Raw genomic sequence first — 55,328 nt, 5'->3', positions numbered from 1 at the left:
TTGACCTGTTCCGTACACCCGCTGCCCTACCGCGCCAACCCCGCCGACTACTTCGCGGCCATCCGCCATGCACCCGGCGCCGTGCTGCTCGACAGCGGCCGGCCGAGCGCCGACCGTGGCCGTTATGACCTGCTCAGCGCCTGGCCGCTGGAACAACTGGCAGTGTTGCCCGACGAAAGCGGCAGCCTGTTCCTGCAACGCCTGCGGGATAATCTGAGCCGTCTGGGCGAAGCGCAATTGCCTGCGGAATATCAACTGCCGTTCGCCGGCGGCCTGATCGGCTATCTGAGCTACGACTTCGGTCGGCATCTGGAACACCTGCCGAGCCAGGCTCGGGATGATCTGCAATTGCCCGACGCGCGGTTCGGTCTGTACGACTGGGCGCTGATCAGCGATCACCAGACCGCCACCAGCCAACTGGTGTTTCACCCGTCACTGGCCGCCAGCGAACGGCAACGGCTGATCGCGCTGTTCAGCCAGCCGACCTCAGCGACGCTGACGCCGTTCAAGCTGAACACGCCGATGACCGCCGACCTGTCGGCCGATGACTATCGCCAGGCGCTGGAACGCATTCATCACTACATTCAGGCCGGCGACTGCTATCAGGTCAACTTCGCCCAGCGTTTCCGTGCGCCGTGTCAGGGCGACCCGTGGCTGGCCTATTGCGCGCTGCGCGAGGCCTGCCCGACGCCGTTTTCCGGCTTCCAGAGCCTGCCCGACGGCGACGCAGTGTTGAGTTTGTCGCCGGAACGTTTCGTCAAAGTCAGCCAACGACAAGTGGAAACCCGCCCGATCAAGGGCACCCGCCCGCGTGGCCTGACGCCTGCCGAAGACGCGACCAACGCCGCCGAACTGCTGGCCAGCCCCAAGGACCGCGCGGAAAACCTGATGATCGTCGACCTGCTGCGCAACGACCTCGGCCGTACCTGCCGCATCGGCTCGGTGCGGGTGCCGGAGCTGTTCAGTCTGGAAAGCTATCCGAATGTGCATCACCTGGTCAGCAGCGTGACCGGTGAACTGGCCGAGGATCGCGACGCACTGGATCTGATCGCCGGCAGCTTCCCCGGTGGCTCGATCACTGGCGCACCGAAGATTCGCGCGATGCAGATCATCGATGAACTGGAACCGACCCGGCGCGGGTTGTATTGCGGTTCGTTACTTTATCTGGACGTACGCGGCGAGATGGACAGCTCCATCGCGATTCGCAGTCTGTTGGTCAAGGATGGGCAGGTGTGTTGCTGGGGCGGTGGCGGGATCGTGGCCGACTCGGACTGGCAGGCGGAGTATCAGGAGTCGATTACCAAGGTCAGAATCCTCCTCGAAACCCTGCAAAACCTATAAGTTTTTGTGGCGAGGGAGCTTGCTCCCGCTGGAGTGCGAAGCGCTCCCCAAAATCTTACGACTGCTGCGCAGCCGAGCGGGAGCAAGCTTCCTCGCCACAATGTTGTAATTACAAACTCAAATCCCGGTTCGAGGCCTTGAGGAACTCCTGCTTTAACTCGGTAAAGGTGTGTACGGCGGGAAACTGCGGAAACTCACGAATCACGTTGTCCGGCGCATGGAACAGAATCCCCGCATCCGCCTCGCCCAGCATGCTTGTGTCGTTATACGAATCGCCCGCCGCAATCACCCGGTAATACAGGCTCTTGAACGCCAGCACCGACTGACGCTTGGGATCTTTCTGACGCAATTGATAGCTGGTCACCCGGCCGCTGTCGTCAGTGATCAGGCGATGGCAAAGCAAGGTCGGGAAACCCAGTTGACGCATCAGCGGCTGGGAAAATTCGTAGAACGTGTCCGAGAGAATCACCACCTGGAAGCGCTCGCGCAGCCAGTCAACGAATTCCACCGCGCCGTCCAGCGGCTTGAGGGTGGCGATCACTTCCTGAATGTCCGAAAGCTTCAGGCCATGCTCGTCGAGGATGCGCAGACGCTGCTTCATCAACACGTCGTAATCGGGAATGTCCCGGGTGGTGGCCTTGAGGGATTCGATTCCGGTTTTTTCGGCAAAGGCGATCCAGATTTCCGGTACCAGTACCCCTTCAAGATCCAGGCAAGCAATTTCCACAAGACACTCCCGTTTGTAGTGATTATTGAGTCGAGCGAGCCCGAACTCTAGCGACTCCCCCGCGACCACGCAACGCAGCAGGCACACTCTACCCCGCCGCTTTTTGTTAACATCGCCGCCATATAGAGCGCCCAGCGCCACCGACCTGTAGGAAGCCGCCCTGATGAGCCCAACGTTCGATGTCGTGGAACTCGCCACGACCTATGCCAACAAATCCGCCCAGGACATCCTGAAACTCGCCTTCGCCGAGTTTGGTGACGAGTTGTGGATATCTTTCAGTGGCGCCGAGGATGTGGTGCTGGTGGACATGGCCTGGAAGCTGAACAAGAACGTCAAGGTGTTCAGCCTCGACACCGGCCGCCTGCACCCGGAAACCTATCGCTTCATCGATCAAGTGCGTGAGCACTACAAGATCGATATCGAACTGGTGTCGCCGGACTACACAAAGCTGGAACCGTTCGTGAAGGAAAAAGGCCTGTTCAGTTTCTATAAAGATGGCCATGGCGAATGCTGCGGCATCCGCAAGATCGAACCACTGCGCCGCAAACTGTCCGGCGTCAAAGCCTGGGCCACCGGCCAGCGCCGCGACCAGAGCCCGGGCACCCGCAGCGCGGTGGCGGTGCTGGAAATCGACACCGCGTTCTCCACGACCGAGCGCACCCTGTACAAGTTCAACCCGCTGGCACAGATGACCAGCGAAGAGATCTGGGGCTACATCCGCATGCTTGAACTGCCGTACAACAGCCTGCATGAACGCGGCTTCATCAGCATCGGTTGCGAACCGTGCACTCGTCCGGTCCTGCCAAACCAGCACGAGCGTGAAGGCCGCTGGTGGTGGGAAGAGGCGACGCAGAAAGAATGCGGATTACATGCGGGGAATATCATCAGCAAGGCATAAATCTCCGCCCCAATGATGCCCCCCCTGTGGGAGCGGGCTTGCTCGCGAAAGCGGTCTGTCAGTCACCGGATTTGTTGACTGGTAAAACGCCTTCGCGAGCAAGCCCGCTCCCACATTTGCTTTGTGGTGCCATGAAAAAAATGTGTACACACGAATGTCACCATCGGTGCCATTTATGTGTGCACTTTTTGTTTTCGCGCCCTGAAAAGTTACATCCCTACTGAACGCCCCTCTGCTGTGCCTCCTCCGCAAAATCCCCCGTAAAAAATAAATACCTGTTCAACTGGTCAATTTATAACCACTTACTTTCAAGCACTTAGCATTCATCGATAATTTTTCGAAATGAGCAGGGCGCTCCATAGACCGCTAACTGGCACAAATCTGGCTTAAGTGCATACATGTTTTGTATACAAAACTGCAAAACATCAATCCACACTTTCGATCCGCAAGCCTGAAGCGCCCTATCCCGTACAGGCTGCAGATGCCCCGTAACCAGTGATGTCTGCTGGCCGCGACGAAGATTTGTCGAGCCTGAGCGCTCATGCACAGTCATCGCGGCCCCGCCCATCAGGAGCCTGCCGGAATGCGTACAAGTCTCTCCAACAACATCGCGCTGAATCTGCCCGCCTCTGCCCTCGACCAGCCATTGCCCCACGATGGTCTGACTGAACCGTTACAACTGAGCCCCCGTCTGCACAACCGCGATCTGGCGCCGACCAAGGCCGAAGGTCGGCGCTGGGGCAAGTACAGCATTTTTGCCCTGTGGACCAACGATGTGCACAACATCGCCAACTACTCGTTCGCCATCGGTCTGTACGCGCTGGGCCTGGGGGGCTGGCAGATTCTGCTGTCGCTGGGGATCGGCGCGGCGCTGGTGTACTTCTTCATGAACCTGTCCGGCTACATGGGGCAGAAAACCGGGGTGCCGTTTCCGGTGATCAGCCGGATCAGTTTCGGCATCCACGGCGCGCAGATTCCGGCATTGATCCGCGCGGTGATCGCCATCGCCTGGTTCGGGATTCAGACGTATCTGGCGTCGGTGGTGTTTCGTGTGCTGCTGACGGCGATTCACCCCGGTTTCGCCGATTACGACCACAACTCGATCCTCGGCCTGTCGTCGCTGGGCTGGGTGTGTTTCGTGGCGATCTGGCTCGTGCAGCTGGCGATTCTCGCCTACGGCATGGAAATGGTTCGCCGTTACGAGGCTTTTGCCGGCCCGGTGATTCTGCTGACCGTCGCTGCCCTCGCCGCGTGGATGTACACCCAGGCCAACGCCACGATTGCCTGGTCGATCCGCGAACCGCTGAGCGGTGGCGAGATGTGGCGCAACATCTTTGCCGGCGGCGCCTTGTGGCTGGCGATCTACGGCACGCTGATCCTCAATTTCTGCGACTTCGCCCGCTCCTCGCCGTGCCGCAAGACCATCAAGATCGGCAACTTCTGGGGCCTGCCGGTGAACATTCTGGTGTTCGCCACCATCACCGTCCTGCTTTGCGGTGCGCAATTTCAGATCAACGGGCGAATCATCGAAAGCCCGACCGAAATCATCGCTTCGATCCCCAACACATTTTTCCTGGTACTGGGTTGCCTGGCGTTCCTGATCGTCACCGTGGCGGTGAACATCATGGCCAACTTCGTCGCCCCGGCGTTCGTCCTCAGCAACCTGGCGCCGAAGTACCTGACCTTCCGCCGCGCCGGGCTGATCAGCGCGACCATCGCCGTGCTGATCCTGCCGTGGAACCTCTACAACAGCCCGCTGGTGATCGTGTATTTCCTCTCCGGCCTCGGCGCCCTGCTCGGCCCGTTGTACGGGGTGATCATGGTCGACTACTGGTTGATCCGCAAAGGCCGGATCAACGTCCCGCAGTTGTACAGCGAAGATCCCAACGGCGCTTATTACTACAGCCACGGAGTGAATTTCCGTGCCGTGGCGGCGTTCATTCCGGCAGCGTTGATCGCCATCGTCCTGGCACTGGTGCCGGGCTTCCACAGCATCTCGCCGTTCTCCTGGCTGGTGGGCGCCGGCATCGCCGCCATGCTCTACCTGATCATCGCCAAACGCCAACCGCACTACGCCGACGTCAACGGCGAATCGATCGCCGTAGACAACGTCAGCCATTAACTTCATTGCGGCCCGGATTTGGGCCGCTGAACTGCCCGCAATAAGGACTTCTCATGCGTATTCTTGTGGTCAACGTCAACACCACCGAATCCATCACCCAGGCCATCGCCCGCTCCGCGCAAGCGGTCGCTGCCCCGGGTACGGAAATCGTCGGCCTGACGCCGTTCTTCGGCGCCGATTCGGTGGAAGGCAATTTCGAAAGTTACCTGGCGGCCATCGCCGTGATGGATCGGGTGATGTCCTACGATCAACCGTTCGACGCGGTGATTCAGGCCGGTTACGGCGAACACGGCCGCGAAGGTTTGCAGGAGCTGCTTAACGTGCCGGTGGTGGACATCACCGACGCCGCCGCCAGTACCGCGATGTTTCTTGGCCACGCCTATTCGGTGGTGACCACGCTGGATCGCACCGTGCCGCTGATCGAGGATCGGCTGAAGTTGTCGGGCCTGTGGGATCGCTGCGCGTCGGTGCGAGCCAGTGGCCTGGCGGTGCTGGAGCTGGAACATGAACCGCAGCGCGCACTGGAAGCCATCGTGCAGCAGGCGGAACTGGCGGTGACCCAGGACAAGGCTGAAGTGATTTGTCTGGGCTGCGGCGGCATGGCCGGGCTGGATGAACAGATTCGTCGCCGCACCGGGGTGCCGGTGGTGGATGGGGTGACGGCAGCGGTGACCATTGCTGAATCGCTGGTGCGGCTGGGGTTGTCGACGTCCAAGGTGCGGACTTACGCGACACCACGGCCGAAGCAGATTATTGGCTGGGCGGAGCGGTTTGCTCGCTGAGTTCACAGACGAATACCAAGTCGTATCCTTCGCGAGCAAGCCCGCTCCCACATTGGATCTGTGGCGTTCACAAATCCAATGTGGGAGCGGGCTTGCTCGCGAATGGGTCAACTCGGTGCCACGTCTTGCTCAGAAAGCACTGAACCGCCGAGCCAACCCCTGCTGCGCAAACTGCTCAATCACAAAATCGACAAACGCCCGAGTCTTGCCCGGCAACAATTTATGCTCGGCGTAATAGATCGAAATGTTGCCGTCATCGATGTACCAGTCCGGCAGCACGCGCTGCAAGGTGCCCGCCTCGAGATAACCCACAGCAAACGGCATGCTCACCAGTGCGATCCCCAACCCCTGTACTGCCGTGGCGCAGGCGGCTTCGGAGTCACTCATGGTCATGCGCGTCTTGAGGGTCAAGGGCTGACAGAGCTGACTGCCGCCACTGATCAACTGCCAGGAGCGCACCCGACCGGTTTGCGGCGAACGAATCAGGATGCCATCGTGATGTTGCAGGTCATCCGGCTCAGCGATCGCCTCGTGCTGATGCAGATAGTCCGCGGACGCCACCAACACGCGATGCGCGGGTGCCAATTTGCGTGCGACGACGCCTTGAGGCAACTCAAATCCCCCGCCAATCGCTGCATCGAAACCCTGCCCAATCAAATCGACCTGACGGTTATCAAAATGCCAGTCCGGGTTGATCGCCGGAAACCGACGTAAAAATTCTTGCAGCAATGGCACGATGTACAAACGCCCGAATACCGTGCCCATGCTGACTTTCAACGTCCCCGCCGGCAGTCCTTCCACACTCGAAAGATTGGCCACCGCATTCTGAATCGTCGTCAGACTGCCGCTGACCTGACTCAAAAACAGCTGACCGGCCTCGGTCAGGGTCAGGCTGCGTGTACTACGCTGGAACAGCCGTACACCGAGCCGTCCCTCGAGCTTCGCCACACTCTTGCCAACGGCGGCCGGGGTCAGGCTCAAGCGCCGGGCGGCTTCGGCAAAGCTGCCGACTTCGGCGCTGCGCACGAAGCATTCGATACTGCTGAAAGTTTCCATGATCGCCACTATAAACTTCTGGTTTACACAGACTATAGCAATCATGGTCTACACGGTTGTCGATGCGAGGCCGATACTCGGCTCCAACAACAAGGCACCCCGCCTTGAATTCTCTGGAGATCGAACATGACCACTCAACACCTCAGCGGCAAAGTCGCTCTGATTCAAGGCGGTTCCCGCGGTATCGGCGCCGCCATCGTCAAACGTCTGGCTGCTGAAGGCGCCGCTGTCGCTTTCACCTACGTCAGCTCCACCGCCAAGGCCGAAGAGTTGCAGAACAGCATCACCGCCACCGGCGGCAAAGCTTTGGCGATCAAGGCCGACAGCGCCGATGAAGCCGCTATCCGCAACGCCGTCAGCGCCACCGTCGAAGCCTTTGGCCGCCTGGATATTCTGGTGAACAACGCCGGCGTCCTGGCCATCGCACCGCTGGAAGATTTCAAACTGGAAGACTTCGACCAGACACTGGCGATCAACGTCCGCAGCGTGTTCATCGCGTCTCAGGAAGCCGCCAAACACATGGGCGAAGGCTCGCGCATCGTCAACATCGGCAGCACCAACGCCGACCGCATGCCCTTCGGCGGTGGCGGTGTGTATGCAATGAGCAAATCGGCCCTGGTCGGCCTGACCAAAGGCCTGGCCCGCGACCTCGGCCCGCGCGGCATCACCATCAACAACGTGCAACCCGGCCCGGTCGACACTGACATGAACCCGGCCCATGGCGAATTCGCCGAGAGCCTGATCCCGCTGATGGCGGTGGGCCGTTACGGCACCGCCGATGAAATCGCCGGTTTCGTCGCTTATCTGGTAGGCCCGGAAGCCGGTTACATCACCGGTGCCAGCCTGACCATCGACGGTGGTTTTGGCGCCTGATTGCGCTGAATCCCGGGTACAAAAAACGCCGCGCCTCTTTGCAGAGGGCGGCGTTTTTCATGCGTGCTTATCGGCTGATCAAGCCCAATCCAGCGCCGGCAAACCGCAGGCACTCGGGGTGAAAGCCTTGAGCGTGCGCAGAATCCCGTCGGCATGCGCGTATTTTTCATCAGCCATGGCTGCATCCGGAATCGCAATGGCGGTCATCCCCGCCGCTTTGGCTGCTGTGACGCCAAACGGCGAATCCTCGAACACCAGACAATCTTCAGGTGCAACACCCAGACGCCGGGCAGCGGTGAGGAAAATATCCGGCGCCGGTTTCGCCGCGCCGACTTCCGGGTCGTCCGCCGTGACGATGAAATCGAACAGCGCAAACCAGTCGCGGTGCAAGGTGGTTTTCTGGCCGAACGACTGCCGCGACGAACTGGTGCCCACGGCAATTGGAATGTTATGCGCCTTGAGGTGGCGAATCAGCTCCTCCGCGCCCGGCATCGCCTGGGCCTTTGGAAAGCGCTCACGCATCAGTGGCTCACGGATCACCAGAAACTCTTCGGCGCTGATCGGCAGATCCAGCGCCTGCACCACGTAGTTCGCCAGATCATTGGCCCCGCGACCGATGATGTTCTGTTTGATGCTCCAGTCGAAAGTCCGCCCGTAACGCTCGGCGATGAGCGAGGTGACCTCGGTGTAGATGCCTTCGGTGTCCAGCAGCAGACCGTCCATGTCGAAAATCACGGCCTTGATCGGGCCAAACGCCTTCATCGGTGCATTCATCATCGGATCCGTTATCAAAAACATCCCGGGCGGCGCAATCGGCGCCGCTGCGCGGATCTGATTAATGGGTTCAGCAGCATAGCGAGGCCAGTGGACATTGAGCAACGGGCAATGTTTAACCCGTGGAATGACTCTCTGATATTTAGCGAAACGCCCTACAGCTAACGCCTGCTTTCCCGACTTCTTTCCATTTTGATCCCCCGCAAAGTCCGCGCACCTCTTTCACGCGGAATTTTAAGACTTTGGCGGAGCAAGCAAATCGCACGCTGCGGTGAAATAACTGATGAAATTCAATATGAACTGCACGGCGTAGGGTGCGCCATTCACTTCCCATCAGAATCAGTGGGACTGTTTTATCGACCTTGACCTCGCGAGCAGACCGATCCGAATCAAAGGGCCTGAAGTACAGGCCCCGGATTTTGAAATTCAGTGCGCTACCGCGCTCGACTATCAAGACAACTTATTGCTCATCCTCATCCTCTTCATACTCCATATCCGCCTCATCCGCATCATTCAACGGCACCGTCGCATCATCCATCAGCGACCCCGGATCCTCGTTCCCCGGATCATTGATAAACGGCAGACCGCTCGGACCTTTTTCTTCCTTGCCTTCTGTTTCCGGAGTCATGGCAAACCTCTGCAGCTGTGGGTTGTATAACGTTCGAAAAGTCCTACAGCCAATCGTTCCGGAGTCCGATCGCCAGACACGAAAAACCCGGCGCGAGGCCGGGTTTGTTTTCGGTATTCAATCAATGGTGGCGGTTTTTATGTTTGTACTTGTTGTGCTTGTGACCACCGCCGGAATGCCCCTTCCCGCCGTGGCCACCCAGATTGTTACCCACCGCACCACCGGCCGCGCCGCCCAATCCGGCACCAATGGCGGAACCGGTGGAGCCGCCCAAGCTGTTGCCGACCACTGAACCGCCGGCTGCGCCGAGGCCACCGCCGATGGCGGCTTCAGTGCGATTGTGTTTATTCGCTCCGACCGCGCCACCCGCGGCGCCGCCTACACCTGCGCCGACCGCCGCACCGGTGCTGCCGCCGAGCTGGCCACCGACCACATTCCCGAGCACACCGCCCAGTCCGCCACCGACGGCGGCGCTGCCATCGCCGGCGGCCATCGCGCCTTGAGCGACCAGTAATCCGAAAAACAGTGCAGACAATGACAAACGCATTTGAACCTCACAGTTCCCGAATCGGGACGGTATGCCCACAGGGGCTCGTGCCAAATTTGAGAGGCTTTCCGGGAAAACGTTCAGCCATGAAAAAGCCCGGCATCGAGCCGGGCTTTTTCTGACAAGCGCTAGGTATCAGTGGCGCTTGTGACCTTTGGACAGGTTGGTGCCCACCGCACCACCCGCAGCGCCACCAAGGCCTGCGCCAATGGTCGCGCCATTTCTGCCGCCCAGGCTGTTGCCGATCACCGAACCACCGGCCGCGCCAACACCACCGCCGATAGCTGCTTTGGTCCGACTGCCCTTGCCGGCTGCCATGGCACTGCCGGCCGCGCCTGCAACACCGGCACCAATCGCTGCGCCCGTGCTGCCGCCCATTTTCTGGCCGACCACATTACCCAGCGCGCCACCCAGTCCGCCGCCGAGTGCAGCAGTGCCTTCACCGGCGACCGCACCTTGAGCAACCAGAAGCCCCAGAACCAGAGCAGGCAATGTTAGACGCATGAAAAAAACCTCAAAAATAGGGAGATCAAAAGGGGCCGAGATTGAAAGCTGCCGACGCGCTGAAGTCCAGAGAATTCAGCTGCCGCCGCGCACTTGGCGCCGATTGGACAGCGATTTCGCAAAAGGTTTTATCGCAGGCAAAAAAAAGCCCGCTGGGGAGACGGGCTGGAGACTTGCTTTCTAACGGATGGCTTCACCCTACGTCTGTGGACGTGAAAAGTTTGTGAAAAAATTCAGAATTTGCCCCATCGCTTGTAGGAGATTTCCCTACATAAACCTCGGGCATAAAAAACCCCGTTCATAGACGGGGTCGTTCTGTCATCTATCACTTTCTCGATCGTGCCGAGACCTTCGGAAGAAACTTGGCCTTCGCCCCCTTGGGCGCAGTGGACTTGATCTTGCCGGTCTGAACCGGATCCTCGCCAAAGCCCGCCTGATACTCCGTCTGGCCGCAGCGGACGCAGTTGTTGAATGAAAATTCGGCACCATCGTCTTCGATATACGGATCAGTCATAGCCTCTCCCCTTCGTAATAGATCGATACCGGCAAAGCCTTTTGCCTGAAAAAATATCGACCTCCAAGACTTTTGAGACTAGCCGGTCATTACTGGACTTGTGGTTCAGATCGACTGATGCCCGACGAATGGCCTACATCGATTAAACGCGCCAGCGACCTCAGACACTCGTGGCTTACATCAACAAACCACGTGGCTGATCGACAGAAAAAAACCCATTCATCAACTGAATGGGCTCGCGGGCTACGGCAACTACATCAACGCAACTTGACCGCGGTGCCCGTCGCGAACACGACAACCATACCGCCCTTGCCCGCTGGCATGCTGATCTCGAAATCCAGCCCAACCACCGCATCCGCTTGCAACGCCTGCGCCCGCTCCTTGATCTCGTCAGTCGCCTGAACCCGCGCCTCTTTCAATGCCCGCTCGAGCGTCTGAGAGCGCCCACCAAAAAAGTCGCGCATGCCGGCAAACATGTCACGGATCACATTGACACCCTGCACCGACTCCGCGCTGACAATGTCCAGGTACGCGGTGATCTGTCGGCCTTCGATGGAATGTGTGGTGGAAATAATCATGAAAGCCGTCCTTTTAACTGGCAGAAAATCTGGCGATTGTAACTACCACCATTCAAAAATGGTTCCGCTACGGGGCAGTTTCCAGATCTGCAACAACACTCGCCTTTTGGCAAAGCTCGCCAAGGTCTGCGCGAAATCTCGCCGAGCAGCGATCAGGCAGCTTTCTGACACAGCTTATGGCGAGTGGAAGGACCTGTCCGACGAGGGTAGCGCGCCTTTGATGGCAACGATCGGGAGACGTAGTTCGGGTTGTGTAATGTCGTAGATCTGCAGTTCACATCCGTCCCCACGATCCACGAAGACAAACTCCGCCAGATAAACTTTCTGCTTCTCGGGAATAAAGGTACTGGTGACAGGCCCGCAGGTGTAATACGACGAGACCGTCGGATTGGCGGTCAGCTTTTTCTCATACTTGTTCTTCGACTGGTTGAATACATAGTCTTCGTTGTAAAGCGTCAGATAGCCTGGCGCCGGAGTTTGACTTTTGACCGTCGATGAACCGCTCACGAGTAGCGTCTGACCGGGATCGGCCTGCATTTCAAGCTGGGGAAACTGTTTGAAGACCGCGCTATCGAGACGACTGAACCATGCGCCGACTTTATTGCGAAACGGTTTGACGACTGTCCCCAGATGATCGGGACGTTGATCCGGATCATTACCTCTGACCACTTCAAAATCCACCGGATTGACCGTATCGCCCGCTGCCTGCATGACAACCTTGGCATGCTGATCATCGACGGTGACCTTCTTCTGCTCCAGCATGATGCCATCTGTCCAGAGTGTCGGCGCAGAACTGCGAGAGTCAGAACCGCAGCCGCACAACATCAAAAATAGAACCATGGTGACAACTGTCTTCACTGCACTTCCCTGCGTTGGACTGCCAATAAGCGTTCAGGCAAGCAGTTCATCCTGAAGGCGATAACAAAAAGCCACTATCGCGCAGATTCACAAACAAAGGAAACCGGTGAAGCGCGAATATTTCTCGCTTTATTGGAAACGCCAGAGCCTTCTTGGCGGAGACTGCTTTTTACAAAGAAATGAAGCGCCCGCCCCCTATTGTTCCCATAGGGCTGATTTACAGACGCCAAAAACCACAAACCCCCGACTTTCTCTAGGAAAATCAGGGGTTTGCGTTTACTGAATGTGGCGGTGAAGGAGAGATTCGAACTCTCGATACAGTTTCCTGTATACACACTTTCCAGGCGTGCTCCTTAAGCCACTCGGACACTTCACCGTATCTCTTCAAACATGTTCTGTCTGTCGAGGCGCGCTAATGTAGTCGAAAGCTTTTCTGATGGCAAACTTTTTTTCAGAATTTTCATGCGGTTAAGAGAAAAAGTCGTTTCCGCCAGCAATCGGCCATGGCGATCCGGCCAATCTTCGGTGGGCGCGGCCCTTCTATATAGACGCAAAGGTGTCAGCCATGTGGTGCGCTGCGGCGCATCGGGCGGTCAAGGGTGACCAGCGAGTCAGTCACAGCGCTTTACCTGGCCTACGGCGGTGGGTAACGTCTGCCCATCTTTCTTACAAGGAATAGCGTCATGAGTGAGTTGATTGCCTACCACCTCGAAGACGGTATCGCGACCCTGACCTTGAACAACGGCAAGGTCAATGCCATTTCCCCGGACGTGATTGCGGCGTTCAACGCGGCGCTGGATCAGGCGGTGACTGATCGTGCCATTGTGATCATTACCGGTCAGCCGGGGATTCTGTCTGGCGGCTATGACTTGAAGGTGATGACCGCCGGCCCTAAAGAAGCCGTGGCACTGGTGACTGCGGGTTCGACCCTCGCCCGTCGCCTGCTCTCCCACCCGTTCCCGGTGATCGTGGCCTGCCCGGGCCATGCCGTTGCCAAGGGCGCATTCATTCTGTTGTCCGCCGACTACCGCATTGGTGTCGATGGCCCGTTCACCATCGGTCTGAACGAAGTGCAGATCGGTATGACCATGCACCACGCCGGCATCGAGCTGGCGCGTGATCGCCTGCGTCGTTCGGCGTTCCACCGCTCAGTGATCAACGGCGAGATGTTTGATCCCAAGAGCGCAGTGGATGCCGGCTTCCTCGACAAGGTGGTGTCTGCCGAAGAGCTGCAAGGCGCTGCGCTGGCGGCGGCGCGTCAGTTGAAGAAAATCAACATGAACGCGCACAAGAACACCAAGCTCAAAGTGCGCAAGGCGCTGCTTGAAGCCCTCGACAACGCGATCATCCAGGATCAGGAGCACTTGGGCTGAGCCCACGCTTCCCGAGCCGAAGAAAAGCCCGACCGTCGTGTCGGGCTTTTTCTTGCGTGTTCGGTTGATCATCCGCCGACAGCTCTAGGACGCGTCTGACGATCAACTCGGAAACATGCGCTTAAACATCGCCTATCTCCGGACTCTATAGCAGCAATTGCCGAAAACAGTGCACATCCGTACACTGCGCCACCTTTTGTCCAGGCAGGCCCTGAAAATGCTGTTTTTGTTGCGTATGTTGTTGATGGGCTTGCACTTTGTCCTGGCCGGTGTGCTGGGAGTGATCCTTGGTCTGTGCCGTCCCTTCAACCCGGACAACAGTCGTCTCTGCGCCCGCCTCTACGCGCTTCCAGCCATGTGCATTCTGCGCTTGCGGGTAAAAGCCGACGTCGGCCCGCTGATGAACAAGCCCGACAGCTGCGTGATCGTTGCCAACCATCAGTCCAACTACGACCTGTTCGTGTTCGGCAACGTGGTACCGCGCCGGACCGTTTGCATCGGCAAGAAAAGCCTGAAATGGGTGCCGCTGTTCGGGCAACTGTTCTGGCTCGCGGGCAACGTGTTGATCGATCGTGGGAACGCGCACAAGGCGCGCAAGTCGATGCTTACCACGACCCACACCCTGCAACACGAGGACACCTCGATCTGGGTATTCCCGGAAGGCACGCGCAACCTTGGTGAAGAACTACTGCCGTTTAAAAAAGGCGCGTTCCAGATGGCAATCGCCGCCGGAGTGCCGATCGTGCCGGTGTGCGTCAGCAGCTACATCAAGCACATGCGCCTGAACAGCTGGCGCAGCGGGAAAATCCTCATACGCTCGCTGCCGGCGATTCCTACAGCAGGACTGACCATGGATGACATGCCCATGCTTATGAGCCAGTGCCGCGAACAGATGCGTGAATGCATCGCCGCAATGGATCAGCAACTGCAAGCTGCATGAAAAACAAACCCGCCTCGTGCGGGTTTTCTTTTGCCGGGTGAACTGTACAGATTTCGCTGACTCTCAAGCAGCACACGGCTAAGCTGACGCCGTTGAATTCCCCGCCATCTGCCAAGAAGAAGTGAATCACTACCATGGGTCGAGTTGTTGCTGCTGCGGTATACAGCGAGGGTAAGAAAGTCTCCAATATCGCTCTCGATGAGGGCGCCGCGTGGGCCGCCAAGCCCGGCCATTTCGTCTGGATTGGCCTTGAGGAGCCGGACGCTCAGGAGTTGGCCAACCTGCAACGCCAGTTCAACCTGCACGAACTGGCAATCGAAGATGCGTTGGAAAAACACAGCCGGCCGAAACTGGAAACCTTTGGCGATGCGCTGTTCATCGTCACCTATTCGCCGATCCGTGAGAACGGCGTGCTGCAGTTCATCGAGACCCACATCTTCGCCGGCAAGGGTTACATCATCACCGCCCGCAACGGTCACTCGGCGTCCTACGCCCATGTCCGCCAACGCTGTGAGGCGCGTCCGTTGCTGCTGGAGCATGGGGAAGATTTCGTACTGTATGCGCTGCTTGATTTCGTGATCGAGAACTACCAGCCGGTGGGCGAAGCGATCCACGCCGAGATCGATGAGCTCGAGCGCAACGTGCTCTGTAGCGCGTTGAATGAGCGTGACATTCAGAAACTCCATGGCTTGCGCCGCGATGTCGTGCGTCTGCGCCGGTATGCGGCACCAATGGTCGAAATCGGTGAGGAACTGCAGAAGCTGAGTTTCCCGTTTATCGACAAGAACATGCGCCCGTACTTCCGCGATGTGCAGATTCACGTCACCCGGCAGATGGAAGACCTGACCACGCTGGCGGATATCGCCAGCCAGACCATCGAGATCGGCGTGCTGCTTGAGGCCTCGCGGCAGAGCGTGGTGCAGCGCAAGTTTGCCGCGTGGGCGGCGATTCTGGCGTTCCCGACGGCGGTGGCGGGGATTTACGGGATGAACTTCCAGAACATGCCGGAGCTGAGCTGGCACTACGGCTATTTCGCCGTGCTGGGGTTTATCACGGTGGGGTGTGTAAGTTTGTGGGCGAGTTTCAAGAAGTCGGGATGGTTGTAGTCCTGTGGCGAGGGAGCTTGCTCCCGCTGGGGCGCGAAGCGCGCCCATACAGACATCAAGTTGCCGTAAATTACGGCTGCTGCGCATCCGAGCGGGAGCAAGCTCCCTCGCCACATAGGTAAATGTCAGGTCTTAAATCGCTTCGGCCTCTGGCTTGTGCGCCACAAAGCGCATCATCCACTCCGCTACCGTCGTGCCATGGTGCTCCTGCTCCAGGCTGGCCACACCTTTCGAGTAGATCTGCGAACCCAGCGCTTCCTGGCGAAGATCCAAGAGCGCTCGCGAATAGTCGTGAATGAATTCCGGGTGGCCCTGGAAGCACAGCACCTGATCGTTGATGTGGTACGCAGCAAACGGACAGAAATCGCTGGAGGCAATCACCGTGGCGTTTTCCGGCAGTGCGGTGACCTGATCCTGGTGGCTGATCAGCAGCGTCAGCTCTTCACGCACCGGGCTCATCCACGGCGCCTTCGCCGCCAGTTTGTAGTTGTGGGTGCCGACGCCCCAGCCCTGAGTGGCACGCTCGCTCTTGCCACCCAGCAGCAGCGCCAGCAATTGATGGCCGAAGCACACGCCGAGCAGTTTGTCGCCACGCTCGTAGCGGCTCAGCAGGTATTGCTTGAGGGTCTGGATCCACGGGTCGGTGCCGAACGAATCGGCCTTGCTGCCGGTAACCAGGTACGCATCGAAGGTCTGATCGTCGCTGGGGTATTCGCCCTGCATCACGTTGTACACGGTGAACTCGGCGGCAATCGGTTGCTGCGAGAACAGGCGCTGAAACATCTGCCCGTAACCCTGATATTGATCGACCAGTTCCGGACGCAGGATGTCGGTTTCCAGAATGCAGATGCGTAGCGACATAAAAAATACCTGACACGTGATGGGAATAATGAACACCCCAGAGCCTGCCTTGAAACACCCCGGCAAGGCAAGCCCCGCAGCGTTCACCCGATCACTTAAAACAGCTCGCCTTTCGCGGCTTTTTCCAGCAGCAGCGCCGGTGGCGCAAAGCGCTCGCCGTACTGCTCGGCCAGATACTGCGCGCGCGCGACGAAGTCCTGCACCCCGTACTGGTTGATGAACTGCAACGCACCGCCGGTCCACGGCGCAAAACCGATGCCGAAGATCGAGCCGACGTTGGCATCCGCCGTCGAGGTCAGCACGCCCTCCTCTACACAGCGCACGGTTTCGAGGGCCTGCACGAACAACAGCCGGTCACGCACATCCTTGGGTGAAATCTGCCCGTCGGCCCTCTCGAAGCGCGTCTTCAACTCCGGCCACAGATGCTTCTGACCACCCGCCGGGTAATCGTAGAATCCACCGCCGGCGGCTTTGCCCGGACGCTTGTATTCGTTGAGCAGCAAGTCAATCACGGCGAAGGCCGGGTGTTCCATCAGCGGTTTTCCTTCCGCTTGCAGGTCTTTGGCCGTTTGTTGACGGATATGGCTCATCAGGCTGAGGGAAACTTCGTCGGAGATCGCCAGAGGCCCGACCGGCATCCCGGCCTTGCGCGCTTCGGTCTCGATCATCGGCGCGCTCACGCCCTCGCCGAGCATGGCGATGCCTTCATTGGTGAAGGTTCCGAACACCCGCGAGGTAAAGAAGCCGCGACTGTCGTTGACCACAATCGGGGTTTTCTTGATCTGCAGAACGAAGTCGAAACCCCGAGCCAGGGTTTCAGCGCTGGTCTGCGCGCCTTTGATGATTTCCACCAGCGGCATTTTGTCCACCGGACTGAAGAAATGCAGGCCGATGAATTTGCTCTGATCGGGTACTGCGGTCGCCAGTCCAGTGATCGGCAAGGTTGAAGTGTTGGAGGCAATCACTGCACCAGAACCCACTATTTTTTGCGCTGCCGACGAGACCTTGGCCTTGAGTTCGCGATCCTCGAACACCGCCTCGATGATCAGATCACAACCCGCCAGATCGGCATCGCTTTCGCTGGTCTGAATCCGCGCCAGCACCGCCTCGCGTTTTTCAGCCGTCATCTGCCCACGGGCGACTTTCTTGTCGAGCAGCGCCGCCGAATGAGCCTTGCCCTTATCGGCCGCCGCCAGATTGATGTCCTTGAGCACTACGTCGATGCCGGCCGAGGCGCTGACGAAAGCGATCCCGGCACCCATCATGCCCGCACCGAGCACGCCGACCTTGCGCGTGACGTAAGGCGCGAATCCTTGAGGACGCGAGCCACCGGCGTTGATCTCATTGAGCTGGAACCATAAGGTGCCGATCAGATTTTTCGAGATCTGCCCGGTGGTCAGTTCGGTGAAGTAACGGGTTTCGATCAGGTGCGCAGTGTCGAAATCGACCTGCGCGCCCTCCACCGCCGCGCAGAGGATTTTCTCCGGAGCCGGCAACGTGCCCTGGGTTTTACTGCGCAGGATCGACGGCGCAATTGCCAGCATCTGTGCGACTTTCGGATTCGACGGTGTACCGCCGGGGATCTGATAGCCCTTCACGTCCCAACGCTGAACCGCGCTCGGGTTGGCGACAATCCACGCACGGGCCTTGGCCAGCAACTCGTCACGATCCGCCGCCAGCTCATCAATCAAACCGGCCTGCAACGCTTGTTGCGGGCGCACCTTCTTGCCTTCGAGCAGGTACGGCAGTGCCTTTTCGATGCCGAGCATGCGCACCATGCGCACCACCCCGCCACCACCCGGCAGCAGGCCCAGCGTCACTTCAGGCAGACCGAGTTGCACCGCCGCATCGTCCAGCGCCACCCGGTGATGGCAGGCCAGACAGATTTCCCAGCCACCGCCAAGCGCCGCGCCGTTGATCGCCGCAACCACCGGTTTGCCGAGGGTTTCCAAAGTGCGCAATTGCGCTTTGAGGCTCAGCACCATGTCATAGAAGGCTTTGGCTTCGGGTTTGCCGACCTTGATCAGCTCATTGAGGTCGCCGCCGGCAAAGAAGGTTTTCTTCGCCGAGGTGATGATCACCCCGGCGATGCTGTCTTTTTCCGCCACCAGCCGCGCAACGCAGGCGCCCATGGTCTCGCGGTACACGGCGTTCATGGTGTTGGCGCTCTGGCCCGGCATGTCGATGGTGAGGACGACAATGCCGTCCTGGCCTTTTTCGTAACGAATGGCTTCGCTCATAACAAGGTTCCTTGAATTCGGGGCTCAGAGGCGTTCGATGATGGTGGCAATGCCCATGCCGCCGCCGACACACAGCGTCGCCAGGCCGTAGCGCAGACGCCGGGCTTCCAGTTCATCGAGCAGGGTGCCGAGGATCGCGCAACCGGTGGCGCCCAGCGGATGGCCCATGGCAATCGAGCCGCCGTTGACGTTGACCTTGTCCGGGTCCACCGCCATGTCCTTGATGAACTTCAACACCACCGAGGCAAACGCCTCGTTGACCTCGAACAGGTCGATGTCCTCCACGCGCAGACCCGCCTTGGCCAGAGCCTTGCGCGTAGCCGGCGCCGGACCGGTGAGCATGATCGTCGGGTCGGTGCTGGTGACCGCCGTGGCGACGATGCGCGCCCGCGGTTGCAGGCCCAGCGCGCGGCCCTTGGCTTCGGAGCCAATCAACATCAGTGCCGCACCGTCGACGATCCCGGAGCTGTTGCCCGGCGTGTGCACGTGGTTGATCCGCTCGACGTGGCTGTAAACCCGCAGCGCTGTGGCATCAAAGCCCATCTGGCCGATCATTTCGAAACTCGGCTTGAGTTTGCCCAGGCCTTCCATCGTCGATTCGGCGCGAATGAATTCGTCGTGGTCGAGCAGGATGATGCCGTTCTGATCCTGCACCGGCACCAGCGACTTGTTGAACGAACCGTCAGCCCGCGCCCGCGCAGCTTTGTGTTGCGAGTGCAACGCGTAGGCATCGACGTCGTGGCGGCTGAAGCCTTCAAGGGTAGCGATCAGGTCGGCGCCGACGCCCTGCGGAGTAAAGTGGCTGTGCAGGTTGGTCTGCGGGTCCAGTGCCCAGGCGCCGCCATCGCTGCCCATCGGCACCCGCGACATCGACTCGACGCCACCGACCACCACCAGATCCTCGAAGCCCGAGCGCACTTTCATCGCGCCGAGGTTGACCGCTTCCAGACCCGAGGCGCAAAAACGGTTGATCTGCACGCCGGCCACGCTGACGTCCCAGTCGGCCACCTGCACCGCTGTCTTGGCGATGTCGGAGCCTTGATCACCGATCGGCGTGACGCAGCCGAGCACGACGTCATCAACCTGGCTGGTGTCCAGCGCCGTGCGGCTTTGCAGCGCGGTCAACAACCCGGCGACCAGATTCACCGGTTTGACGCTGTGCAACGCGCCGTCGGCCTTGCCTTTGCCGCGGGGCGTGCGTAACGCATCGAAAATCAAAGCTTGGGTCATGACGTCCTCGAACCTGTGCGGTGAGTGAAATTTCGTAGTGTCACTGTTGGCCCGAGCGCTCATGGATTCAATGACCACAGCGCTCAATGACGTTGACGCGCACGCTCAGACGGACGGTCATCCACCCGCAGGTGAACCGGTTCAGGTCAGCGAGTTGTCTAGCAAGCGGGCGGCGAAGAAGCTGGCAATACGCCTCATGCGTTTTTTATCGCAAACGGCAGCTAATACATATGAAATGGATCTAAGCCAAGCGTGACGCGGCCTCTAAGGTAGTACATGTACGTCAGGGTCGTCGGGTTTTGCCGGGGCCGACGTCCTTCAACAGGAAGTGCAGCGTTTGCCGTCATGGATATGCAGGCAAACATCAGGAAATAACAAAAAAGGCGGTCAAGCCATGTTCAAACAACCGAAAGTTCGTCAAGCAGGACTCATTCTTTTCGCCACGACGCTGTTGTTGATTTTGCCCAATCTGACCAAGGTGATTGGCTGACTCAAGCGGCAGGCGCCCGTTATCGCCAATGAAAATGTGACTGGCCCGCTACCCGGGCCAGCTTGGCTGTGCCAACCTTTGTGCACTTCCACGACATGGACGGCGAACATTTGAAAACGCTCATTGCGTTCTGGGCCTTGCTGCTGAGCATGCCCTTGTCTGCGGCGCAGCTCACGCTGGAGCTGGGCGCGAATAGTCGCACCTGGCAGACCGAAGAATTGCTCAAGCATCCGCAGGTGCAAACCCTCACCATCAAGAACGATGTGTCCTACAAGAAGGACATGACTTATCGCGTCGTGCCTGTGGCGGCGCTGCTCACAGGCATCAAGCCCGACGATCACTTGCAAGCCGTGGCGCTGGACGGTTTTGCCGCAGAATTGAGTGCTGCACCGCTGCTCAACAGCAAAGGGGCGCGGGCGTGGCTGGCGATTGAGGACCCGGCCCAGCCGTGGCCGCCGCTGTCGGAAGGCAAGCACAGCGCCGGGCCGTTCTATCTGGTGTGGACCGACCCGCAGGCCGGCAACATCAGCCCGGAGCAATGGCCGTTCGAAGTAGCGAGCATCAAGCGCATGGCGCCGGTGGCCGAGCGCTTCCCCGCGCTGCTGCCGGATCCCAAGCTGAAAGCGAATGACCCGGTGAATCAGGGTTTTGCCCTGTTTCAGAAAAACTGCCTGGCTTGTCATCGCCTTAACGGCGCGGGGGATGCGCAATTTGGGCCGGACCTGAACATTCCGTATAACCCCACAGAGTATTTCGGCGCCGATTTCCTCAAGCGCTACATTCGCGATCCACAGAGCTTGCGCCAGTGGCCTCAGGCGAAGATGCCAGGGTTTTCGGAAGAGGTGTTGCCGGAGAGGGATTTGCAGTTGTTGATCGGCTATTTGCAACACATGGCTGGGCGCAAGGTTAAGCCCTGACGACATTCCCCTGTAGGAGTGAGCCTGCTCGCGATAGCGGAGTGTCAGTCACTGATCCTTAAACTGACGACCGCTATCGCGAGCAGGCTCGCTCCTACAGGGTTTTGTGTGAAGCAAATTACTGTTGTTGCACGGAGATAACCGGCGTCGGCGACACGAACACCTTCGCATGCATCTGCTCACTCCCGCCGCCCCGGCGCATGCCGCGTACCGGGCAGGCGTCCAGATAATCCAGGCCCACCGCCAGTTTCAAGTGCCGCTCCGGTCGGGCCAATTGGTTGGTCACATCAAAGCTGTACCAGGCGTCATCCAGCCACGCTTCGGCCCAGGCGTGACTGGCCAGGTGCTCGGCGTCCTCGCTGTATAGATAACCCGACACATACCGCGACGGAATCCCCAGGCTGCGTGCGCACGCCAGAAATGCATGGGTGTGATCCTGGCAAACCCCGGCGCGCCCGGCGAAGGCTTCGGCGGCGCTGGTGTCGACTTCGGTCGAACCCGGCGTGTAGGTCATGTGCTGATTCAAGCCGTGCATCAGGTCGATCAGCGCCGTGCGATCACGCCGCTGCTTGCAGGATCTTGCCGCGAATGCCCGTAGCGCCTCGTCCGCCTCGGTCAAACGGGTGAAGCGCAAGAACGGCAGCGCCGACTGGCTCTCATGCTCGGCCTCACGCAATTCGTCGATATCGACCTGCCCCCGGGCGCCGATGATGATCGCTTCGTGCGGCTCGTCCATGGTCAGCACATGCAGAATATTGCCGAACGGATCGAGCTGGGCACGCACCGGACGCGGCAGGTCGAGCTGCCAGCTCAACACGTGCTGACGCTCGCTGTCGTGCGGGGTCAGGCGCAGATACTGGATGCTCGCCCGCACCTGATCTTCATAGTGATAGGTGGTCTCGTGGCTAATGGAAAGTCTCATGCAGCCTCCAGGTATGAACTGTGAATCGCGTTGCCCAGCTGGCGCACCAGCGGGATGAATTCGGTGAGCCAGGCGTGCAGGCCTTCGGCGAGGATTTCGTTGATGCCGGTGTAACGCAGACGCGCGTCCATCTCAGCGGCGAGGCGTTGTGCCGGACGGCCGTTGGCGCCCGGCAACTGGGCGAGGATCTGGTCGATCTCCTCGGTGCAGGCGCGCAACGAGCGCGGGACATCGGCGCGCAACAGCAGCAGCTCGGCGACATGCCGGGCGCCGGGGGCATCGCGGTAGATCTCGGTGTAGGCCTCGAACGACGACAACGCCCGCAGCAGCGCACTCCATTGATAGTAGGCGTGGGCGGTGCCGTCACTGACGGCCTCGGCCTGATCGCCGGCCATTTCGTAGCGTGCATCGAGCAGGCGCAGCGTGTTATCCGCACGCTCGATAAACGTCCCCAGACGAATGAAGCGGAATGCATCGTTGCGCATGATCGTGCCGTAGGACGCACCACGGAACAGGTGCGAGCGCTCCTTGATCCACTCGCAGAAACGGCTCATGCCGTAGCGGCTGAGGCCCTGTTCGGCAATGCCGCGAATCTCCAGCCAGGTGGCGTTGATGTTTTCCCACATGTCCGCAGTGATCCGTCCACGCACCGCATGCGCACTGGCCCGTGCCGCACCGAGGCAGCTGTAGATGCTCGCCGGGTTGGCCGCATCAAGGGCGAAAAAGTGCAGCAGGCGTTCGGCGTGCAGTTCGCCGTGACGCTCCAGATAATCGTCGAGGGTGCCGGTGATCAATAGCGGCATGGCCAGTTCGTGCAGACCGTCGCCGCGACCGTCCTGCGGCATCAGCGACAGCGAATAGCTGACATCGAGCATCCGTGCGAGATTTTCCGCCCGCTCCAGGTAACGCGACATCCAGTACAGATCCGAGGCAGTTCTACTTAACATGGCAAGCTTCCTTCAATCCTCGACCACCCAGGTGTCCTTGGTTCCGCCACCCTGGGAGGAGTTCACTACCAGGGAGCCTTCGCGCAGGGCGACACGGGTCAAACCACCGGGCACAACCCGGGTTTCGCGGCCCGACAGCACAAATGGACGCAGGTCGATATGGCGCGGCGCAATGCCGTTTTCGACAAAGGTCGGACAGGTCGACAGCGACAGCGTTGGTTGCGCGATATATGCGTGAGGCTTGGCTTTGATCCGCTCGCGGAACGCATCGATTTCCGCCGTCGTCGACGCCGGCCCCACCAGCATCCCGTAACCGCCGGAGCCCTGAGTTTCCTTGACGACCAGATCCGGAAGATTGGCCAGTACGTGGGAAAGTTCAGAGGGGTTGCGGCACTGCCAGGTCGGCACGTTCTTCAGAATCGGTTCTTCGTCAAGGTAGAAACGGATCATCTCGGTGACAAACGGGTACACCGATTTGTCATCCGCAACCCCGGTACCGATGGCATTGGCCAGCACCACGTTGCCCGAGCGATAGGACGACAACAGTCCCGGTACACCGAGCATCGAATCGGGGTTGAACGCCAGCGGATCGAGGAACGCGTCATCGAGACGGCGGTAGATCACGTCCACCGCTTTCGGCCCGTCGGTGGTGCGCATGAAGACCTTGTCGTCGCGCACGAACAGATCGGCGCCCTCCACCAGTTCAACGCCCATTTCCCGCGCCAGAAAGGCATGTTCGAAGAACGCACTGTTAAAGCGCCCCGGCGTCAGCACCACCACGCTCGGGTCGTCGATCGGGCTGGAGCTCTTCAGCGTGTCGAGCAACAGGTTCGGGTAGTGGTCGATGGGGGCAATGCGCTGGGCGGCGAACAGCTCCGGGAACAGGCGCATCATCATCTTGCGGTCTTCGAGCATGTAGCTGACGCCGCTCGGCGTGCGCAGGTTGTCTTCGAGCACGTAGTAAGTGCCGTCGCCGTCGCGCACCAGATCGACGCCGGAGATGTGCGAATAGATGTCGCGGTGCAGATCCAGGCCCTGCATCGCCAACTGGTACTGCTCGTTGGCCAGCACCTGTTCGGCGGGGATGATCCCGGCCTTGATGATGCGCTGCTCGTGATAAAGGTCGGCGAGGAACATGTTCAACGCCTTGACCCGCTGGATGCAGCCACGCTCGACGATCCGCCACTCGCTGGCGGGAATGCTGCGCGGAATGGTGTCGAAAGGAATCAGGCGCTCGGTGCCCTGCTCGTCCCCATAGAGCGTGAAGGTGATTCCGGCCCGGTGGAACAGCAGATCGGCCTCACGTCGCCGTTGTGCCAGCAACTCGTCAGGCGTGTCGGCCAGCCAGCGGGCGAACTCGCGGTAATGCGGGCGGACCTGGCCGCCGACATCGTACATTTCATCAAAATAGGTGCGGATCATGCCGTACTCCTTGTCACCCGGACCTACAGGCCTTCGCAAGGCCCGTGCCATCGGCATAAACGCTTTGATTTCAATTGCTTGGATAATCAAGCCGCAAGCACCGCACCATTCCTGTGCGACAAATGCCCCAAGCTGATTGCCCCCGCCTCATTGCGACGCAGTGCTGTCGCCTATCACCAGCATAGCCAGAGTTGATTTCACTGCCTGGGTCGGCCTACGGATAATCGCCGCATCCGCTGGAAACTTCCTTGTTGAAGGCTTCAGCCCAACTGATCCCGACTGCCAGCGCAGTCCCCGCAGGCCGTAACCCTGACCGGTTTCCTCTCCTTATCGGTCTTCCCTTTTAGCCACCCTCTCCGGTGGCTTTTTTTTGCCCGGGATTCTTGTTTCAGGGTTTTGCCAGAGCATTCTCAGGGCCGGAAACGACAACGGCCGACCCGAAGGTCAGCCGTTGCTCGACAATAGTTGCGCTGAATCAGTTAAGACGATAGCGATTGCGCACCTCCTGCTTCACGCCCCAGCCCTCGATGATGCCGCCCAGCGGCTCGACCACGGCAGAAAATCCCTGCTCGAAATCGCCAATGTCGTCATACGTTGCGTACATCACTTTGCTCAGTTCCAGCGACCAGGCGCCATCGTCGCGCGCACTGACCTGGGCATTGATGGATTCACCACGGAATTTACCTGCCGCCCTGCGCGCCCGCTCCTCGTCCGGGAAAATGGCGTAGAACTCGATGGGATGGAACCGGGAAAAGTCGAAGCCGCCTTCTTTCATGCGGCGCAGTACGTTGCTGCTGATGTCTTCTTGATAGGCTGTGCTCATGAAACGTCCCCCTCGCATAGATGGATAGACTTTCCGTATTCCCGCCCCGGGCCTTACAGGCCGAAGTGCATCGGCAACAGGGTTGCCGGCGGGAAACAAGCATGTAGCTGACAAGACCAGACCTTAGCGATTGTTTCGCTGATCTCGCTTGCAGAGTAGCCCCAAGACAGAGGCGCTGCCAAGGCCTGGTACTTCAAGTGACAGGAAGAATTTCAGATTGGAGTGATGCTGCGGATTTCGATGCTGTTCTGGGCTTTCAGATTTTTCGCACCTGCATCCGGGGTTCGCCCTTCCAGATCATTCATATCCAGTTCGGCGGCCACCGGCAGGAGCCGTTCCTTGATCAGGCGTGCAGCCTCGTCGTCGCTGGGGCATTCCGCGCGCTCGAACACCTCATCGACAATTTCACCATGATCGTCCACGAAAGTGACTTTCCACTTTTGCATCGGTGCCTCCTCGATCAAACCCGCAAATGGGCTTACTTCTATCTCGACTTTTGGCGAGATTGATCGTTCAAAAGGATTGCAGCAGACGAACATGAAAAAAACATCATTTTCATGGCTGGAAAAATTGTGTGGCGAGGGAGCTTGCTCCCGCTGGGCTGCGAAGCGGCCCCAAAATATTTTGAGATCGCAGACTTTGTGAGTGCTGCGCACTCAAGCGGGAGCAAGCTCCCTCGCCACAAGGAATCCATCGACCTGGTCAGTCGTTGCTTGGCTTGTTGATCGCCTGCAGCACGTACTGTGGCAACGCGAACGCGCCGATGTGGATTTCCGGGTTGTAGTAGCGGGTGACGATGCCGCTGCCGATGAAGCGCTGTTGCAGGGTTTCACGGCTCAGCTTGCGGTAGGCCGGATTGGTCGAGCCCCAGGCGAAAGTCATCGAACCGCCGATGTAGGTCGGCACGGCCGCCTGATAGAAGTGCCAGTCCGGGAACAGGCTGCGCAGGCGGCCGGCGGTGGTTTTGACTTCATCGATCTGCATGAACGGTGTGCCATTCTGAGTCACAAGGATCCCGCCTTCGTTCAGGCAGCGGTGGCACGCCTGGTAGAAGTTCTCCGAGAACAGCACTTCGCCCGGGCCGATCGGGTCGGTGGAGTCGGAAATGATCACGTCGAATTTTTCCGTGGTGGTGGCGACGAAACGCATGCCGTCGTCGATCACCAGGTTCAGCCGTGGGTCGTCGTAGGCGCCCTTGGAGTGGCTCGGCAGGAATTCCTTGCACATGTCGACCACGGTGCCGTCGATCTCGACCATGGTGATGTGCTCGACGCTCGCGTGTTTGGTCACTTCGCGCAGCATGCCACCGTCGCCACCGCCGATGATCAGCACGCGCTTGGCGGTGCCATGGGCGAGGATCGGCACGTGGGTGAGCATTTCGTGGTAGATGAATTCATCGGCTTCGGTGGTCTGGATCACGCCGTCCAGCGCCATTACCCGACCCATGCGCGGGTTCTGGAAGATCACCAGGTGCTGGTGTTCGGTGCGCACTTCGTGCAGCAGTTTTTCCATGCGAAAACGCTGGCCGTAGCCTTCGTAGAGGGTTTCCAGGTACTCGCTGGTCTTGGTGACGGTCATGGTCAAGTGCTCCGATGAATGCGCGGGCGTCAATCGTGGAAACGATTGCCCGGGAAAGGCGCGCATTCTACGTTGCTGAAGATGACAGGTCGAACCTTCCTCCGACAGGGCACACTCTGAAGCTAACGCAAGACCAATGTGGGAGCGGGCTTGCTCGCGAAAGCGGAGTGTCATTCAACCTGTGTTTCGACTGAACAATCGCCTTCGCGAGCAAGCCCGCTCCCACAGGGGATCAGCGTGTTTTCGGGAAAGCGTCAGATCCGCACATTGCCCCGCGGCCCGGCAATTGCCCAGATGATCAGGCCCAGCACCGGCAGGAGGATGATCAGCAGGACCCAGAGGATTTTCATCCCGGTCTCGGCGCCGCTTTTCAGCACGTTGATGATGGCCCAGATGTCGAGGGCAAGAATGATCAGACCAATCAGACCGTTGAACGTGGAACCCATGGTGTCGCTCCAGAATAGTGGCATGCACTTTTAGGATAGACGGTCGCGCGCAGGGTTCCCTTTTATTGCGTTCAAACGTGAACGGCGACCTTCAACGCTTCCAGCGACGGCGCGGCAGCGATACCGACTTCAGCGCACAGTTCCAGCACTCGCGGCACGTCGTTGCCGTAGACCAGCACCACTTGCAGCTCGTCGTCGAGCAACTGGCTGAAGTTCATCAACGTGTAACCGCCGTTTTCCTTGTTCAGACTGCTCATCTGCACCTGGATGCGGTTAAGCGCGGTCAGCGCTTCGGTCTTGGCCAGTTGTTTGGGCTTGAGGTTGAAATCCACGCCCGGGCCGAACGAGGCAACGATCTGCGCGAACAGGTCAACGTAGGTGTCGGCCTGGAACAACACGGTTTCCGGCAGACTGCCGACCACGACCCACTCGCCCAGCGGGATCGGGAAGGTGTCGTCGTAGTTGATGTCCGGGTTGGCCGCCAGAAAGGCTTCGGCATCGGCGTAGGCCTGCGCGGCTTCGTCGGCCACATTCAGGATCTCGTCCTCGCCCATGCAGCCGGAGCTGATTTTGCTGATGAGTTCGACGAGTGCGGCTTTCATGAGGGCGGATCCTGTGGAAGGTTGAATTCGAGGGCGCGGAGAATAGCGCACAAAGCAAAAGATCGCAGCCTGCGGCAGCTCCTACAGGTTCCGCGTCCATTTGGCGAACGAATCTGAGACCTGTAGGAGCTGCCGCAGGCTGCGATCTTTTGACTTATCAGGCCAGCAGTTTTTCCAGCTGCGCCGTGGTATCGACCGCGCCCATGGTGCGGGCCGCATCCAGCGCGGTGATGCCGTTGGCATCCTTGGCCTTCGGATCCGCTCCCTTGCTGATCAGGTAATCGACGATTACCACGCGATTGAACATCGCCGCCATCATCAGCGCGGTGCGGCCATCGAAGGACGAACCTTCGATCTCGGCGCCCGCTTCCACCAGTGCCTTGACCACGGCCAGATCGCCCTTGAACGCCGCGCCGGCAATCGGGCTCTGGCCGTTGCCGTTACGCAGCTCCGGGTCGGCCTTGTGTTTGAGCAGCACCTGCACCGCGTCGACGTGGCCGTAGTAGCTGGCGAGCATCAACAGCGTGTCGCCCTTGCTGTTTTTCAGGTTCACCGGCAAACCGGCGCTGATCAGCCGATCGAGCATCAGCGCATCACCGTCGCGTGCCTTGTTGAAAACCTGCTCGGTGAATTCGGCAGCTTCTTCAGGGGTCATCTGGCGGCTTTGGTCAGACATGGGGTAACTCCACTTTCGGTTGATCGCAAGCCGACAGTTTCCCGAGCGCGACGATAGCTGTCACCCCCTTTTTCTCAAGACGTGCCATAGCCAATCTCAATAGCGGTACTTGCCCTGATGAATATCGGCCAACACCTGATCCGTCACCTGCACGTACGTCTGGGTGCCGGGCAGCCAGGCGTAGATCGGGTCATCGCCCGTCTGGCCGGGGTCGAAGCCTTCGTTTTTCAGTCGGGTTTTCTGGTATTTGAAAGTCCCGGTGGTTTCCATTTTCACCTTCACCCGCAGAAACAGCGGCACCGCATAGGCCGGCATGCGCTGACGGGCGAACGCCAGCAATTCGGAGAAATCCAGGGTCGCGAGGGATTCGGCGGGCGTGATTGCGGCCATCCCGGCGCGACCGTTGGTGTTGCGCACTTCCACGCCGTAAGCGACTGCCTCGGAAATGTGTGGATGTTGCAACAACAGGTTTTCCACCTCGGTGGTCGAAACGTTCTCGCCCTTCCAGCGATAGGTATCGCCGAGCCGATCGACGAATTGCGCATGGCCAAAACCGATATTGCGCAGCAGGTCGCCGGTATTGAAGTAGCGGTCGCCCTTGCTGAACACGTCGTGCAGCACCACCTTGGCGGTTTTCTGCGGATCGGTGTAGCCATCCAGCGGAGCTTTTTCGTCGATCCGCGCGAGCAGCAAGCCCTGCTCGCCTTTGCCGACCTTGCGCATGAACCCGTCGGCGCTGCGCAGCGGCTGCCCGCTGTCGTGGTCGTACGCCACCAGCTCCCAGGCCATCAGCGAGAAACCGATGGTGTTGTCGAAGTTGAGGATATTGCTGAAGCCGATATTGCCGTCGCTCGCCGCGTACAGCTCACAGATGTGCTCGACGGCAAACCGGGTCTTGAACTCGGCCCAGGCGCCGGGGCGCAAACCGTTGCCGATCATCTTGCGCACCCGGTGACGGCTGTCCTCGGCGCTGGCCGGTTGATCGACCAGATAGCGGCACAATTCGCCGACATACCCGAGGGTGGTCGCGTTATAGCGACGCACATCAGGCCAGAACTGGCTGGCGCTGAACTTGCGGCGGATTGCGAACCCCGAAGCACCGTTGATCGCCGAGCCCCAGCACACACAGAGCCCGGTGGCGTGGTACAGCGGCAAGGTGCAATAGACGACATCGTCGGGGGTCATGTTCAGGGCAATCATGCCGAAGCTGGCCGAGCTGCGCATCCAGCGACCGTGCTTGAACACGCCGGCCTTGGGCAGGCCGGTAGTGCCGGAGGTGTAGATGTAAAAGCACGGGTCGTTGAAGAACACTTCGCCGCTGCTGGCCGGGTTGTCAGCGGGCGCTTCGGCGCTGGCGCTGATCAGGTTGATGTAGCCCTCGGGGGCAATACCGGGCTGGCTGTAAGTGTCACGGTCGGCGATAAACCAGGTGCGTTGCGCCGGGATCGACACTTGCTCGCGGATCGCGGCAAACGCCGGCTGCAGCTCCTCACCAAGGACAACCGCCACTGGCGCGACCAGATTTATGCTGTGGATCAGCGTATCGCGGGTCTGCGAAGTATTGAGCAGTGCACTGACCGCACCGACCTTGGCCAGCGCCAGAATGGTCACCAGCAGTTCCGGGCGGTTTTCGATGAACACCGCCACCACATCACCCTTGCCGATCCCCTGCGCGCTCAGATAGTGGGCGATGCGATTGGCCCACTGATTGACCTGCGCATAGGTCAGCAAGACGTTGTCCTGCAAGATCGCCAGGCCTTCGGGGTTACGCAGCGTTGCCTGCTCGAAGGTCCAGCCGAGGCCACACGGTTGGGTCGGATCCGTGACGTTGGCGACTTTCATGCCTTTGACCACCCTTGGGATGGCTTTGGCGATCGTCGGCAGTTTGCGGAGCATCATGCCCCAGGTAATCGTGTCGCTCGGCGCGTGACTCATGGCAGCTCCCCGGTCGGCCTGGTTGGCCGTTTTTTATTGTTCGGGCTGTGGGCATGACCTGCGTTGTGGGCAAGGTCGAGTCCGAAAATACGTCAGCGCTTCTCGGCCTGTACACGCGGTTTTTGCAATGTTTTGTATCCGCCCTGTCACATCTGGCGGCGGTGATTGCGCCTTTGCCGTTTGGTTCCGTTTAATCCGTGACGATCCCGCAAAATGCAGGATGCACGATGGCCATTCATGCAGATTGCACGACCCTTGCAGATTTCACGATTTTTAAACTATTGATTTATAAGGATTTTATTTTTTCAGGGTGCTGGCACAATCACTGCAATCTCCTTTGCATGCTTGCCATTCAAGTGCATACGGAGCTGAAAGACATGAGCCTGATCCAAGAAAAATTTACCTCGCTGTTCTCCAACTTCAACGTCACCACTGCGCCACGTCCCGATGGCGGGATTTTGCTGACCTTGCGCAGCAGTGAAGGCAAAGTGTTCAAGCGCGCCCTGACATATCAGCAAATGCACAACGCCGACCAACTGTCGTGGGCGATCAGTGCGATTCGTCGTGACCTGGCGGAAGAAGCCAGCGAACTGCCGCAGATTGCGATGCTGCAAAGCCAGCAGCGCTTTGCACTGCCGACGTATCACTCGCTGTAACTGATTCGAAGCTTTAAACAGCTTTTTAGATAAAAAAAGGCCGGGCAGTTTTCACTGCCCGGCCTGTTTTTTTGTGCGCGCTTTTTATGTAGGAGCTGCGGAACGCTGCGATCTTTTGATCTTGATCCCTTAAATCAAAGTCAAAAGATCGCAGCCTTCGGCAGCTCCTACAGGGGGACTGTATGTTTAGAAGGCTTCCGGCTCGATCGCGGTGAAGCTGTCGACAGTGATATGCCCTTCCAGCTCGCCACCCTCGCGGGCCAGGCCACAGGTCTGCAAACCGGCTGCCTGCGCGGCATCCAGCTCCTCAACGATGTCCGACAGGAACAGAATGTCCTGCGGTTCGACGCCAATCGCCTGTTGAATGTTGGTGTAAGACTGCGGCTCACGCTTGGGCCCCGACGTGGTGTCGAAGTAACCGCTGAACAGCGGCGTCAGATCCCCCGCTTCGGAGCAGCCGAAGATCAGCTTCTGCGCCTGGATCGAACCCGACGAATACACAAACAGTTGATAACCGGCCTGGTGCCATTGCTTGAGCGCTTCAACGGCGTCCGGGTAAACATGGCCTTTCAACTGCCCGGTCTGATAGCCCTGCTCCCAGACCATGCCTTGCAGCGCTTTCAGCGGCGTGGCCTTGCGGTCTTCGGCGATCCAGCTCAGGAGAATTTCAACCACCCGTTCAACGTCGGCCTGCGGCTCGTTGCTGTCGCGGCGCACGGCGGCGATCTGTTCGGCGACATCGGCGCGCTCGGCGTTCTGCCGCACGAAGTCCGGCAGATGTTTGGCGGCGTACGGGAACAGCACGTCGAAGACGAAACTCACCGCGCTGGTGGTGCCTTCGATGTCGGTGAGGATGACTTTGATCGACATCGGCTCAGTCCTCCAGACGCGGGAAGCGCCCGGCGATGTCTTCGCCGGTGAAGTTGGCGACCCAGCCTTCGGGGTTGTTGAACAGGCGAATCGCCACGAAGTGCGGGTGTTCGCCCATGTCGAACCAGTGTTTGGTACCGGCCGGCACCGAGATCAGGTCGTTCTTCTCGCATAGCACCGCGTAGACGTAATCGTCGATGTGCAGGGTGAACAGCCCACGGCCGGCGACGAAAAAGCGCACCTCGTCTTCGCCATGGCGGTGTTCTTCAAGGAACTTGGCGCGCAATTCGGCTTTTTGCGGGTGGTCGCTGTTGAGGCTGATCACATCGACGGTGATGTAACCGCGCTCGGTCATCAGTTTGTCGATTTGCTCCTGATAGGCGCTGATCACTTCTTCCTGACTGGCGCCGGGCTGGATCTTCGCTGCGGCTTGCCAGCGGTCGAAGCGTACGCCCTGCTCGGCGAGCGTCGAGGCGATGTCTTCGAAATGGGTCAGCACCTTGTTCGGAATGTCAGGGCTGGAAACGTGATAGACGGACAGGCTGCTCATGGGCAATTCCTCGGTATCGGCCTTGCCGTCCGGCTCTTGCAGACCGGTCGGGCAGTGCATTTCATCAGGCGAATGGGCGGCTTCTGGTGAAGTCAGCCTTGGCGGTTCATGACGCTGCGGGTTTTCAACTCGCATTCAAACAGGAATTCAAAGGCCTCGATCTGCCGCAGGGCATCGCTCATCTGCGCACCCCAGGTGTAGAGGCCGTGGCCGCGAATCAGGTAACCGACGCAATCGGGATGGGCGTCGAGCCAAGGCTGCACCTTGGCGGCGAGGCGCGCAATGTCCTGATCGTTGTCGAAAATCGGTACGCGTACCCGGGATTCGTGGGTGGAGATGCCGCTGAAGGCTTTTTGCAGCTCGTAGTCTTCGAACTCGATGAAGTCTTCCGGCGTCAGGCGCGACAGCACCGTGGCATTCACCGAATGGGTGTGCAGCACCGCGCCGATCTCCGCGCGCCAGCTATACAGCTGGGTGTGCAGCAGGGTTTCGGCGGAAGGCTTTTTGCCCGGTTCCAGGCTGTTGCCGGACAAATCCGTGGCGAGCACGTCGTCCAGGCCCAACTGGCCCTTGTGCTTGCCGGACACGGTCAGCAGCGCTTCGCTCGGCGACAGACGCGTCGAGTAATTGCTGCTGGTGGCCGGCGACCAGCCGCGACCATAAAGAAAACGCCCGGCGTCGACGATCTGCTGGGCGAGCTGTTCACGCGTAAGGCTCATGGCCTGTCCTCTTGCATACGTGTGGCAATGATAACGGCAGCAGCGAGCGCCGCGAGACTGGCAATACTAAAGGTCAATGTCGCGCCGAGGGCATTCCAGCTGTAACCGGAATACAACGCACCCAACGCGCCACCGGTGCCGGCCAGCGCCGCGTACAGCGCCTGGCCCTGACCTTGCTGACGCGCACCGAAGCTACGTTGCACGAACGCGATGGCAGCGGCATGAAAGCTGCCGAAGGTCGCCGCGTGCAACACCTGGGCGAACAACAGCACCCAGAGGAATTCGGCGAACGAACCTAGCAGTAACCAGCGCAACGCCGCCAGCAGAAAACTCGCCATCAGCACGCGGCGCAATGAAAACCGCGCGAGAATCCGGCTCATCGCCATGAACATCAGCACTTCGGCGACCACGCCCACGGCCCAGAGCATGCCGATCACGCCACGGCTGTAACCGAGGCGTTCAAGGTGCAAGGTCAGAAAGGTGTAATACGGGCCGTGGCTCATCTGCATCAGCGCGACGCAGGCGTAAAACGCCAGCACACCGGGGCTGCGCAGCTGCTTAAGGAACCCTTCCCCGCTCGGCCGGTTACCTTGCGGTGGTTGCGCATTCGGCACCCACAAGCTGCTGAGGACGATGCCGGCCATGATCAGCACCAGCGCCGCCGGGTAGATGTCGAGGCTCAGCCATTCGAACAAACGGCCCAGCGCGACCACGGTGATTATGAAACCGATCGAGCCCCACAGGCGAATCTGGCTGTAGCGCGAGGTCTGCCCCTGCAAGTGCGCGAGGGTGATGACTTCGAACTGCGGCAGCACCGCGTGCCAGAAAAACGCGTGCAGGGCCATGACCATCGCCAGCCAGGCGTAGGTTTTGCTGACGAAAATCAGCGAGAACGTCAGCAACGTGCACACCGCGCCGAAGCGCACGATGGCCAGGCGCTTGCCGGTGTAGTCGCCGAGCCAGCCCCAGATGTTCGGCGCCACGCAGCGCATCAGCATCGGAATCGCCACCAGTTCGCCGATCCGCGCAGGGCTGAAGCCGAGGTGATCGAAGTACAGCGCCAGAAACGGCGCTGTCGAACCAAGCAAGGCGAAATAGAACAGATAGAAACTGGACAGCCGCCAGTACGGGAGCGCCGCCACGCTCAGACCGCGACGGCTTGGCGATCAACCATCAAAGCTGACCCAGTACCGGGGTGCTGACGCGCACGTCGGCGTTCTGCCCACGATGACGCAGCAAGTGGTCCATCAGCACGATGGCCATCATCGCTTCGGCGATCGGCGTGGCGCGGATGCCGACACACGGGTCGTGACGGCCCTTGGTGATCACGTCGACCGGATTGCCGTGGATGTCGATCGAACGGCCCGGAGTGGTGATGCTCGACGTCGGTTTCAACGCCAGATGCGCGACGATCGGCTGACCGGACGAGATGCCGCCGAGGATGCCGCCAGCATTGTTGCTGAGGAAACCTTCCGGGGTCAGTTCATCGCGATGCTCGGTGCCGCGCTGGGCGACGCAGGCGAAACCGGCGCCGATTTCCACGCCTTTGACCGCGTTGATGCTCATCAGCGCATGGGCCAGTTCAGCGTCGAGGCGGTCGAAGATCGGCTCGCCGAGACCCGGCATCACGCCTTCGGCGACTACCGTGATCTTCGCCCCGACCGAGTCCTGATCACGGCGCAACTGGTCCATGTAGGCTTCCAGCTCCGGAACCTTGTCCGGATCCGGGCTGAAGAAGGCGTTCTCTTCCACCGAATCCCAGGTCTTGAACGGGATTTCGATCGGGCCGAGCTGGCTCATGTAGCCACGGATGACGATGCCCTGGGTGGCGAGGAATTTCTTCGCAATCGCCCCGGCCGCCACACGCATCGCGGTTTCCCGCGCCGAGCTGCGACCGCCGCCGCGGTAATCGCGCTCACCGTATTTGTGGTGGTAGGTGTAGTCGGCGTGTGCCGGGCGGAACAGATCCTTGATCGCCGAGTAGTCCTTGGACTTCTGGTCGGTGTTGCGGATCAGCAGACCAATCGAGCAACCGGTGGTGCGCCCCTCGAACACGCCGGAAAGGATTTCGACTTCGTCGGCTTCCTGGCGCTGGGTGGTGTGGCGGCTGGTGCCCGGCTTGCGGCGATCGAGGTCGCGCTGCAGGTCTTCAAGGGAGATCTCCAGGCCCGGCGGGCAGCCGTCGACAATGGCGACCAACGCCGGACCATGGCTTTCGCCAGCGGTGGTGACAGTGAACAACTTGCCGTAGGTATTGCCGGACATACAGGACGCTCCGTGAAATCAAACCCGAATTCGTGATGCGCGCCAGTATACGCAGGCTAACCGACTAGTTCATCCTCGAACCTTAGTGGTGTTGGTGAGTCCAACCCGCACCTTGGCGAATGATGGCGTGATGATGCTGCGAGTTCTGATCTTGAGTCTTACCCTGTTTACCGGTTTTGCCCACGCGACTGTCCTGCAAAGACCGATCTCTCTGGAGACCGGCAACGGAGAACTTTTCGGCTCGCTGCTGCTGCCAAAATCCGACAACCCGGTGCCGGTTGTCCTGATCCTTGCGGGTTCCGGTCCGACGGATCGTGACGGCAACAATCCCGATGGCGGGCGCAATGACAGCCTCAAGCGGCTGGCCTGGGTGCTGGCCAAACACAACATCGCCAGCGTGCGCTACGACAAGCGCGGGGTGGCCGCAAGCCTGGCGGCCACGCCCGACGAGCGCAATCTGTCGGTGGAAGCCTACGTCAACGATGCGGTGGCCTGGAGCCAGAAGTTGAAAAGCGATCCGCGTTTCGGCCCGTTGATTCTGCTCGGGCACAGCGAAGGCGCACTGATTGCCACCCTCGCCGCCCCGTGTGCCGACGCCGCCGCGCTGATTTCGCTGTCCGGCAGCGCCCGCCCGGTGGATCAGGTGATCCGCGAGCAACTGGCCCGCAGCCTGCCACCGCCGTTGATGCTACGCAGCAATGAAATTCTCGACAGCCTCAAGGCCGGCCACACCGACGACAACGTGCCGGCGCCGCTTCAAGCGATTTTCCGTCCGAGTGTGCAGCCTTACCTGATTTCCCTGTTTCGCCAGGATCCGGCCAAGGCCTTCGCGCAACTGAAAATGCCGGCGCTGATCATTCAGGGCACCCACGATATGCAGGTCGGCGTGGGCGATGCGCAAGCGCTGAAAGCCGCCAGACCCGAGGCCCAACTGGTGGTGATCGAAGGGATGAACCATGTCATGCGCATCGTTCCCGCCGACGTGAAGCGGCAATTGGCCTCGTACAAGGACCCGAATTTGCCACTGGCAGCAGAGCTGGGCGGCAAACTCATCGAATTTATTGACGGACTTCGCACCCGTTAAGGGCTTTTTGCCCTCCAGTCCTGGAAAAAACGGCCGATAAGCCTTTGTCGCCAGCGTACCGGCTGGCGACAAGCAGGGCTTGGACAGGATCTCGCCGTTATGACTGATACCCCGACTTCACCCGACACCACCGCTGAAAAAGACGCACCGCCAGCGGTCGAGCTGCCATGGGCGGACGTCAGCGTCGAGCACCACAAGATGCTCCGCCTGGCCCCGCTGCAGACCGACCGCAACACCGGTGGCCGGCCGCTGCGCTTTGTCGAATTCGGCTATGCCGAGCGCAACAGCAAAGAACACAGCCTGATGCGCATGGCGATCAAACTGCCCGGCCAACGCGTGCGCAAGGAGCAGAACCAGCTCGACGTGTGGGTCAATCACACCAGCAAACGTGTGCATTTCGGCCCGGACAGCGGCTTGCAGATCGAACCGCTGAACCGTGGCATCGGTCGTTTCATGGCCGCGCAAGGCATCAACTGGGCGAAAAAACGCTGGCCCGCCTACACCGTCGACGGCATGGACTTGAACAACAAGGACGCGCTGAACGAAGACACCCGCCTGCGTCGCGATCACTTCTTGCGCGTGCATGGTTTTGATGTGGTGTACGCCGATGCCCAGCATCTGAAGGGCAGCGTCAAAGAGGTGCAAGTCGGTGACTTGCTGGGCGACTGGAACAGCGAAAAGCTGCAGATCGTCGAGATTCTTGAAGCGGCGCAGATGCTGCAACAGGCCGAGCAGAACCTGGCCGAGCAGGAAGTGAAGCTGAAGAAGCAGGAAGACAAAGTCAGCAAGTTCAAGCGTGAAGACGCCGGGTTGCGCTTCACCATTACCTGTCTGGTGGCGTTTGCGGTGTTTCAGGCGGGGTTGCTGATCTGGATTGCTACGCACCGCTGAAATCAGCGATGACCTGTGGCGAGGGAGCTTGCTCCCGCTCGGCTGCGAAGCAGTCGTAAAACATGCGCATGCGGTATGTCTGGTGCACCGTCATTGCATATTTTGGGTCTGCTTCGCAGACCAGCGGGAGCAAGCTCCCTCGCCACAGAAGTCAGTCAGGTCAAACGCGAGAAGCGAACAGCGCCTGATGCTCGCGGCACTGCTCCGCCGTCAGCATGAACACGCCATGCCCGCCGCGCTCGAATTCGAGCCAGGCGAAGTCGACTTCCGGGTACAGCGCCTCGACGTGCACCTGGCTGTTGCCCACTTCAACGATCAACAAACCCTTCTCGGTCAGGTGATCTGCCGCTTCGGCGAGCATCCGCCGTACCAGGTTCAGACCGTCATCACCGCAGGCCAGGCCCAGCTCCGGTTCGTGCTGGTATTCATCCGGCATGTCGGCGAAATCTTCCGCGTCAACGTACGGCGGGTTCGACACGATCAGGTCAAAACGCTGCCCCGGCAAACCATCGAAACCATCGCCCTGCACGGTATAAACGCGCTCATCGACGCCATGACGCTCGATGTTCTGATTGGCCACTTCCAGTGCTTCGAACGACAGATCCGCCAGCACCACTTCGGCGTTCTGGAATTCGTAGGCGCAGGCGATGCCGATGCAACCGGAGCCGGTGCACAGGTCGAGAATCCGCGCAGGCTCGTCGCCGATCCACGGTGCAAAGCGGTTTTCGATCAGTTCGCCGATCGGTGAACGCGGGATCAGCACGCGCTCATCGACGATGAACGACATGCCGCAGAACCACGCCTCGCCCAGCAGGTACGCCGTCGGGATGCGCTCTTCAATGCGGCGCTTGAGCAGGCGTTGCAGGTTGACCAGTTCGTCGTCTTCCAGCGCACAATCGAGGTAGCTGTCGGCAATTTCCCACGGCAGGTGCAGGGCACCCAGCACCAGTTGCCGGGCTTCATCCCAGGCGTTGTCGGTGCCATGACCGAAAAACAGATCCTCCCCATGGAAGCGGCTGACGGCCCAACGGATGTGGTCGCGCAGGGTACGAAGTCGGGAAGTGATCACGGGGCAGAACTCCAGAAAAAACGACTGACGATTCTACCAGCCAAAACGCCCGCCGACGACGCAGGAAAATCAGCGGAGCGACAGTAGGACTTTTCTGATTTTTGCATCAGCTATTGAACAGAACGTGTAACTTGACAAGGCTGCAGGCCAGTAACGACGGCGCCTACGATGGTAGCGGTTCACAGAACCGCTCAGCCAGAGGACAATGCCGCAAAAGCCCCACCCCAAGGAGCCCCGAATGTCCGTTCCAAAAACGATGTTTCAACTCAGCGGCCGCGGTTACGCAGCGGCCACCCTGAGCCATGCCACCGTGGTCATCATCGATGCCCAGAAAGAGTACCTCAGTGGCCCGCTGGCCCTGAGCGGCATGGACGCGGCCGTCGCGAACATCAAACAACTGGTCGCCGCGGCCCGTGCAGCCGGTCGGCCGATCGTGCACGTGCGTCATCTCGGCACCGTCGGTGGCCTGTTCGACCCGCAAGGCGAACGTGGCGAGTTCATCCCCGGCCTTGAGCCACAGGGCGATGAAACCATTATCGGCAAACTGCTGCCGAGCGCGTTCCATGGCACCGAACTGCTCGATCGCCTGCAAAACCTCGGCTCGCTGGACCTGATCGTCTGCGGCTTCATGAGCCATTCCAGCGTCAGCACCACCGTGCGCGCAGCGAAGAACCTGGGCTTCCGTTGCACCCTGGTCGAAGACGCCTGCGCCACCCGTGACCTGCCATTCAAGGGCAGTGTGATCAGCGCCGAACGGGTGCAGGAAGCGGAAATGGCGATCATGGCCGACAACTTCGCCACCCTCGCCCTGACTCAAGATCTGATCTGATCTGCTCTGATGAGCGGCTCACCGCGCCGCTCATCCGCAAAAGCCTCGCATTTGCTTCAATTGCCTTAGCCTCAGGAACAACCCGGTCAACTCCCGGTCGAAGGGCCGATACCCATTGAGGAAGGTCGGAATGAAGTTATCCGATGGATTTGACGCACGCCGCTTGCGGCCCAAAGGCCAAAGCAACTGGCGTTTTCGATTCGGCGCAGCGATCGCCGCCATTCTGGCGACGTTCGGTGTGTTGCTGGCGATGGCCGGAGCCGCCAGCCTGCTGGGGCGCCCGCCGGCGCTCGGCGACTTGAATGCCACGCCGACGGGTTCGGCGATCATTCTGGCGGTCGGTTTGTTGTTCCTGTACTTCGGCGTGGCGCTGTGGCGTCGATGCCGGCGTCGCGCCCGGCAATCGCGGGAACTGAACATGTCCCCGCACCTGATGAAAAAACACGACTGAGGTGATGGCCTGGCTTTTTGCCGGGCCGTTTTGTTTCGACTTGGGTAAACTGGCCGCCCTTCGCGGAGGCTGACATGCAAGACGACGATTTTTCCCTGTTCAAAAGTGCGATCCAAGGCGTCAAGCCGATCAAGCACGACCGCGCCGACACCGGCAAACCCAAGGCTGACCGCGCCCGGATCGCCAAGCTGCGCCAGTCCGCCACCGTGCGCACCGACACCACCACCGTGGATGGCCTGTCCGATCAGTTCGTGATCGACGTCGGCCCCGAAGACGAGTTGATGTGGGCCCGCGACGGGGTGCAGGAAAGCCAGATGCGCAAGCTCAAGATCGGCCAGATCCCGTTCGAAGGCAGCCTCGACCTGCACGGCATGAACGTCGAAAAAGCCCGCGAGACCCTCTGGGCGTTTCTCGCCGAAGCGACCAAATTCGAAATCCGCTGCGTGCGCGTCACCCACGGCAAGGCCGTGCGTCTGGACGGCAAGCGGCCAATGATCAAAAGCCACGTCAACACCTGGCTGCGCCAGCATCCGCAAGTGCTCGGTTTCACCTCGTGCCAGGCGAAACATGGCGGTGCCGGTGCGGTTTACGTGATGCTCAAACGCACCATGATGGAAGGCCGCGACGAATAATCGCGTTACACCGAACTTGCAGGGTCGTGTCCGCCACCGTACCCTTGCCCTTTGCGAAAATCCCCACAGGTAGTTTCATGTCCCTGGAACAGAATTACACCGCCATGTTTAGGGGGGTTAAGTAAGTTCTCAGGGTCAATGAAATCAGGGAATTAGCACCCAGGAAAACCCTGATTTTCATGCTAATACGCAGCTATTGGTACAGAAATTGGTACGGGATCACTATCCCACATACACCGAAAAAGCCCCGCATCGCTAAAAACGATGCGGGGCTTTTTTCATTTTTGAATGATGGCTTGACCGTAATCGAAGGCTGCTTTCGGCCACAAACAGCCCATCATGAGTGGCGGCTTTAGACCCGTAGCGGATATCTTGAGCCTAGGCTGCTTCGCAACCCACCGCCGGTGGGTCCGGTTCCCACAGGGTAGCGAGTTAATGCTTAATTGCCGCCTCCAATACGGAATTCTAAAGACTTTAGATTGATAAATCTTTGATTAGAGAAAGTCTTTCATATCAATATCCAGATTGGATCTAGATTTGATTTTCGCAAGAAGAGCATCAATTTTTTCAAAGTCCAATACACGAACCCCTGCTGCCTTAAAGGGATCTTCAAGGATTGCTAAGAATATATCTTTGATAGCGATATTTTCTGAGTGTAGATCTTTAATAACTTTGGCATTGGGGCGGACCCACTTGCCTACTGGTATTATTTTTTCCAATCCGTCAAAAATATATTGCATCTTGTGAGAGTTGAGGTTGGTGGTGTATTCTGAAGTTATAGCTTCCCAAGCCAATTTGTGTAGATTTTCATGTTTGTCTTCATATGCTACAACAAGAAAAAATGGAGTACCATTAAGCGTCCCCTCTCTCCAGCACTCAGAATATTCTCCGCTGTGTTCATTTGTATGAGATGAAAAGATAAGGCCTGGGGTGCCATCGTCCTCTTCAAATGGCTCTGCGTTCCCTTCGACAGCCCAAAGCCCAATTTTAAATTTATTGACAAATTGGCAGGTGCTAATGGCATTGACTTGCTCGTTTTTACTGACAGTCAGAGCTTTCGCCTCGAGTGCAAATTTTTGAGTGATAACAGACTCAAAAAGCAACGGATTCATATCATTTAAAAACTCGAAAACTTTAGCAAAAGACGCCGCTAATGGACTTTCAAATATTTTTTTAAGTAAGCGCAGACTGGACTCGTTGAATATTATGTATTCTGCAGCAAAATACTCTAACAGCGTTTTGTGGAAGAATTTATATTCTGTACCATCTCGTTGCATAAGAGGGACGGCGACAAAGAGATCATCTAAGAAGTTTGATGTAGAATTTGGTGTCGCCAAACTGATCTTGGCCGCGTCATTGATGAAGCTGTCAGCCTCGCTAAGGCTTTCAAATGAGGTCTTCGTTCTAAGCATCATATAATGACACAGGGCTCGAAGCAGCTTTCTGAAATCCTCAAATCCAAGACCTGATTTTTTCTCCCGCGCGTATCCGTTTTTATTAATTAAATCGTGTCCTTTGTACAGGGCATGGTATATCTCATCGTAAAATGTCGATATCTTATCTGCAATTGAGTTGTTTACTCCGTAAGTCCTATACAGCAACGATACCAAGAGTGGACTTTCGATAAATTTAGAAGGAATTCTAGACACATCTCGACTGAGTTTTTCACCGATATCTAGCCCCGATATCTTGTCGTATCTTTTTAGTAAGGATAATGCTTGCTTTTCGCTGAAAGGAGCAAACTTCAAAGAGGTTGCATTGATCAAATCTGGGATTATTTCTTGCGGGCGCGTGGTAACAATAATCGCATTATCCCCGCCTTTCGCTGACATCTCGTGAAGTTGATTTGCCAGCAAATGCTGGTGAGCAATCGAGACCTCGTCAAAACCGTCGAGTATAACGAAAAACTTTCCTAATCTCAGAAGCCTATAGAACAACTTTCGATCAAATTTTTCGTCAGGAAAATCAAGCTCTGTCACCATGTTATCTGTGAAGTTTAGCTGCGGATCTACTTTTCTAAGATCGAAAAGTATTGGAATTCGGCCTGATTTGAATAACAGTTTTGCAACGATAAATTTTGAAAATGTACTCTTCCCCATTCCTGCGCCATCAACGATGATAGTGGGCCTCGTCGGGGAAGACACAAGCTCGTCTGCGGTAATTAAGTTGTCACCTGTGTCGAAGTGGGTGTTTTGCACCATGTAAAGAGGTTCGTACGCTTCGAATATATCCAACTTTAGCTGAGGAAACGTAATGGAAGTTATCTCTCCCACACGCTCTGAGAGCTTTATTAGGTAGCGCTCCATTGTAGAAGCGAGCGCGTCGGCGTTAAGTTTTCCTTTCAGATCCTTTTCTGCAGCCCACTTCCTGACCCTCTCAACAGTCGGAGATAACGCTGCGCTTATTAGCTCCATTCCCGGTTTCGTTGCTTCACTAATTACTTTTTGCTCTATTGACGACATCGCTATTCCTTTATGATTGCCATTAAAACATTTTCCAAATTTCAATCTGGATTGAAAGTAGAGTTTTGCATGGGGCGATTTTATACACTTAATCATCCTATGGACAGTCGTCGCAGAATAAGAGAAATTTCGCATTTTTATTCTTCAACTCACCGGAGATGGTATGTCTAGCAAACTAAATAGCGAGGTCACTCCATGCCGTCTGTAGCCCTGGGTGCGGTTGCAGCGTCACTTGGTAAAGCAGTAGGTCCGGCTTTGTGGCTCAACGCTTAGAACCGGTGCTTGTCATCAACACAAAGCTCCGCCACTCACTCGGACGGCTTCAAGTAGCGCCCGCCCGTGTCGTGTACATGGAGCAACCGGCAGTTAATGGCCGAAAGCGGACGCTGGCTGGCTCCGATGATGGATTGGGCATAGCCCTCGACGCCCCCCCCGTCCGTGCTGGATACAACCAAGAAGCCGCCTTGCTTTGTAGCAATTTTTAAGCATGCGAAACTTTTAAATCTCGGAAGCAGTACTAGATCGAGAGTGAAAGTGGATGCAAAAAAAAGGCCCCTCACGGAGCCTTCTTTACTTTACCTGTCACTTCGGCCGAAGCAAAGAATGAAGACGCTTGACAATCATGACGATCGTTAGCAACAGGTTCAACGTGATAAAAACACTTATTGGTGTGAAGACCAGCTTAGACAAAATTACTGATACAGATGTTGAGGTTGCCTTAGGATCAGCAAAACTATCTGCCATCGAAAAAGCAAAACAGGTTGCAATAAGAACTAAAGAAGAAAGAATGCAAAAACTTATATTATAATACAGCTCATCAAGAAGCCTCTTCTTTGCATTATAAAACGCATCAACAGGGCGTTTCAACTCAATGTCACGTTGGTATTTATCATCAAGCTTACTCTCTTGATCATAAACTAAAACCAGAACAGAAAGTAAAAGCGCGGTAAAAATTGCTCCAAAGTTAACCAAAAGTGAGGAAACATCTTTATTTAAAGAAAACCCAATAATAGCGCTAGAAGTGCTAAAAGCAACAGGAACAAAACAAAATGTTAAAAAATCGAACCACGACCAACCACCATCGACCTTTGACAAGGTGCCAAGGTGGCCATACACAATATCCTTAATATTTACTTTGCTGCTCATATTTTTATACCCATTCCAGGATACATAGTCGAAAGAAACTCATTCATAATTTTCTTACACCATGCATCAAATTCTTTCATATCTGGATTGCCGGCAGTAACTGTAACTTCACTTTCATCGACATCAACCTCACAGACTTGACTATTTTGACTGCTCCCGAGTCGAAAGGTTCGTTTCCTACCATTCATCTCAACCACGGTCTTCACCTCGGCACAGAGCGGTGAAAGAATTTCCACGGTGGCATTCTGCTCAGTGCCCGGTGTCAAATAATCAACAAGTGTTCCGAGATTATTGCTTCGTGACGCCTTAATAATATAAACGTGTTCAGCTTCGTCATGACCCATTTTTTTAATTTGATCTTCGATGGTATTCATGCCGCTAAAGCGAACCAACTTGATCTCTTTGGTGGTTGCCTTCTTCCACTCTTCAAAAGCTTTTTCATAAGAGAGGGGATTCATTTGCAGCACCCTACCAGTTACTCGCGTAAACTCTTCCCGTAGAAGATCATAGACTAACGTCTTGACCCCGACATTTTTTTGGTTATGCAACAGAACTACACCTTCGTTAAGATCGACCGGAACAAAAAATCTAACATAATGATTTATGACTTCAGCATTTTCCTCTAAACGCTTAAAGTCAATTTTACCGGTCTTGATATTAACTATATCGGTCCTAGACCCGTAACTTCCAGCCCTTACAACACCTCGAATCACCCTCTTCGCATCATCAAACTTGAAACTAGCGAACGCATATATTTGCTGAGTAGTTTGAATTACGTGATAGCCAGTACCTTTTGCTTTAATGTACGCCTTGAAAATATCGTACATATCGAACTGACCAATTGAACCGAGAGGCGAATAAGAGTCTTCAACTTTCTTGCCCTTCAGGAGAGGGTTAAAACAGCGAATTGTGTATGGCGAAATGGTATTCAATTGTGCCCCAGCCCTATACTTATTTAATATACCTTCCTTGGTCTCGCCCTTATTTGGAGCACCTGTAGATCAGGCTTTGAGCCAAGCCCCCACCACTTGCTAGGGGGTTTTAGCCAGCACCAGCTAGCCATTGTGCATCACGCACGTGCCATTGCGCTCCCCAGCGCGAGTACAGAGTTACCCGTCAATGCCTCGGATGGACCGAGAGGTACTGAACTATAAGGAACCCAAGGCATTCCCGCCACTGTGGCCACGATGCTAAGCGACCTCACCAAGCTGCGGGCGCGCAGGTGATGGTCAAAAACGAAGCTAGCTCCATGCTTTCTGACAGCCCACTTGGTTGGCAGCATTGATGGATTGGTCGTAGTCCCTCATCTGAGCCCTGGCCAGCCTAGCCATGCCCTCAAAAAGACAGTGCTTTGTAGCAATTTCTAAGCATTCAGCGACTACCGCCCACAAAGGGCACTACCGGGACTATGCTTTTCCTTTTGCGAAAGGGGTCGATGCTGTGGCTGACGAATATTCGTTATCGGATGTGCTGGAAAGGATCTACCAGAATCAGCTCGGCCTGGAAGCAGCCCTGATGGAGCTTACGCTTCATATTGAACAGCAAGGTTTCACCGAAGTCGGAGAAAACGTCCGCGGTGCCTTGTGGGCGATTGGCGAAAACGCTGGATACGTCAAGCAAGGACTTGCCAAGCTGAAGGGAAAGAGTGGGAGCTAGCCTAGAATATTGCAGTTCCGAACGAGCACTACTCGGCGGCTTTCGGGCTAAAACAGCATCTGGTGTCTACAAAAACGTCCAAGGTTCACCTGTCATGCCAACCCAGTTAGAGAAACTAGAGGCTCACGCATCCCACTTGCTCGACGCTTTTATTAAACTGCGTCAAAGGTATTCGATCCTCGAACCGTTGCTTTTCGATAAAACTGTGGTGACCACCCTTGGCTCCGGAAAACGAGCTGTGGGATTCAGCATTCTAAAGGACTCACTATTCCTCTCTTGCGCGCAGGACATCGCAAAACTGACGCTCGATGACGACACTCGAACTCCTAGTTTAAAAAATATTATTCGAGCATTAGCAGACGACGCGCTTCGACTCACGCTACGTGAGCAGTTTGCTGCTTGGGAAATCCCTCAGGAAGAGGATGAAACCGAGCCTGAGATACTTGAGGCCCTCAGACGCCTAGAGTTGCAAGAGGAGGCTCAACGCAGAACCCAATTCGACGATTTGTATTCCGAGGCCACTGGCCTGTGGTCAGCTTTATCCGACAGTTCAACGATTAAGTCCTTTAGAACCATTCGTGACAAGGTAACTGCGCATACCGAAGTGCACTTGGTCGTAGACAAATACCAGCTAGTGGATATCGGCACACTGGGCATTAAATGGGGAGACGTGAAAGCAACCCTAGCGCAGATGCAACGGCTCGTTGAGATCATCGGGATGATAATCCGCAATGCCGGTTTCGCATGGGAATCATTCGATGAGCAACTGACGCGCGCGAGCATGGGCCTTTGGGGAGTGGATGAAGTGGCTAGCTAACCACCCGTTGCAGCGACTCAATTATGCGGGATAGAGATTCGCCCCCCTTCCAAGATCACTACAGACCGCTTCAGGCCATAAAATACGGGCTGTCAAGCTCGGCCTTCTGGTTCTTTGCGGCCTACTGCGGCCTCTGAGATTGGTTTCTTTTCTTGACCAGAAGCGGCCCGGAGTTACAGGCAGCATTCGACCATCACCGAGCTTGCCAGAGCTTGACTAGCTACTTAAAGCGCCCGCTACCTGTCCCATGTCTCGCTTAGGGACAGGATGCAGTGCGCCAATAGCAATTTTTATAGCCAGGATAACTTATCGTTTGTTGTTTCTAGTGAGGAGTATTGATACCAAGGTCCTTTCGTTTTGCATTATTTTTTGACGCTCCTCTAAAGTGACGTCAAATATACTCATGTACTCCTTTGGCAACCCAAAACTTAGCTCAGATGCATAATGATGACGTTCTAGCAACTCTTGTATTATTTGAGAGCACACAAAATTAAATTTTGATTTATTGCTCCCATCAACATACTCAAAGTAATCCCTCGGTAGCTTTTCTATTAGTTTTGGCACTTCACCAGCATCGAAGCCCGAGCCATCCCATTTGTGAGCAAATTCATTTCTAATTCTTGCAATTATCTTAATCGCCTCGAACTCCTTCTTCTTCAAGAGCGCCAAAGCGTATGCGATGTTTGCTCTGCCCATTATAGAGCTGATGCAGCTGTCGAGGTTCTTTAGCAATGAATCTGCATGCTGGGAGTTTGGGAAGTAGCTTCGAAGTAACTTTATTAGTAATTCATCTATGAATGAAGTCATGTTGAGTACAGCGCCTCTCGTCGTCTCTGACTCCACTTCATTAATGAAGCGGGCTTGCCACTCCATTTCTTCATCACTTCTTGGCGCAGCCATAAATCCGAAGCTTTCAGCTAACTGTGACTTGCTCATTTTAAACATCCGTGTGAGTGGCTTGCTAGATTGATTTTCGCCTTAAAATTGCGCGAATCTTTAATCTGTCAATATCTTCAGCAATAATACTATTATGACATATATTTTTGCTTGCCACCAATCTAAAAGCAAAGCTACCCTTCACCCCACATTTCTTCGACTTACCAATAGGTATGCCCCCCCTAAATATATGTACCTGTCGCGCCTCTAGACTAAGTTGAGCAATTCACGATGACCCCATCTGATGGTTCGAGGTCTCCGCTTCTGGCCTCTCTCCACCAACAGCTATGATAGATGGAAAGTGGTCGTCTAGGAGAATCTGCTTCGGGCCAGCTCCTACGCATACGTCGATCAGTAAAATTCGAAAAAAGTTGACGCTTGACACCGCAAAGTAGCATGTGCACTTAATCTAGGGAATTAATTTTCCTGGAGAAGTCATGAAGGAATTGGGGTGGAATAAGGATAGTCCGTTTATGCCTGATTTGAGGACGGCAGAGGATGTTAGGCGTTATTTTGACCTAGGTGGAATAGGCATTATCGAGGCTCGTATTGAACGCGTATTTAGCGCTAGATTTTCAGAGCTTAAAGATAAAATCTTACGTTTATTAGCCATCGAGGAAGTCGATCCATTTTTAGCGAATCTTCTTTTAACCTCAATTTTAATTGATACACGTGCTCTTTTTCTTGAATCGACTCGCCAAAAGCGAAATGCGACGTTGCAGACGGTTTACCGAGCCAGGCGCATGGAAGAACGGGCAGAAGCTGTTGACGCTATTTTCGACGAAAAGGTGCTTCAAGGGAAGTCCATGAGGGACGTCATTAAGGGCTGGGTTGATAGGCGTGTCGTGCACATCGATTGGTTATGGGATGACGAAGAGCAATTACTCTTCACGCAAATAGAGGCTTTGATCTTTGAAACTAGAATGAAAAACCTACTTCAAGTATTGCTAGAGCTTATTTCAGATTACGAAGAGGTGGTTGCTCGGTTTGGAGAGAATTCACAAGAACAGTTAAATCGAATTCTTAAGGCCGCGACCGGAGGTATGAATCGCCCCTGATTTTTCATAGACGCTCCCAACCGTCAGGATCTTGCGAATCTGCAGTACTGGATGATGGAGGCGGGTCGAAAGCCGCCTGAACCGACCGGCGGCTTCTGGCCGATAGCGGAGGTCTTACTACCTACAGTTGACCGTCCACAATTGATCCAAGCGAGTCGTGTAGCTTTGGCTCATCATTTCACGCCGCATGGCCCACTCTGGCTTGCTAGGGACGCTCGCCGCTCGCAGCGTCCCCCTTCCCCACCGTTCGTTGATCTGATCCAGTACAGCCATGACCTTGGTAGATTCTGTCGGTTGAGAAGCCGCAAATAGATCGTCCGTGTATTCACCTGGCTGACACAAATTCATCAGCAATACCTCCGCCTTGCTGTACTTGAAACCAGGGCGATACACCCGATCCAGCGCATCGACTGCAGCCTTGGTCAGTAGCCGGACGTCATCCGTGGGGTAAGGCATATCGATCACCACACCATTGACGTACTTCGCCTCCTCCGGATTAAACATGCCGGTGCGAATGCTCACGCGCACTTTCTTGCACAGCGAGTTTTGCGCTCTGAGCTTCTCTGAAGCGCGCATCATGTACGTGGCCACCGCCTCCTTTATTGGTGCCAGTTCCGTCAGGCGGGTGCCGAACATTCGACTGCAGCAGATTTCCTGTTTCGGTGGATCGGGCTCATCTAGCTCCAGACAAGGAGTGCCGGCCAGTTCGCGCGCCGTTTTTTCGATCACCACACTGAAGTTTTTACGCAGTGTCCAAAGGTCGGCTTTGGCCAGATCCATCGCACTTTTTATCCCCATGGTATCCAAATGCGCTTTCATGCGACGCCCTACACCCCACACCTCTGAAACGTCAGTGTTACGCAGCACCCAGTCACGCTTAGTAGGGTCGCAAATGTTGACCACCCCACCAGTCTGAGCCTGCAGACGCTTGGCCGTATGGTTGGCAAGCTTGGCCAGTGTCTTGGTCTGAGCGATACCAACGCCGACTGGAATGCCAGCACACCTCAGCACCTGACTCCGAATCTGGCGACCGAGGCCATCCAAATCGCTGATTCCGGTCAGGTCAACGAACGCTTCGTCGATGCTGTAGACCTCGACGGCGGGCACCAGGGACTCGATCAGCGTCATGACTCGCTCGCTCATGTCACCGTATAGCGCGTAATTCGAGGAGAACGGGACGATGCCGTGCTGCTTTAGCTTGTGCTTGATCTGGAAGTACGGCTCGCCCATTTTCACGTATGGCTTGGCGTCGTAGCTGCGGGCGATGACGCAGCCGTCGTTATTCGATAAGACAACGATGGGGACCTTGGCTAGGTCAGGACGAAATACTCGCTCGCAGCTGGCGTAGAAGCTGTTGCAATCGATCAGGCCGAACACCGGCACCTGCTTAGACATGACTGCGCACGCTACCAATGATCACGCCCCAGATCGCCAGCTCATCGCCTTCCAGCACGTAACGCGGCGGGTACTTGGGATTCTCAGACAGCAGGATGACCTCTTTCCCACGGACGCATAGCCGCTTGCAAAGCGGGTCGTTGTTGAGCAGCGCAACAACAATATGCCCGTGCGCCGGCTCCAGAGAACGATCCACTACCGCCAAATCGCCGTCAAAGATTCCCGCCCCCTGCATGCTCTCTCCGGCAATTTTCACCAGGTAAACATGCGGGGCACGAATGTTGAGCACTTCGTCGAGCGAGATGTGGGTTTCGATGTGATCCGCTGCCGGCGAAGGGAAACCTGCCGGCACTCGAAAAAGGCAAAGAGGTAATTTCCGACCGGCCACGGCAATAGGGCCTAGGATTGAAAAGCTCATGACGCACGACTTCCGATACTGTACGAATATACAGTTAACGTTCAGAACGGCATTCGGTCAATTTCTGTAGGAAATATCTGATAGACGGGGGGGGTGTTCTCATGATGGGAAGTAGAGAAAATGCTAACTGGCATCTGTCAGAACAACCCGCCCAATGCTTCCGGCTCCCAGTTCATGATCACCAGTTCGCCACTGACTTCGGCCTTCCCCTGCCGCTGATTGGCAGTGGTGTAGCGGATGTCCAGAGTCTCAAAGTGGAAACCTTCGAACACGCGGCGGATGTCAGGATGATCGTTGATGCTGACCATCACTTTGCCTTTGCAGCGGCGCATGAAGTCGGCCATCCGCTCGTAGTTCTCGAACGGAAAGTCCACGCCGTAGCCCGCGGTCTGCCAGTAAGGCGGATCCATGTAGTGGAAGGTGTGGGTACGGTCGTAACGTTCCGCGCATTCAAGCCAAGGGAGATTTTCGACGTAGGTGCCGGACAGGCGTTGCCACGCAGCCGAGAGGTTTTCCTCGATGCGCAGCAAGTTGATGGCCGGTGCGGTGGTCGCCGTGCCAAATGTCTGACCCGAGACCTTGCCGGCGAAAGCATGGTGCTGCAGGTAAAAGAATCGGGCGGCGCGCTGGATGTCGGTGAGGGTTTCAGGGCGGGTCATTTTCTGCCATTCGAACACCTGCCGCGAGCTGAGCGCCCATTTGAACTGGCGCACGAACTCTTCGAGGTGGTTCTGCACGACGCGGTAAAGCGTGACCAGGTCGCCGTTGATGTCGTTGAGGACTTCGACGGGCGAAGGCTGAGGCCTCATGAAGTACAGCGCGGCACCGCCGGCAAAGACTTCGACGTAGCATTCGTGTGGCGGAAAAAGCGGAAGGAGGCGGTCGGCCAGGCGGCGTTTGCCGCCCATCCAAGGGATGATGGGTGTGGACATAGAAAGCAAGACCTTTACTGTATGGATAAACAGGTGCTAGGCTCGCCGCGCTTTGTGCACGGAGCAAGAGCCTTGGCTGGACTTGCAGGGACAATCTGCAGGGACGGCGGTCGGTCCGAATGTTGGCGCATCCAGATCGACCGCTCTTTTTTGAAGATCAACTCATTGTGTGTCCTCAAGGAAAGTCAATGGAAAAAAAAAGTAGTAATTTCAAAAAAGATACGATCGCGCTTTTAAGAAACCTACCAAGTGAATGGGCTATAGCCTTTTTGTTAGGTGCTGTGCCGCTTTGGCTTTTCAGCCACACTCAAAAAGATGTTGACGACATCGTTCAAGGACTACTGGCCATAGGTCCACTTATTGATTACTCCGCTTACTTGATTGCCCCTTATGGCTTAGTATTTCTTATTAAATATGGGATTCGATTCAGATCAGACAAGAGTCTGTGGATATTTGAGTTCATCCACAAAATTATTGCAGAGATTGGAACCGGCTTCCTAACCATCACGCGTACGGGCCTGGGAGCAGTATTCGGAATATTAATAATAGGATTGAGCTCAAACATCATCACAATCTCGACCCAACAAATTACGTCTTTGTTGGTTATGATATTTTCACTTACCGTAGCTAACTGCGCACTTGCCCTCGGAAAAGACACGCTTATCGAACATACGAACAGGGCCGTTAGTAATAATCCGCTTAGGTTCGACCCTAGACTTAAGTAATCATTGTTCGCGCTGTATATTGATTTCTGACACGTAAGCCTGACACGCTCCAAGCGCTATTAATCCTCGGTCGCCGTCGTCGGTGATGTCGATAATTCGTTGAGCATGCGCTGGGTTAAGTTTGGCTCTTGTGGGGCCATGAACCAAGCTGCCGGTGGCGGTGGTGGCTGACACCGATCCGTTGTCGGCGCCGGTGGTAGCATCGAGTAGGACTGACAGGCGCAGATCAGCAGTGGCAAGACGGTCGCGCAGGCGACCTTGATCACGTTGGGCATCGCTTAAGGCTCGATAATGGGTTTGTTCGCTGGTTGCCAGACGCTGCTCAAGCGCGAGGCGCTTGTCCTGCTCGGCACGCTGTTGCGCGGCCGTGGCCTGGGCCTGCTGTTTGAGGACTTCGGTGTGCTGCCGGGACTGCTCGCTGAGGCGACTACCGTAGCGCCAGTCCTGCACCTGCCAGGTAATGGCGGCGGATGTGCCGCCCATGGCGATCAGCAGCACCACCTTGCTCAGCAGCCGATAAGGCGCAGGTATCAGGTCGCCGAGACGCATAAGACCTCCCTCGCCCGTCCCCACAGCTCCAGCCGATCCTGCAGGCCATTGAGACCACCGTTAATCTTGCGGGTGATCGCATTGAATTCGTTCTGATCCGCGAGCATGTTCAACCCATTCACCGACCAGAACCATGCCGCCGATTCGGCAGCCCACTGCGGCAACTCCAGCAGCTCTGGGGTACTCAGCAATCGCTCGTCGCCGAACAGTGCCAGGCTACAGCGCAGGTAGTTGTCGTGGCCGGTCACCTGAATCAGCCCGCGACCGCGATAACGCTGGCCATCGCCGTCCGCTGCCGGGGTGTTGCCCAGTTTTGCGGCCAGGGCACCGGTGTCGTATTTGCTCAGGTATTGATCGCCGCCCAGCTCCCGAACGTACTGCAGTTGACCAGACTCGTGTCCGATTTGGGCCAGAAACGCAGCTTGGCGTTTCGGCGTGTTGATCTGCCGGCGGGCCATGGCAGCATTGAGTGCAGATACAAAAACGCCCGCTTGGCGGCGGGCGTTGGGCATGATGGATTGCAGTTGCTGTTCTGTCAGTGACATCGATGGCTCCTTGATGTGTGGGGATTCGACGCTATTAGTTGAGCTGAACGACCTTCAGATCCTTCGGCGCTTTTTTCTTCTTGCCTTTGGCTTTCGCCTTGCCCTTCTTACCGCCGTTGCACTCGACCGTTGTGCTCCATCCGGACTGGGTAAACACCTGCTCCACAGAGTCGACCAGGTACTTGCCATCGAGGCCGACCTTGAAACCTTGAGCGTTGATCGATCGTTCGGCAAACAGATCGGTACGCCCAGGCATTTCCAGCCGGACGCCGGCAGTGGAGCGGTTAAATGCAGTGAGACGTGCCTGGGCTGCCGCTGCTGCGGCTGACTTGTTCGGGTAGATGTGGCGGTCGGTATGCACCGGCGGCAAACCGTCCGGCGATTCGTCGTTGTCCAAAGTGACCACCGCGAGCTTTCCGGTTTTCTTGTCCTGGTGCTTCGTCGACACCGCCTTGTGCGTGTTGCGATCACCGAGACGAAACTGAAAGCGGCTCACGTCGCGCCGTTGGATCGGTACTACACCGAAGCTCTTACCCGAGGCGCTCTGCCCGGCCTGCCGCGGCATGACCAGCAGCTTGCCGTCGGCGACCTTGGCCGTGCAGTCGTACTGCTTGGCCAGACGCGTGATGAAATTGAAATCCGACTCGTTGAGTTGATCGGCACGCGGCACCTTGGTCTGCACCGGGCAGACCGCCTGCCAGCCGTTGCGGGCGGCAACATCAGCAACGATCCTGGACAGCGGCACATTTTCCCAACTGCCGCTACGGGTAGTCTTGCCACTGCCGCGCATGTCGCTGGCCTTACCGGTAATGACCAGCGTATCGGGCGGGCCAGATAGCTCAATCTCATCGACGACGTAACGGCCGATGCGGGTCAGTTTGGTTTCTGCATAACCGAGGAAGATCTCGATGCTGGCACCGCGTGGAGGCAGCACCACAGCGCCGTCGCGGTCGTCGATGCGCAATTCGAACTCATCAGATTCCATGCCGGGTTTGTCTGTCGTCTTCAACTGCAGCAAGCGGTCATTGATCCGCTGGGTGATGTCAGCGCCGTCGGCCACGACACGAAAGATTGGGGTCATCATTCCATCCAAAAGAAAGCCCGCACTGGGCGGGCCGATTGAGTCATTGGGCGGCATACCGGAGGGGCATCAGCCCCACAGCATCACCTCGCTGTTATCGGGTGCCGGCAGATCCGGTAGCTCGATCACGATGCCGGCGCGATACGGTTGCGGCTCGTCGGCCAGGCCCTGATTGGCGTCCAGCACCGCCTCGACCGATCCGTTCAAATGCCCATAGGCGTGGTAGCACAGGGTGTCCAGCAGATCCCCGTCAGACGTTCTGCAGGTCATCGCCATAGCGTACAAACTCCAAGGTAAAAGATTGCTTACGCGGGATACCGCCCTGCAGCAGCGCGCTCTGTTCTTCTTCGACGTTCTTCAAGCACCAAGTGCCGAGCACGTCGCCATAGCCCGAGGTCAGGGTCAGAGGCAGGAGCTGGGCACCGAGACTGCGCAGGGTGTCCAGCTGTTTGATCCCGCCCTTGAAGCCTGGGAAAATCGCGCCCTTCAGAGTGATTTTTTCCTCACCGATGCCCACCGCTTGTTGCGCCGGTCGGCGAGTCAGACGCTCCTGCGATGCCCAGCGGTATTCCGTCGAGCGCCGCAGCTCGTCGAAGGCGGCGGTGTCCAGGTTGAAGTAATACGGGACCGCCTTGGGATCCAGCGGCTGCACGATCAGTAGGTGCGGAAACGGCTTCACCGCTTCCGGAACCGGTGTCGCGTCACCCGCCAGTGATCCGGTCGGCAGAATGTTTCCCAGTGCTGGACTGACCTTGCCGGCGATCTTATTGATCGCGGTGGACGCCCGTGCTGCCTGCTCCTTGAGTTCGCCCATCCGCTCATCGATCTGCGACACGGCGCGGGTGGCCTTGTTGTAGGTGGCCACCACCTGGCCGACTTTGG

The 55,328-nt window shown here is 57.3% G+C and carries 59 protein-coding genes and 1 tRNA gene (2 of these 60 only partly in view); 19 read left to right on the top strand and 41 right to left on the bottom strand.

Going from position 1 to position 55,328, the window contains the following annotated elements:
* Positions 1-1,341 carry the 3' portion of an aminodeoxychorismate synthase component I gene (gene pabB, locus AC27VU_RS06075; protein ID WP_488723664.1) on the top strand. 3 nt of this gene lie to the left of the window's left edge, so 1,341 of the gene's 1,344 nt are visible here — the last part of the coding sequence; its start codon lies off the left edge, out of view; its stop codon occupies positions 1,339-1,341.
* 109 nt (positions 1,342-1,450) lie between these two features.
* On the opposite strand, the gene thrH is transcribed toward pabB, so the two are convergent.
* Positions 1,451-2,068, bottom strand: coding sequence for a bifunctional phosphoserine phosphatase/homoserine phosphotransferase ThrH (gene thrH, locus AC27VU_RS06070; RefSeq protein WP_262143125.1), 618 nt, complete (start codon positions 2,066-2,068; stop codon positions 1,451-1,453).
* Positions 2,069-2,231: 163 nt separating this feature from the next.
* On the opposite strand from thrH, the gene AC27VU_RS06065 reads away from it, so the two are divergent.
* From AC27VU_RS06065 to AC27VU_RS06055, 3 genes are all read left to right on the top strand, one after another.
* Positions 2,232-2,966, top strand: coding sequence for a phosphoadenylyl-sulfate reductase (locus AC27VU_RS06065; RefSeq protein WP_488723663.1), 735 nt, complete (start codon positions 2,232-2,234; stop codon positions 2,964-2,966).
* Positions 2,967-3,549: 583 nt separating this feature from the next.
* The gene (locus tag AC27VU_RS06060; RefSeq protein WP_488723662.1) at positions 3,550-5,088 is read left to right on the top strand and encodes an NCS1 family nucleobase:cation symporter-1; all 1,539 of its coding nucleotides are present in this window, start codon (positions 3,550-3,552) and stop codon (positions 5,086-5,088) included.
* A 53-nt stretch (positions 5,089-5,141) separates the two neighbouring features.
* Positions 5,142-5,870 (top strand): aspartate/glutamate racemase family protein, encoded by a 729-nt coding sequence (locus tag AC27VU_RS06055; protein WP_047292982.1) that lies wholly within the window; start codon positions 5,142-5,144, stop codon positions 5,868-5,870.
* Between the two features lie 129 nt (positions 5,871-5,999).
* On the opposite strand, the gene AC27VU_RS06050 is transcribed toward AC27VU_RS06055, so the two are convergent.
* Positions 6,000-6,926: a LysR family transcriptional regulator gene (locus tag AC27VU_RS06050; protein ID WP_488723661.1), complete on the bottom strand. Its 927-nt coding sequence runs from the start codon at positions 6,924-6,926 to the stop codon at positions 6,000-6,002.
* A gap of 126 nt (positions 6,927-7,052) precedes the next feature.
* On the opposite strand from AC27VU_RS06050, the gene AC27VU_RS06045 reads away from it, so the two are divergent.
* Positions 7,053-7,799: a 3-oxoacyl-ACP reductase family protein gene (locus AC27VU_RS06045; protein ID WP_003223256.1), complete on the top strand. Its 747-nt coding sequence runs from the start codon at positions 7,053-7,055 to the stop codon at positions 7,797-7,799.
* 78 nt (positions 7,800-7,877) lie between these two features.
* Here AC27VU_RS06045 and AC27VU_RS06040 read toward each other — a convergent pair whose 3' ends face one another.
* From AC27VU_RS06040 to AC27VU_RS06005, 8 genes are all read right to left on the bottom strand, one after another.
* Entirely contained in the window at positions 7,878-8,573 is a 696-nt protein-coding gene (locus tag AC27VU_RS06040; RefSeq protein ID WP_003223254.1) for an HAD-IA family hydrolase, read from the bottom strand.
* A 460-nt stretch (positions 8,574-9,033) separates the two neighbouring features.
* Positions 9,034-9,201 carry a hypothetical protein gene (locus AC27VU_RS06035; protein ID WP_003223252.1) on the bottom strand — a complete coding sequence of 56 codons (168 nt, stop codon included), beginning with the start codon at positions 9,199-9,201 and terminating at the stop codon, positions 9,034-9,036.
* Positions 9,202-9,322: 121 nt separating this feature from the next.
* On the bottom strand, positions 9,323-9,748 hold the full coding sequence (locus tag AC27VU_RS06030; protein WP_488723660.1) for a hypothetical protein: 426 nt from the start codon (positions 9,746-9,748) through the stop codon (positions 9,323-9,325).
* 135 nt (positions 9,749-9,883) lie between these two features.
* Positions 9,884-10,252 (bottom strand): hypothetical protein, encoded by a 369-nt coding sequence (locus tag AC27VU_RS06025; protein ID WP_045122356.1) that lies wholly within the window; start codon positions 10,250-10,252, stop codon positions 9,884-9,886.
* A 325-nt stretch (positions 10,253-10,577) separates the two neighbouring features.
* Positions 10,578-10,766, bottom strand: a complete 189-nt coding sequence (locus AC27VU_RS06020) for a hypothetical protein (protein WP_488723659.1) — start codon at positions 10,764-10,766, stop codon at positions 10,578-10,580.
* A 257-nt stretch (positions 10,767-11,023) separates the two neighbouring features.
* Positions 11,024-11,344, bottom strand: a complete 321-nt coding sequence (locus AC27VU_RS06015; RefSeq protein ID WP_003223244.1) for a YbjQ family protein — start codon at positions 11,342-11,344, stop codon at positions 11,024-11,026.
* A 174-nt stretch (positions 11,345-11,518) separates the two neighbouring features.
* On the bottom strand, positions 11,519-12,202 hold the full coding sequence (locus tag AC27VU_RS06010; RefSeq protein ID WP_400506703.1) for a hypothetical protein: 684 nt from the start codon (positions 12,200-12,202) through the stop codon (positions 11,519-11,521).
* Positions 12,203-12,488: 286 nt separating this feature from the next.
* Positions 12,489-12,578 (bottom strand) — tRNA-Ser (locus AC27VU_RS06005).
* Positions 12,579-12,885: 307 nt separating this feature from the next.
* On the opposite strand from AC27VU_RS06005, the gene AC27VU_RS06000 reads away from it, so the two are divergent.
* The 3 genes from AC27VU_RS06000 (at position 12,886) to AC27VU_RS05990 (ending at position 15,621) form a co-directional block, all read left to right on the top strand.
* The gene (locus tag AC27VU_RS06000) at positions 12,886-13,575 is read left to right on the top strand and encodes a crotonase/enoyl-CoA hydratase family protein (RefSeq protein WP_488723658.1); all 690 of its coding nucleotides are present in this window, start codon (positions 12,886-12,888) and stop codon (positions 13,573-13,575) included.
* Positions 13,576-13,792: 217 nt separating this feature from the next.
* Positions 13,793-14,515 (top strand): lysophospholipid acyltransferase family protein, encoded by a 723-nt coding sequence (locus tag AC27VU_RS05995; protein WP_003223239.1) that lies wholly within the window; start codon positions 13,793-13,795, stop codon positions 14,513-14,515.
* A 134-nt stretch (positions 14,516-14,649) separates the two neighbouring features.
* Positions 14,650-15,621 carry a magnesium and cobalt transport protein CorA gene (locus AC27VU_RS05990; RefSeq protein ID WP_003223238.1) on the top strand — a complete coding sequence of 324 codons (972 nt, stop codon included), beginning with the start codon at positions 14,650-14,652 and terminating at the stop codon, positions 15,619-15,621.
* Between the two features lie 132 nt (positions 15,622-15,753).
* On the opposite strand, the gene AC27VU_RS05985 is transcribed toward AC27VU_RS05990, so the two are convergent.
* The 3 genes from AC27VU_RS05985 to AC27VU_RS05975 all read right to left on the bottom strand — a co-directional run bounded on the left by AC27VU_RS05985 (position 15,754) and on the right by AC27VU_RS05975 (position 19,952).
* Positions 15,754-16,482: an amidotransferase gene (locus AC27VU_RS05985; protein WP_488723657.1), complete on the bottom strand. Its 729-nt coding sequence runs from the start codon at positions 16,480-16,482 to the stop codon at positions 15,754-15,756.
* A gap of 95 nt (positions 16,483-16,577) precedes the next feature.
* Positions 16,578-18,722: a 3-hydroxyacyl-CoA dehydrogenase NAD-binding domain-containing protein gene (locus tag AC27VU_RS05980; RefSeq protein ID WP_488723656.1), complete on the bottom strand. Its 2,145-nt coding sequence runs from the start codon at positions 18,720-18,722 to the stop codon at positions 16,578-16,580.
* Between the two features lie 24 nt (positions 18,723-18,746).
* Positions 18,747-19,952, bottom strand: a complete 1,206-nt coding sequence (locus AC27VU_RS05975) for an acetyl-CoA C-acetyltransferase (RefSeq protein ID WP_045122355.1) — start codon at positions 19,950-19,952, stop codon at positions 18,747-18,749.
* Positions 19,953-20,537: 585 nt separating this feature from the next.
* Here AC27VU_RS05975 and AC27VU_RS05970 point away from each other — a divergent pair.
* Complete coding sequence (locus AC27VU_RS05970) at positions 20,538-21,359, top strand: c-type cytochrome (protein WP_488723706.1); 822 nt, start codon at positions 20,538-20,540, stop codon at positions 21,357-21,359.
* Between the two features lie 118 nt (positions 21,360-21,477).
* On the opposite strand, the gene AC27VU_RS05965 is transcribed toward AC27VU_RS05970, so the two are convergent.
* The 10 genes from AC27VU_RS05965 to AC27VU_RS05920 all read right to left on the bottom strand — a co-directional run bounded on the left by AC27VU_RS05965 (position 21,478) and on the right by AC27VU_RS05920 (position 30,710).
* Positions 21,478-22,281: a transglutaminase family protein gene (locus AC27VU_RS05965; protein ID WP_045122354.1), complete on the bottom strand. Its 804-nt coding sequence runs from the start codon at positions 22,279-22,281 to the stop codon at positions 21,478-21,480.
* On the bottom strand, positions 22,278-23,228 hold the full coding sequence (locus AC27VU_RS05960) for an alpha-E domain-containing protein (protein ID WP_007960702.1): 951 nt from the start codon (positions 23,226-23,228) through the stop codon (positions 22,278-22,280). Before AC27VU_RS05960 ends, AC27VU_RS05965 begins: the two co-directional genes overlap by 4 nt.
* 12 nt (positions 23,229-23,240) lie before the next feature.
* Positions 23,241-24,650, bottom strand: coding sequence for a circularly permuted type 2 ATP-grasp protein (locus AC27VU_RS05955; RefSeq protein ID WP_003223227.1), 1,410 nt, complete (start codon positions 24,648-24,650; stop codon positions 23,241-23,243).
* Positions 24,651-25,125: 475 nt separating this feature from the next.
* On the bottom strand, positions 25,126-25,473 hold the full coding sequence (locus AC27VU_RS05950) for a ribonuclease E inhibitor RraB (protein ID WP_003223226.1): 348 nt from the start codon (positions 25,471-25,473) through the stop codon (positions 25,126-25,128).
* A 212-nt stretch (positions 25,474-25,685) separates the two neighbouring features.
* Positions 25,686-25,919 carry a hypothetical protein gene (locus tag AC27VU_RS05945; RefSeq protein WP_003223224.1) on the bottom strand — a complete coding sequence of 78 codons (234 nt, stop codon included), beginning with the start codon at positions 25,917-25,919 and terminating at the stop codon, positions 25,686-25,688.
* Positions 25,920-26,175: 256 nt separating this feature from the next.
* Positions 26,176-27,051, bottom strand: coding sequence for a polyamine aminopropyltransferase (gene speE, locus AC27VU_RS05940; protein WP_488723655.1), 876 nt, complete (start codon positions 27,049-27,051; stop codon positions 26,176-26,178).
* Between the two features lie 254 nt (positions 27,052-27,305).
* Positions 27,306-27,497 carry a PLDc N-terminal domain-containing protein gene (locus AC27VU_RS05935; protein WP_003223221.1) on the bottom strand — a complete coding sequence of 64 codons (192 nt, stop codon included), beginning with the start codon at positions 27,495-27,497 and terminating at the stop codon, positions 27,306-27,308.
* A gap of 71 nt (positions 27,498-27,568) precedes the next feature.
* Positions 27,569-28,099 (bottom strand): hypothetical protein, encoded by a 531-nt coding sequence (locus AC27VU_RS05930; RefSeq protein WP_003223219.1) that lies wholly within the window; start codon positions 28,097-28,099, stop codon positions 27,569-27,571.
* 157 nt (positions 28,100-28,256) lie between these two features.
* Entirely contained in the window at positions 28,257-28,775 is a 519-nt protein-coding gene (locus AC27VU_RS05925) for an ankyrin repeat domain-containing protein (protein ID WP_488723654.1), read from the bottom strand.
* A gap of 96 nt (positions 28,776-28,871) precedes the next feature.
* Positions 28,872-30,710, bottom strand: coding sequence for a long-chain-acyl-CoA synthetase (locus tag AC27VU_RS05920; RefSeq protein ID WP_488723653.1), 1,839 nt, complete (start codon positions 30,708-30,710; stop codon positions 28,872-28,874).
* Positions 30,711-31,087: 377 nt separating this feature from the next.
* On the opposite strand from AC27VU_RS05920, the gene AC27VU_RS05915 reads away from it, so the two are divergent.
* Positions 31,088-31,366 (top strand): DUF3509 domain-containing protein, encoded by a 279-nt coding sequence (locus tag AC27VU_RS05915; protein ID WP_027613327.1) that lies wholly within the window; start codon positions 31,088-31,090, stop codon positions 31,364-31,366.
* Between the two features lie 186 nt (positions 31,367-31,552).
* On the opposite strand, the gene mtnC is transcribed toward AC27VU_RS05915, so the two are convergent.
* The 5 genes from mtnC to aroC all read right to left on the bottom strand — a co-directional run bounded on the left by mtnC (position 31,553) and on the right by aroC (position 35,770).
* Complete coding sequence (mtnC, locus tag AC27VU_RS05910; protein WP_488723652.1) at positions 31,553-32,236, bottom strand: acireductone synthase; 684 nt, start codon at positions 32,234-32,236, stop codon at positions 31,553-31,555.
* Positions 32,237-32,240: 4 nt separating this feature from the next.
* On the bottom strand, positions 32,241-32,786 hold the full coding sequence (locus AC27VU_RS05905) for a 1,2-dihydroxy-3-keto-5-methylthiopentene dioxygenase (RefSeq protein ID WP_103486004.1): 546 nt from the start codon (positions 32,784-32,786) through the stop codon (positions 32,241-32,243).
* Positions 32,787-32,878: 92 nt separating this feature from the next.
* The gene (locus AC27VU_RS05900; RefSeq protein ID WP_095139982.1) at positions 32,879-33,505 is read right to left on the bottom strand and encodes a methylthioribulose 1-phosphate dehydratase; all 627 of its coding nucleotides are present in this window, start codon (positions 33,503-33,505) and stop codon (positions 32,879-32,881) included.
* Positions 33,502-34,647, bottom strand: a complete 1,146-nt coding sequence (locus tag AC27VU_RS05895) for an MFS transporter (protein ID WP_103486001.1) — start codon at positions 34,645-34,647, stop codon at positions 33,502-33,504. Before AC27VU_RS05895 ends, AC27VU_RS05900 begins: the two co-directional genes overlap by 4 nt.
* 31 nt (positions 34,648-34,678) lie before the next feature.
* The gene (aroC, locus tag AC27VU_RS05890; protein WP_003223202.1) at positions 34,679-35,770 is read right to left on the bottom strand and encodes a chorismate synthase; all 1,092 of its coding nucleotides are present in this window, start codon (positions 35,768-35,770) and stop codon (positions 34,679-34,681) included.
* Positions 35,771-35,900: 130 nt separating this feature from the next.
* On the opposite strand from aroC, the gene AC27VU_RS05885 reads away from it, so the two are divergent.
* Both AC27VU_RS05885 and AC27VU_RS05880 read left to right on the top strand, forming a co-directional pair.
* Positions 35,901-36,854 carry an alpha/beta hydrolase gene (locus tag AC27VU_RS05885; protein WP_488723651.1) on the top strand — a complete coding sequence of 318 codons (954 nt, stop codon included), beginning with the start codon at positions 35,901-35,903 and terminating at the stop codon, positions 36,852-36,854.
* A gap of 99 nt (positions 36,855-36,953) precedes the next feature.
* Positions 36,954-37,745 carry a hypothetical protein gene (locus AC27VU_RS05880; protein WP_003223198.1) on the top strand — a complete coding sequence of 264 codons (792 nt, stop codon included), beginning with the start codon at positions 36,954-36,956 and terminating at the stop codon, positions 37,743-37,745.
* A gap of 160 nt (positions 37,746-37,905) precedes the next feature.
* Here AC27VU_RS05880 and prmB read toward each other — a convergent pair whose 3' ends face one another.
* On the bottom strand, positions 37,906-38,814 hold the full coding sequence (gene prmB / locus AC27VU_RS05875; RefSeq protein ID WP_003223196.1) for a 50S ribosomal protein L3 N(5)-glutamine methyltransferase: 909 nt from the start codon (positions 38,812-38,814) through the stop codon (positions 37,906-37,908).
* A 238-nt stretch (positions 38,815-39,052) separates the two neighbouring features.
* On the opposite strand from prmB, the gene AC27VU_RS05870 reads away from it, so the two are divergent.
* The 3 genes from AC27VU_RS05870 to AC27VU_RS05860 all read left to right on the top strand — a co-directional run bounded on the left by AC27VU_RS05870 (position 39,053) and on the right by AC27VU_RS05860 (position 40,726).
* Positions 39,053-39,643 (top strand): cysteine hydrolase family protein, encoded by a 591-nt coding sequence (locus tag AC27VU_RS05870; protein ID WP_488723650.1) that lies wholly within the window; start codon positions 39,053-39,055, stop codon positions 39,641-39,643.
* A 130-nt stretch (positions 39,644-39,773) separates the two neighbouring features.
* A complete protein-coding gene (locus AC27VU_RS05865) occupies positions 39,774-40,094 on the top strand; it encodes a hypothetical protein (RefSeq protein WP_003223191.1) in 321 nt (106 codons plus the stop codon).
* A 74-nt stretch (positions 40,095-40,168) separates the two neighbouring features.
* Positions 40,169-40,726, top strand: a complete 558-nt coding sequence (locus AC27VU_RS05860) for a Smr/MutS family protein (protein WP_003223189.1) — start codon at positions 40,169-40,171, stop codon at positions 40,724-40,726.
* 494 nt (positions 40,727-41,220) lie between these two features.
* Here the strand turns inward: AC27VU_RS05860 and AC27VU_RS05855 are convergent, their stop codons facing one another.
* From AC27VU_RS05855 to AC27VU_RS05845, 3 genes are all read right to left on the bottom strand, one after another.
* The gene (locus AC27VU_RS05855; protein ID WP_488723649.1) at positions 41,221-43,188 is read right to left on the bottom strand and encodes an NACHT domain-containing protein; all 1,968 of its coding nucleotides are present in this window, start codon (positions 43,186-43,188) and stop codon (positions 41,221-41,223) included.
* A gap of 582 nt (positions 43,189-43,770) precedes the next feature.
* Positions 43,771-44,334 carry a hypothetical protein gene (locus AC27VU_RS05850; protein WP_488723648.1) on the bottom strand — a complete coding sequence of 188 codons (564 nt, stop codon included), beginning with the start codon at positions 44,332-44,334 and terminating at the stop codon, positions 43,771-43,773.
* Positions 44,331-45,266 (bottom strand): hypothetical protein, encoded by a 936-nt coding sequence (locus tag AC27VU_RS05845; protein ID WP_488723647.1) that lies wholly within the window; start codon positions 45,264-45,266, stop codon positions 44,331-44,333. The genes AC27VU_RS05850 and AC27VU_RS05845 overlap by 4 nt, the downstream gene beginning before the upstream one ends.
* Positions 45,267-45,774: 508 nt before the next feature.
* Between AC27VU_RS05845 and AC27VU_RS05840 the strand changes: the two genes are divergently transcribed.
* Together AC27VU_RS05840 and AC27VU_RS05835 are read left to right on the top strand one after the other, a co-directional pair.
* Positions 45,775-45,990, top strand: coding sequence for a hypothetical protein (locus tag AC27VU_RS05840; RefSeq protein WP_488723646.1), 216 nt, complete (start codon positions 45,775-45,777; stop codon positions 45,988-45,990).
* A gap of 94 nt (positions 45,991-46,084) precedes the next feature.
* Positions 46,085-46,807, top strand: coding sequence for an AbiU2 domain-containing protein (locus tag AC27VU_RS05835; RefSeq protein ID WP_488723645.1), 723 nt, complete (start codon positions 46,085-46,087; stop codon positions 46,805-46,807).
* 306 nt (positions 46,808-47,113) lie between these two features.
* Here AC27VU_RS05835 and AC27VU_RS05830 read toward each other — a convergent pair whose 3' ends face one another.
* Entirely contained in the window at positions 47,114-47,743 is a 630-nt protein-coding gene (locus AC27VU_RS05830; RefSeq protein ID WP_488723644.1) for a hypothetical protein, read from the bottom strand.
* 437 nt (positions 47,744-48,180) lie between these two features.
* Between AC27VU_RS05830 and AC27VU_RS05825 the strand changes: the two genes are divergently transcribed.
* Positions 48,181-48,801, top strand: a complete 621-nt coding sequence (locus AC27VU_RS05825; RefSeq protein WP_488723643.1) for a hypothetical protein — start codon at positions 48,181-48,183, stop codon at positions 48,799-48,801.
* Between the two features lie 117 nt (positions 48,802-48,918).
* Here the strand turns inward: AC27VU_RS05825 and umuC are convergent, their stop codons facing one another.
* The 3 genes from umuC to AC27VU_RS05810 all read right to left on the bottom strand — a co-directional run bounded on the left by umuC (position 48,919) and on the right by AC27VU_RS05810 (position 51,546).
* The gene (gene umuC / locus AC27VU_RS05820) at positions 48,919-50,196 is read right to left on the bottom strand and encodes a translesion error-prone DNA polymerase V subunit UmuC (protein ID WP_488723642.1); all 1,278 of its coding nucleotides are present in this window, start codon (positions 50,194-50,196) and stop codon (positions 48,919-48,921) included.
* A complete protein-coding gene (locus tag AC27VU_RS05815; RefSeq protein ID WP_488723641.1) occupies positions 50,189-50,614 on the bottom strand; it encodes a LexA family protein in 426 nt (141 codons plus the stop codon). The genes umuC and AC27VU_RS05815 overlap by 8 nt, the downstream gene beginning before the upstream one ends.
* A gap of 137 nt (positions 50,615-50,751) precedes the next feature.
* Positions 50,752-51,546 carry a DNA adenine methylase gene (locus tag AC27VU_RS05810; protein ID WP_488723640.1) on the bottom strand — a complete coding sequence of 265 codons (795 nt, stop codon included), beginning with the start codon at positions 51,544-51,546 and terminating at the stop codon, positions 50,752-50,754.
* A gap of 188 nt (positions 51,547-51,734) precedes the next feature.
* Between AC27VU_RS05810 and AC27VU_RS05805 the strand changes: the two genes are divergently transcribed.
* Positions 51,735-52,271 carry a hypothetical protein gene (locus AC27VU_RS05805; protein ID WP_488723639.1) on the top strand — a complete coding sequence of 179 codons (537 nt, stop codon included), beginning with the start codon at positions 51,735-51,737 and terminating at the stop codon, positions 52,269-52,271.
* On the opposite strand, the gene AC27VU_RS05800 is transcribed toward AC27VU_RS05805, so the two are convergent.
* The 5 genes from AC27VU_RS05800 to AC27VU_RS05780 all read right to left on the bottom strand — a co-directional run.
* Positions 52,272-52,820: a lysis system spanin subunit gene (locus tag AC27VU_RS05800; protein WP_488723638.1), complete on the bottom strand. Its 549-nt coding sequence runs from the start codon at positions 52,818-52,820 to the stop codon at positions 52,272-52,274.
* Positions 52,802-53,365 carry a glycoside hydrolase family 19 protein gene (locus tag AC27VU_RS05795; RefSeq protein WP_488723637.1) on the bottom strand — a complete coding sequence of 188 codons (564 nt, stop codon included), beginning with the start codon at positions 53,363-53,365 and terminating at the stop codon, positions 52,802-52,804. The genes AC27VU_RS05800 and AC27VU_RS05795 overlap by 19 nt, the downstream gene beginning before the upstream one ends.
* Before the next feature lie 34 nt (positions 53,366-53,399).
* The gene (locus tag AC27VU_RS05790) at positions 53,400-54,446 is read right to left on the bottom strand and encodes a phage late control D family protein (RefSeq protein ID WP_488723636.1); all 1,047 of its coding nucleotides are present in this window, start codon (positions 54,444-54,446) and stop codon (positions 53,400-53,402) included.
* A 69-nt stretch (positions 54,447-54,515) separates the two neighbouring features.
* The gene (locus AC27VU_RS05785) at positions 54,516-54,722 is read right to left on the bottom strand and encodes a tail protein X (RefSeq protein ID WP_488723635.1); all 207 of its coding nucleotides are present in this window, start codon (positions 54,720-54,722) and stop codon (positions 54,516-54,518) included.
* Positions 54,697-55,328, bottom strand: the 3' portion of a protein-coding gene (locus tag AC27VU_RS05780) for a phage tail protein (protein ID WP_488723634.1). The gene runs 214 nt beyond the window's last position; 632 of the gene's 846 nt are visible here — the last part of the coding sequence; its start codon lies off the right edge, out of view; the stop codon is at positions 54,697-54,699. Before AC27VU_RS05780 ends, AC27VU_RS05785 begins: the two co-directional genes overlap by 26 nt.

The sequence above is a fragment of the Pseudomonas sp. 14P5.3.2 genome, assembly GCF_057799175.1.
The sequence above is the reverse complement of the archived record's forward strand: the minus strand, read 5'-3'. Positions and strand labels throughout refer to the sequence as shown.

Coding starts and splice junctions, on each gene's coding strand:
- AC27VU_RS05885 (WP_488723651.1), top strand. CDS start 35,901: ATGATGCTGCGAGTTCTGATCTTGAGTCTTACCCTGTTTACCGGTTTT.
- AC27VU_RS05815 (WP_488723641.1), bottom strand. CDS start 50,614: ATGAGCTTTTCAATCCTAGGCCCTATTGCCGTGGCCGGTCGGAAATTA.
- AC27VU_RS05805 (WP_488723639.1), top strand. CDS start 51,735: ATGGAAAAAAAAAGTAGTAATTTCAAAAAAGATACGATCGCGCTTTTA.
- umuC (WP_488723642.1), bottom strand. CDS start 50,196: ATGTCTAAGCAGGTGCCGGTGTTCGGCCTGATCGATTGCAACAGCTTC.
- AC27VU_RS05870 (WP_488723650.1), top strand. CDS start 39,053: ATGTCCGTTCCAAAAACGATGTTTCAACTCAGCGGCCGCGGTTACGCA.
- AC27VU_RS05935 (WP_003223221.1), bottom strand. CDS start 27,497: ATGGGTTCCACGTTCAACGGTCTGATTGGTCTGATCATTCTTGCCCTC.
- speE (WP_488723655.1), bottom strand. CDS start 27,051: ATGACCGTCACCAAGACCAGCGAGTACCTGGAAACCCTCTACGAAGGC.
- AC27VU_RS05945 (WP_003223224.1), bottom strand. CDS start 25,919: ATGCAAAAGTGGAAAGTCACTTTCGTGGACGATCATGGTGAAATTGTC.
- AC27VU_RS05970 (WP_488723706.1), top strand. CDS start 20,538: ATGGACGGCGAACATTTGAAAACGCTCATTGCGTTCTGGGCCTTGCTG.
- AC27VU_RS05860 (WP_003223189.1), top strand. CDS start 40,169: ATGCAAGACGACGATTTTTCCCTGTTCAAAAGTGCGATCCAAGGCGTC.
- AC27VU_RS06000 (WP_488723658.1), top strand. CDS start 12,886: ATGAGTGAGTTGATTGCCTACCACCTCGAAGACGGTATCGCGACCCTG.
- mtnC (WP_488723652.1), bottom strand. CDS start 32,236: ATGTCGATCAAAGTCATCCTCACCGACATCGAAGGCACCACCAGCGCG.
- AC27VU_RS05830 (WP_488723644.1), bottom strand. CDS start 47,743: ATGAGCAAGTCACAGTTAGCTGAAAGCTTCGGATTTATGGCTGCGCCA.
- AC27VU_RS05950 (WP_003223226.1), bottom strand. CDS start 25,473: ATGAGCACAGCCTATCAAGAAGACATCAGCAGCAACGTACTGCGCCGC.
- AC27VU_RS06025 (WP_045122356.1), bottom strand. CDS start 10,252: ATGCGTCTAACATTGCCTGCTCTGGTTCTGGGGCTTCTGGTTGCTCAA.
- AC27VU_RS05995 (WP_003223239.1), top strand. CDS start 13,793: ATGCTGTTTTTGTTGCGTATGTTGTTGATGGGCTTGCACTTTGTCCTG.
- AC27VU_RS05825 (WP_488723643.1), top strand. CDS start 48,181: ATGAAGGAATTGGGGTGGAATAAGGATAGTCCGTTTATGCCTGATTTG.
- AC27VU_RS06045 (WP_003223256.1), top strand. CDS start 7,053: ATGACCACTCAACACCTCAGCGGCAAAGTCGCTCTGATTCAAGGCGGT.
- AC27VU_RS05965 (WP_045122354.1), bottom strand. CDS start 22,281: ATGAGACTTTCCATTAGCCACGAGACCACCTATCACTATGAAGATCAG.
- AC27VU_RS05930 (WP_003223219.1), bottom strand. CDS start 28,099: ATGAAAGCCGCACTCGTCGAACTCATCAGCAAAATCAGCTCCGGCTGC.
- aroC (WP_003223202.1), bottom strand. CDS start 35,770: ATGTCCGGCAATACCTACGGCAAGTTGTTCACTGTCACCACCGCTGGC.
- AC27VU_RS05925 (WP_488723654.1), bottom strand. CDS start 28,775: ATGTCTGACCAAAGCCGCCAGATGACCCCTGAAGAAGCTGCCGAATTC.
- AC27VU_RS05865 (WP_003223191.1), top strand. CDS start 39,774: ATGAAGTTATCCGATGGATTTGACGCACGCCGCTTGCGGCCCAAAGGC.
- AC27VU_RS06040 (WP_003223254.1), bottom strand. CDS start 8,573: ATGAATGCACCGATGAAGGCGTTTGGCCCGATCAAGGCCGTGATTTTC.
- AC27VU_RS05800 (WP_488723638.1), bottom strand. CDS start 52,820: ATGCGTCTCGGCGACCTGATACCTGCGCCTTATCGGCTGCTGAGCAAG.
- AC27VU_RS06065 (WP_488723663.1), top strand. CDS start 2,232: ATGAGCCCAACGTTCGATGTCGTGGAACTCGCCACGACCTATGCCAAC.
- AC27VU_RS05960 (WP_007960702.1), bottom strand. CDS start 23,228: ATGTTAAGTAGAACTGCCTCGGATCTGTACTGGATGTCGCGTTACCTG.
- AC27VU_RS05810 (WP_488723640.1), bottom strand. CDS start 51,546: ATGTCCACACCCATCATCCCTTGGATGGGCGGCAAACGCCGCCTGGCC.
- AC27VU_RS05900 (WP_095139982.1), bottom strand. CDS start 33,505: ATGAGCCTTACGCGTGAACAGCTCGCCCAGCAGATCGTCGACGCCGGG.
- AC27VU_RS05975 (WP_045122355.1), bottom strand. CDS start 19,952: ATGACCCAAGCTTTGATTTTCGATGCGTTACGCACGCCCCGCGGCAAA.
- AC27VU_RS06050 (WP_488723661.1), bottom strand. CDS start 6,926: ATGGAAACTTTCAGCAGTATCGAATGCTTCGTGCGCAGCGCCGAAGTC.
- AC27VU_RS06015 (WP_003223244.1), bottom strand. CDS start 11,344: ATGATTATTTCCACCACACATTCCATCGAAGGCCGACAGATCACCGCG.
- AC27VU_RS05880 (WP_003223198.1), top strand. CDS start 36,954: ATGACTGATACCCCGACTTCACCCGACACCACCGCTGAAAAAGACGCA.
- AC27VU_RS05920 (WP_488723653.1), bottom strand. CDS start 30,710: ATGAGTCACGCGCCGAGCGACACGATTACCTGGGGCATGATGCTCCGC.
- AC27VU_RS05785 (WP_488723635.1), bottom strand. CDS start 54,722: ATGGCGATGACCTGCAGAACGTCTGACGGGGATCTGCTGGACACCCTG.
- AC27VU_RS05835 (WP_488723645.1), top strand. CDS start 46,085: ATGCCAACCCAGTTAGAGAAACTAGAGGCTCACGCATCCCACTTGCTC.
- AC27VU_RS05795 (WP_488723637.1), bottom strand. CDS start 53,365: ATGTCACTGACAGAACAGCAACTGCAATCCATCATGCCCAACGCCCGC.
- AC27VU_RS06030 (WP_488723660.1), bottom strand. CDS start 9,748: ATGCGTTTGTCATTGTCTGCACTGTTTTTCGGATTACTGGTCGCTCAA.
- AC27VU_RS05955 (WP_003223227.1), bottom strand. CDS start 24,650: ATGATCCGCACCTATTTTGATGAAATGTACGATGTCGGCGGCCAGGTC.
- AC27VU_RS06035 (WP_003223252.1), bottom strand. CDS start 9,201: ATGACTCCGGAAACAGAAGGCAAGGAAGAAAAAGGTCCGAGCGGTCTG.
- AC27VU_RS06055 (WP_047292982.1), top strand. CDS start 5,142: ATGCGTATTCTTGTGGTCAACGTCAACACCACCGAATCCATCACCCAG.
- AC27VU_RS06020 (WP_488723659.1), bottom strand. CDS start 10,766: ATGACTGATCCGTATATCGAAGACGATGGTGCCGAATTTTCATTCAAC.
- AC27VU_RS06060 (WP_488723662.1), top strand. CDS start 3,550: ATGCGTACAAGTCTCTCCAACAACATCGCGCTGAATCTGCCCGCCTCT.
- AC27VU_RS05985 (WP_488723657.1), bottom strand. CDS start 16,482: ATGTCGCTACGCATCTGCATTCTGGAAACCGACATCCTGCGTCCGGAA.
- AC27VU_RS05915 (WP_027613327.1), top strand. CDS start 31,088: ATGAGCCTGATCCAAGAAAAATTTACCTCGCTGTTCTCCAACTTCAAC.
- AC27VU_RS05990 (WP_003223238.1), top strand. CDS start 14,650: ATGGGTCGAGTTGTTGCTGCTGCGGTATACAGCGAGGGTAAGAAAGTC.
- AC27VU_RS05980 (WP_488723656.1), bottom strand. CDS start 18,722: ATGAGCGAAGCCATTCGTTACGAAAAAGGCCAGGACGGCATTGTCGTC.
- AC27VU_RS05790 (WP_488723636.1), bottom strand. CDS start 54,446: ATGACCCCAATCTTTCGTGTCGTGGCCGACGGCGCTGACATCACCCAG.
- AC27VU_RS05905 (WP_103486004.1), bottom strand. CDS start 32,786: ATGAGCAGCCTGTCCGTCTATCACGTTTCCAGCCCTGACATTCCGAAC.
- AC27VU_RS05855 (WP_488723649.1), bottom strand. CDS start 43,188: ATGTCGTCAATAGAGCAAAAAGTAATTAGTGAAGCAACGAAACCGGGA.
- AC27VU_RS05850 (WP_488723648.1), bottom strand. CDS start 44,334: ATGAGCAGCAAAGTAAATATTAAGGATATTGTGTATGGCCACCTTGGC.